Raw genomic sequence first — 47,227 nt, forward strand, 5'->3', positions numbered from 1 at the left:
CCAGGGAGGCTAACGCCGGCCGCACCGCCCCGCACCGGGATATTCGCCCGCGGTCGCACCGCCCCTTCCCGGCGTCCAGCCCTCACGACCAGTGGGGCGACGACCGGCCGGGGGCCCACCGGCCCGAATGCCCTGGTGGAAGAGCCAGGTCGGCGCGGACCGCGGTGTAGTAGCGGTCCCGGGCTGCGCGCAGGCGGGCGAGCAGAGCCGACCAGCCCTGCGGGTCATGGGCGCCGGTCGCCAAGAAACGTTCCATCTCGGCGACCACGGAGACCCATGCACGCGAACACTCGACCACGTCAGGCGCGCCGAGCATCAGGAGCGCCTCCCAGGCCGGATCGCCGGCGTCGAGCGCCGAGGCCAGCTGGGGCGCCGCGTCGTCGGGGGACAGGGGATGCGGGTTCGGGTCGTTGCCGAGGTGTGCCGCGACCCGGTAGTTCAGGGTGACGGTCTTCTTGAGCGCGCGGGCGTAGTCGGCGTACACCGCGAGACGCCGCTCCTCCCAGCGTGCCGTCTGCTCGCGCCGGAACCGTGCCCGGTCCCCGCGCACGATCGCGAGATACGAGCCGAGAGCACCGATGACGACGCCTATCAGGGCCGGGAGTTGCTGTATGAAGGCGGACACCGGCGCACACTAGCGGCACGGTTTCGCCCGGCCAACCAGGCCGGCCGGGCCAACCGCAGCGGCGGAACCGGAAACAACGGAACCTGGAGCAGTGACCCCCGGATCAGCCGGCGTTCTTGATCGCCGAGATGTCGAAGGTCAGCTTGATCTTGTCGGAGACGAGCACGCCACCGGTCTCCAGCGCCGCGTTCCAGGTCAGGCCCCAGTCGGAGCGCAGGATCTCGCCCTTGCCCTCGAAGCCGACGCGCTCGTTGCCGAACGGGTCCTTCGCGGCGCCGTTGAACTCCAGGTCGATGGAGAGCGGCTTGGTGGTGCCGAGGATCGTCAGGTCACCGGTGATGCGGTAGTCGTCGCCGCCCAGGGCCTCCGCCTTGGTGGAGCGGAAGGTCATCTCGGGGAACTCCTCGGTCTTGAAGAAGTCCGCGCTCTTCAGGTGACCGTCACGGTCGTCCGAACCGGTGCTGATGCTGTCCATCTTGACGTCGATGGTCGCCGTCGACAGCGACGGGTCGGCGCCGTCCAGGTGCAGGGTGCCGCTGAAGTCCTGGAAGCCGCCCTTCACGTTCGTCACCATGGCGTGGCGCGCCACGAAGCCGATCGTCGTGTGGGACGGGTCGATCGTGTAGTCGCCGGTCAGGGCGGCGAGGTCGGGGCTCACGGCGCCGGGCGTCGCCGTGGCGGTGTCGTTGCTGTCCTTGCGGCCGAAGAGGGCCATGTCGTAGCTCCTTGGGGGACGAGCCCGGCCTTGCGCCAAGCTGTTTAATGTTCAACTAGGGCGACCATAGACCTATTCCCTAGGTGTTTCAACGGCGGGCACGGTGTGTCGCACCGATTACGGCCAGCTGTCACAGGTCTACGCCTAAGGTGCCCCGTCGGAACCCTGGTGGCCACCTGTGGACCTCGGGCACCATCGGGCCTTGCGCCACCTGCGCCATCAGCTCCGTCTGCTCTTCCCTCACCCGCACCCCACCCGCACCCCCACTCGCACCGCCCGTCCGCCAGGAGGCTGCCAGGAGATGACTCCCACTCGCCGTACGTTCCTTCTGGCGGCGGCGCTCGCGTCGAGCGCCGCGCCCCTCATGGCCGCCTCCTCCGCGCACGCGTCGCAGGCCGGCGCACATGACGACACGCACACCGACACGTACGCCGAGACGGATACCGACGTGGGTGACGACACGGGCGACGACGCCTACGACACGCTTCGCCGTCGTTGGCTGGAGATCGCCCTCGGGACCGGCTACGACCCGGCCGCCGAGCCGTACGCCACCCGGCTCGCCGAGACCGGCGAACTGGCCCGTGGCTTCCGGGGGACCATGGCCCCGGCGCCCGGCTCGCTCTGGCCGGGCCATGCGTACGACCCGCCGACCGGCATCACCCAGAGCTACAGCCGGCTGTGGACGATGACGCAGGCGTACGTCCAGGAGGGCACCGGTTCCACCGGCGACACGGGCCTGCGCGCGGACATCCTGCGCGGCCTCGACCACCTCTCCGCCACCGTCTACAACCCCGCCACCACCCGATACGGCAACTGGTGGGAGTGGCAGATCGGCAGCCCCCGCCTGCTCATGGACATCGTGGCCGCCCTCCACGACGAGCTCACGGACGACCAGGTGGCCGCCGCCTGCGCCGCCGTCGACCACTTCGTCCCGGACAGCGTGCTGCTCGACTACTCGGGCACCTCGACCGGAGCCAACCGGGTGGACCTGTGCCGTTCCGTCGCGCTGCGCGGCGTCCTCGGGCGGGCCCCGGAGAAGATCGCGCTCGCCCGGGACGCGCTCTCGCCGGTGTTCCCGTACGTCACCGCGGGGGACGGGCTCTACGCCGACGGGTCGTTCGTGCAGCACACCTGGGTCGCGTACTCGGGGACGTACGGACAGGTCATGCTCGACGGGCTCGGCCGCCTCTTCGCGCTGCTCGCCGGTTCGCGGTGGGAGGTGACCGACCCGGGCAAGCAGATCGTCCTCGACAGTGTGGAGAAGGCGTACGCGCCGCTGATCCACGACGGGCTGATGATGGACAGCGTCAGCGGGCGTGCCATCAGCCGGGGCTACCTGAAGAGCGACGACCGGCAGATCATGCGCGGCGACCACTTCCACGGGCAGGCGCTGATCGCCGCGATGGCGCTCCTCGCCCAGGGCGCGAGCGCGGCGGAGCGCGAGCGCTGGCAGGGGCGGATCAAGGGCTGGATCGAGCGGGACACCGTCACACCGATCCTGACGGGGCGCCAGTTCGGAGTGGCCGACCTGGCGAGGCTGCGCGCGGTCGCCGACGCGCCGCTCCCGGCGGCCCCCGAGCCGGTCGGCCACCAGCTCTTTGCCGCCATGGACAGGGCGGTCCACCGCGGCAAAGGCGCCGGCCCCGGCCCCGGCCCCGGCCATGCCCCTGCCCCCGGCTTCACCGCGAACATCGCCATGGCGAGCGAGCGGATCACGTACTACGAGTGCGGCAACGGCGAGAATCCGCGCGGCTGGCACACGGGCGCCGGGATGCTCTACTGGTGGGCGGCCGAGGGGAGCGGGCCCGGTGGCGCAGACGAAGGGAGCCGCTCCGGCCGTTCCGGTTCCGGCCGTTCCGATCAGTACACGGACTGGTTCTGGCCGACCGTCGACTGGTACCGGCTCCCCGGTACGACCGTGTCCACCAAGCGGCTCGCGGACCGGGCGGGCGGCGAGTGGGGCGAGCCCAAGCCCGCGGTCCGCTGGGTCGGCGGCACGACCGACGGGGAGTTCGCGGCCGTCGGGCAGCACCTGCTGGGCCTCGGCTCGACGCTGGAGGCCCGCAAGTCGTGGTTCTGCCTCGACGACGCGGTCGTCTGCCTCGGCGCGGGGATCACCGCCACGGACGGCGTCCCGGTCGAGACGGTCGTCGACAACAGGAACCTGGGTGAGGGCGGCACGCAGACCCTCGTACGAGGTCCGGGGTGGGCGCATCTGGAGGGGCACGGGGGCTGGGTCGTCCTGGAACGGCCCGAGGATCTTCGGACCCTCCGTGAGGACCGCACCGGCGCCTGGTCCGACATCAACACCACCAGCACCACCGAACGCCGTACCCGCCGCTGGCAGACGCTCTGGCTGGACCACGGCACGGACCCGGTCGACGCCACGTACGCCTACGTCGTGCTGCCCGGCGCCTCCCGCCGTACGGTCGCCGCCCGCGCCGCCGACCGGCGCCGGTTGTCGGTCCTCGCCAACGACTCCGGTCGCCAGGCGGTGTCCGTACCGGCCCTGGGGCTCCTCGCGGCCAACTTCTGGCGGCCGGGAACGGCGGGTCCGCTCACCGTCTCCGCCCCCGCGAGCGTGCTCGTACGCGGGCGGGGCCGCACCGCGACCCTCTGCGTGAGCGAGCCGCCGCGTACCGGAGAGGCGCTGGAGGTCGTGTGGGACCGTCCCGTCCGCCGGGTCGTCCGCGCGGGACCGGGTGTCGAGGTGCTCGCCACCGGACGCCGGCTGCGGCTGCGCGTCACCCCGGGGACGGTGTGCGCGACACATGAATGTGAGGTGGCTCTCAGCTGACCTCTTTGTGTGACCCCTACAAGCCGCATGCCCTCTGAGCAGTCGGATCGCCTGCACGCGGTCGGGGTTCTGTTCAGGGCTACCAGTAAAACGGTCCGGAGACTGTGCAGAGTCGACGGCCCGCTTTCCTTGGTGGACTTCGTAAGGTCGCTACATGACCGTTTTGGACGAGACCGAATCCTCGGCCGGTGAGCCCACGGACTCCCGGGGGCGTGTGGCCGAGCTGCAGGCGATCCGTGCGGAGGCTCTCCGCGGACCCAGCGACAAGGCGACCGCGGCGCAGCACGCCAAGGGCAAGCTGACCTCCAGGGAGCGGATCGAGCTGCTGCTGGACGAAGGCTCGTTCAACGAGGTCGAGCAGTTGCGGCGGCACCGGGCGACGGGCTTCGGCCTGGAGGCGAAGAGGCCGTACACCGACGGTGTGATCACCGGGTGGGGCACGGTCGAGGGCCGCACGGTCTTCGTGTACGCGCACGACTTCCGGATCTTCGGCGGTGCGCTGGGCGAGGCCCACGCGACGAAGATCCACAAGATCATGGACATGGCGATCGCGGCGGGCGCGCCGCTGGTCTCCCTCAACGACGGCGCGGGCGCCCGTATCCAGGAGGGTGTCAGCGCGCTCGCCGGTTACGGCGGCATCTTCCAGCGCAACACCCGTGCCTCGGGGGTCATCCCGCAGATCAGCGTGATGCTCGGCCCGTGCGCGGGCGGCGCGGCGTACAGCCCGGCGCTGACGGACTTCGTCTTCATGGTCCGCGAGACCTCGCAGATGTTCATCACGGGACCGGACGTCGTGAAGGCGGTCACCGGCGAGGAGATCACCCAGAACGGCCTGGGCGGGGCCGACGTCCACGCCGAGACGAGCGGTGTCGCGCACTTCGCGTACGACGACGAGGAGACCTGCATCGCGGAGGTCCGCTACCTCCTGTCGATGCTGCCGCAGAACAACCGAGAGAACCCGCCGACCACCGAGTCCGAGGACGCCGCGGACCGCCGCTCGGACGTCCTGCTGGACCTGGTGCCCGCCGACGGCAGCCGGCCCTACGACATGACCAAGGTCATCGAGGAGCTCGTCGACGACGGCGACTACCTGGAGATCCACGAGCGCTGGGCCCGCAACATCATCTGCGCCCTGGCCCGGTTCGACGGCCAGGTCGTGGGCATCGTCGCCAACCAGCCGCAGGCCCTGGCGGGCGTCCTGGACATCGAGGCGTCGGAAAAAGCGGCGCGTTTCGTCCAGATGTGCGACGCTTTCAATATTCCGATCGTCACGCTGCTGGACGTTCCGGGCTTCCTCCCCGGTGTCGATCAAGAGCACGGCGGAATCATCCGCCACGGCGCGAAGTTGTTGTACGCGTACTGCAACGCGACCGTGCCGCGGATCTCCCTGATCCTGCGCAAGGCCTACGGGGGTGCCTACATCGTCATGGACAGCCAGTCCATCGGCGCCGACCTCACCTATGCCTGGCCGACCAACGAGATCGCCGTGATGGGCGCGGAGGGTGCCGCGAACGTCATCTTCCGCCGCCAGATCGCGGAGGCGGCGGACCCCGAGGCCATGCGGGTACGCATGGTCAAGGAGTACAAGGCCGAGCTGATGCACCCCTACTACGCGGCCGAGCGCGGCCTGGTCGACGACGTGATCGACCCGGCCGAGACCCGCGAGATCCTCATCCGCTCCCTGGCGATGCTCCGTACGAAGCACGCGGACCTGCCGTCCCGCAAGCACGGAAACCCGCCCCAGTAGATCTTGAGCCCTTCACGACCCTCCGGTGAAGTAACCCGCCGGACCCGTCGCGGCAACCCCGCGTACCTCTCTCTCACGGAGACTGACACCTATGGACAAGCCTGATATCCGCGTCGAGAAGGGCCACGCCGAGCCCGAGGAAGTAGCCGCTGTCACGGCGATCCTGCTGGCCCGCGCGGCCACCGCTCCGGCGGAGGCCCCGGCCCACCGAGGCCGCGCGAAGGCCGGCTGGCGCCGCCTGGAGCGCACCCCGGGCTTCCGGGCCCCGCACTCCTGGCAGGGCTGACCTCTCCGTTCACCGCTCACCCGATCGCCGGCCGGACTCCTCAGGGAGATCGGCCGGCGTTCGGCGTTCGGCGTGTCCGGGGCGCGGTCGCGCTACGCGGGCTGGGTGCCGGTCAGCTGGGCGCAGAGGGCGCCGAGCGTGTTCCTGGCGCGAGCGAGCCCGAGATGGTCGATGTAGTCCCGTGACTCGACGATCAGCCCGTCGCGGATCCGCAGGACGATGACGCCGGGGGCGGCCCAGCCGCCGTCGCCCCGGTAGGTGAACTCGCCGATGACCACCTCGGGGTCGGCGGTGTGATGGACGCGTACGTCCTCGACGCGGAAGCCCGCCAGGCCGTCCGTCCTGGCCGCCCCGGCCGCGGCGAAGTGCCGGCGGAGCGCTTCGCGGCTGAGCAGCGGGGTGTCGCCGAGCGGGGCCATCGGGTGCCGCACGTCGGTTTCCTCGGCGTAGCACTCGGCCAGCCTGTCGACCTGGTCGAGATCACCGTTCTGCAGCCGGCAGGCGCCGTCGAGCACGGCGCGGAAGGTGTCTTCGGGGTTTCGCATGGCGGTTGCCCTTCTCGTCATCTCAGCTCTAAACGGAGTCTGTACTCCGAAACGAAACGATACGGAGTGCAGACTCCGGATGGCAAGACATGGCGGGGGTGCCCGGAGGGGGAGGGAGAGAGGGAGAGAGCGGGGAAGGGAGGATGGTGGGATGAGGAGCGACGCGCGGGCGAATCGGGACCGGGTGCTGGCCGCGGCCGAGGAGGTCTTCGGCGAGTGCGGCAACGCCGGCTCGACCGAGGAGGTCGCGCGCCGGGCCGGCGTCGGGATCGGCACGGTCTTCCGGCACTTCCCGACCAAGGGGGCGCTGGTCAAGGCCACGATCCTGCGGCACCTCACCCTGCTCGCCGAAACGGCGCGGGCGCGGGGCGAGGGCGGTGAGGCCGGGGCGGCGTTCCGGGAGACGTTCCGGGAGATGGTCTCGGGCGCTCCGGCGAAACTGGCGCTCCTCGCGCTGCTGGAGGAGCCCGCCGACTCGACGGGCTCCGCCGCCGAGGTGAAGGCCGCGGCCGTCATGGTGCGCGACGCCGTCGAGGAGCTGCTGTCCCGCGGTCAGCGGGCCGGAGAGGTACGCGCGGACGTGACGGTGGACGAGGTCTACATGCTGATCAGAGCACTGGCCAACGCGCGCGGCGAGCGGGCCGTGGTGGACAGGGCGGTCGACATCGTGCTGGACGGCCTGTCACCGCGGCTTCCCAGGTGACCTGCCCTGCTACCGCTGGACATCCGGCTCCAGCCACACGCCGTCGCGCATGACGACCCTCCCGCGCAGCTCCGGCTCACCGCGCCACGCACGCACGGTTCTCGGGACCACGCGTACGTACAGACAGGACCCCTCCTCCACGCGTGGATCCCACCCGAACTTGTCGGCGAACGCCTGCGCCGCGGCTCCGGGCACCTCCTGGTCCGGGAAGCACTCGGCCTCGCCCTGGAGAAGCACCACGTCGAAGGTGTCCGGCAGCGCCAGGCGTACCCGCGGCTCCGTACGGACGTTCCGCGCGGTCACGGAGGCGGCACCGGTGCACAGCCACACGGCGCGCCCGTCCCACAGGAACCACAGCGGCACCTGGTGCGGCCCGTGATCGGGGTGAGCCGTCGACACCCACACGTCCCGCTCGGCGACGAGCCGCTCCAGAACATCGCGCGTACGCTCCGCCGTCCGGCGCCGAACACTGCCCGAGGTCTCCATGAGGACCGACCCTAGCCAGGCGGCGGGCGGCGCACCTGAGGCGCAGGACCTACGCCCAGCGACCGATGAGCACGCGCACTCCGGGACCGGCTTCCCCCGCCCACAGTCGCACCCCTCGACCCGTGGGAGGGGCTGTCGCTTCCCTCGCGATACGGTGCCGCCATGTCACGGTCACTTGAAACCGGATCAGTGTTGTCCCCCGTCACCGCGGACGACGTCGACCTTGCTGTGCGGCTCGCCGTGGGTGTCCTTCGGGACGCACCCGCGGCGGGGTGGGACGGCAAGGCCGGTTCGCTGGAATGGGACTGCTGGGAGACCCTGGAACACCTCGCCGACGACCTCTTCTACTACGCCGTCCAACTGGGGCCGCAGAGCCCGCCGCTGGACACCCATGTGCCCATCGCGTTGAGCCAGAGGAGACCGGGCGGGCCGTGGAACTTCCTCTACGCGGACCGTGAAGCGGGTCCGGCCGGCCTGCTCCAGGTGCTGGAAGCCTGTGGCGCGCTGCTGGTCGCCATGGTGCGTACGACGCCGCCGCAGGTCCGCGCCCACCACGACAGCGGGGTGTCGGACCCCGAGGGCTTCGCGGCCATGGGGGTGGTGGAGACGCTGGTGCACACCCACGACCTGGCGGCAGGCCTCGGGCTTGCCTGGTCCCCGCCGGCCGCCCTCTGCTCACGAGTGCTCACCCGCCTGTTCCCGGAGGCCCCGGGCGGCACGGATCCCTGGCCCACCCTGCTGTGGTCCACGGGACGCGCCGAACTGCCCGGACACCCTCGCCTCACCACATGGCGCTGGGACGGAACGCTGCGGTCGTAGACGCGGATCGACTTGAGCCGAGCCGGCCGCCCCCGCCGGCAACCCGGCGAACCTGTGCGGCCACAGCGGGGGCGGTGGCCGAACGCCTTGATTTCTGTACGAGACTTCTGCCAGATGTAGGCGTGCATAGGCATCCCCCACAGATTCCTGGCGAGACGGCGGATGAAGTCGCGGCTCCTCTGGGACGTGAGAGCGCATGCGTCCCTTGAGCAGGAGTGTGGGGCTCAGTGAGAGGCAGGGGCAGGGGTGCTCTGGGCACGAAGCTCGGCCAGTCGCCGTTGGTACAGAGGTCCGGCAGTGAACGCGCCTCTTGCCTCACTGGGGGTGGACTGCTCGATCAGGTGATGGGCCACGGCCTTGAGGTGAGCGGACCACGCCAGCACATGCTGCTGAGAGGTCCGTCCACATGCCCGGGGCTCACCAGGGAGACACAGCGGAAGTTCGGGGCCGACCTTGTTCGCCGCGTGCCGAACGTAACGGGCGATCGTGGCCCATTCGTCTTCGGTTCGCTGAGTCGCGCTGCTTTCGCTCTTTCGTCCCCATGCCCCGAAGTCGTCCCCATGATCGTTCATTTGTACGCCCCCACGATCGCAGCGAATCAGGCCGGCGAACCGATCGTAGCGACGCTGTCCGCCTCCCTGGGGTAGTACAGGGCTGTGCGCCATCTCCGTGCTCGGCCGTGATGATGGCAAGCACCTCTGCCATCCGGTCCCCGCCCCAAATCTCGGAGCGTGGGGAATTCAGTACGTTCCCCATGCTCTGGAATCGACCGAGAACGCACGGCCACACGTCCCCCGCCGGACCGATGGCGCACTTCTCATGGGCGCAGTGCCCGCACATGCGCTGATGACCGGGGCCGTACCCTTGCTCGCCCGACCGAAGGCCCGGGCCCTGTCTCCGCCGACCACGCCGACCCCGAGCAGCGTAAGGTCCTGCGCCGCCTCTCGGACGCGCTGCCCTTCCCGCACCGCCACGACCCCGCCGCGCAGCGGGATATTGAGGCTCAGCGCCTTCTGTACGTTCGCGCGGGTCCGTCTGTGGGAGCCCCGGAGCCTGGTCGCCGTGTCGTGTTCCTCCGCGGTGTCGGAGTAGTACGACGTTGCGAGTTTGACTCCGCAGTCAGTGAATGTCTCCCAGAGGCCATCGTGAACGTGGGTCATGTTGGAGAAGATCTCGACGGACACGCCAGAGCTGTGCGCGTGCCGGATCAGCTTCGGAAGGTTCGGGTACAGAGTGGGCTCGCCACCGATGAACTGAACGTCAGCAGCGCCGATTTCAGCGAGCTGATCGATGACGCGCAACCAGTCCTCCACGGTCATGGTGCCGTGCGTTCCCTTGGGCGAAGAGTCCGCATAGCAGTGATCGCAGAATTCATTGCATAAACCCGTCACCTCCAGCCATGCGAACTTGAGGGAGCTTCGGGCAGCGCTCATGGTGGTCTCCTTGCAAGTGTGGGCATCCGATTCAGGGGGTGGGTGTGATGCAGGCAGGCGAGGCAGTCCGTTGACGCCTGCCACCTTCGGGTGACAGCAAAGGCTGCGTGGCGCTTCCGTCGTGCTTCGGGAGGCCGACCGGCGTGCGGTGCTGTCTCGTCGACGCGGTCATACGGAGCAGCGTCCACCCCGGAACGGATCACCGACTAGGGTCTGTGTGATGTTGCGATCAAGCGGTGTGATTGAGCGCCCGAGTTGACCACTGAGTGCTTCATCTGGCCGTGCTCGCGACCAGTTCTGCGCCGGTCGTGGCGTAGCGGCCTTCTTGCTCTCTCGGGACGGGTATCGGAAGTCTGTAGGCGCTAACCGTGATCTGTCGGCGGTCTGTCGGTGGAGGTTGGGACCTTGGTCGGGTTGGTGCTCCCCATGAGCACGCTGCCCGAGAGCACAAGGAGCCTGTCATCGTGTCTTCCGCATCCCAGAGCCGAGCGTGGGACGTTCACCGGCTGCCGTCTGCCGAGGGCAGGATTTTCCTGGTCACCGGGGGTAACGCCGGGATCGGCTACTTTGTCGCGGAGCAGCTCGCCGCCACCGGCGCGGTTGTCGTACTCGGCAGCCGGGATGCCACGAAGGCCGACGCCGCCATGGCCTCGATCCGCTCGCGCGTCTCTGGCGCGCATGTGCGGCATCTTCAACTGGACCTCGCCGACCTGTCGTCCCTGAAGACCGCCGTGGACATGCTGGATCTCGATCATCTCGACGCGGTGGTCTACAACGCAGGGGTCGCTCTCGACGACCCGCCGCGTCGAGAGACCGGGGACGGCCACGAGCTGATGTTCGGTACCAACCACCTCGGCCACTTCGCGCTTACCCAGTGGCTGGCCCCCCTGCTGTCCGCGGCGTCGGCGGGTCGCATCGTGACGGTGGGAAGCTTTGCGGCGCGGTCCGAGAGACTGGACCTGGGCGACCTGCAGTCGGTCCAGGACTACCGGTCCAAGCGCACCTACGGCCGATCGAAGCTGGCGCAGATGTGCTTTGGTTTCGAACTCGATCGCCGCCTGCGTGCCGTGGGCAGCACGGTTCTCAGTGTGGTGGCCCACCCCGGCGGCGCACTGGACTCCCTCACCCCGTCCCGCCCGCCGGTAGGCGTGACAACCGCCGGCGAGCGGCTGCGCGCCTTGCCCGCCTGTCTCTTGGTGCAGGGCAAGGATGCCGGAGCATGGCCCGTCGTCCGTGCCGTCCTCGACTCGGAGGTGCAGGGAGGGCAGCTGTGGGGGCCGAGGGTCTTCGGTTTGCGTGGCATACCGCGGCGTGAGCCCGTCCCCTCTCATATGGCCGACCCGGCCGTCGCCGCTCGCCTGTGGGCCGTCAGCGGTGAGCTGGTCGGCACGGATCCGCACCTCGGTTTTCGGTAGGCGCGGAGCCGCGCCCAGGGCGGCTATCCGGTCGTCAACTGGCATGGTCAGTCCGGCCAACCGGGCTCAGTCACAACCAGTTGACTGCAGGAGGTCGTTGATCCAGATCATGGAGGCGCGGAGGTGGAGGCCGGCGAGGTAGCTTTCGGGTGTCTTGTCGTATCGAGTCGCGATGCCCCGCCAGGCTTTCAGCTTGTTGATCAGGCGCTCGACGGTGTTCCTCTCCTTGTAGAGATCGGCGTCGTGGCATGTGGGGCGGCCGCCCCGGCTGCCTTTCTTCTTTCGGTTAGCGGCCTGGTCCTTCTTCTCCGGGATGACTGCCTTGATGTTGCGTTTCCGCAGGTAAGAGCGGTTAGCGCGGGATGAGTAGGCCTTGTCCGCGGCCACAGCGTCAGGCCGGGTCCGGGGACGGCCGACAGGTAGACGGACCTGCACCTTCTGCAGCACGGCGACGAACTCGGGGCTGTCGGCGGCCTGTCCTGCGGTCAGAACGAACGACAACGGACGGCACTTGCGGTCTGCAGCAAGATGAACCTTGCTCGTCAGCCCACCACGGGATCTGCCGAGCAGCCCTTGTGCCAAGCGGAGCTTGCGCCGTCGCCTGACGTGCCGCCGCTCTTCGCACTCGGGGTCGTCACCTGTGTCCTGTCCGGTCAATTCTGGCGGGCCGCCCCCCCTTTGCCGGGTCCGATCCTGCTCGGCGGCGGCTTCCTCAAGGGCGTCCATGATCTCCTTGCCGATGCGCATCCCGGCAGCGTCGTGGTGAGCGCGGGCGGTCGTGGAGTCCACGCTGACCAGGGACAAGTCAGTCTGTCCCTGGCGGGCGGCCTCGGCGATCACGCCTTCCAGCAGCGCGGTGAAGACGTCGGCGTCCCTCCAGGCCCGGAAGCGGCCGTAGACCGTAGGCCACGGGCCGAACTCACCTGGCATCTCCCGCCCCTGCTAGGCCGTGTATCGGAAGTGGTCGTGCGCATAGGGTGTCGACATGTCACTGGGTCACATAGTTCTCCTGTCCCGTCGATCGATCCGGCTCACCGAGCTACGGATGTCTTCGACCTACGGGGGGATGCTGGAGGGCTACCCGTGCAAGCGCATAAACGACCGGAAGGTCAGCTGGGTCCAGCGGCAGGCCGAGCTTGCGTTTCCCTCCACGCCGGTCCATCTTGTTCCGCCCTCGCGCGAGTACCCGGACGAGACCGCCGGCGCCTTCGGTCCCGTTGAGGTGCTGCCTTCCGTGGCCTGCGTCGGTGTCTTCGACTCCACGGCGCTCGACCCGACAATGGACGGTTCCACCCTCACCGTCGCCTGGTTCCAGCCAGCAGCGGAGGTACCGGCGGGTAAGGATGCTGATCTTGCGCTTCGCAGCATTCGTTGGGAGGAACTGGCCCAGGACTACGAGCTGTAGCGACGTGTGCTGATCACAGCCACTCGTTGATGGCCGCGACGAGGACAGTGGCTTCGAAGCGGACCGCGAGCTTGTCGTAGCGGGTGGCCACGGCCCGGTGGCGCTTGAGGCGGTTGATTCCACACTCGACGGCGTGGCGCTCGCGGTAGTCGGCCGGGTAGAAGTGCGGCGGTCGGCCGCCGCGGGAGCCGAGCTTTCGGCGGTTGCGGGCCTGGTCGGCCTTGTCGGGGATGGTGCAGAGGATTCCACGGCGGCGCAGGTAGGCGCGGTTCTTGCGGGAGGCGCAGGCCTTATCAGCCCGCACGCGATCGGGGCGGACGCGTGGCCGGCCCGGTCCAATGCGGGGCACTCGGACCTTCTCCAGCACGGGTTCGAACTGCGGCGAGTCCCCGCGCTGCCCGGCCGTGATCACGATAGCCATGGGTTTCTGCCCCTGCTCGACGGCCAGGTGCAGTTTGGTGGTGAACCCGCCGCGCGAGCGCCCCAACCCGTGATCGCAGGGCTCGGTGAACACGCCGCCCGGTGGTTCCTTCTGCAGGTCGCCATGCTTGCGGGCCCCGGCCGCATGCTGGTGGGCGCGGCAGACCGGGGAGTCGACATTCAGGTCCCACGTGTCGACGGGCACGTCCCGCCACGGCACACCAGTTCGGACCCGGAACCGTATGCCGTCGATCAGCTGCCGGCGAGGCCAGACGGGCGGCCGCCCCGCCCTGGCGCCCTTCGGCAACAACGGCTCCAGCACTGCCCATTGCTCGTCTGTGAGATCCCCCCCCCGCCCCATGAACCGTGATCATTCACCGCTCAAGATCCACTTTCGATACACGGCCTAGTGCGGAACCGCCAGATCACCCCCTCGAACTGCTCCCGCAGCCGCTCGGGGTACGGGCCGCACTCGCCTATCGGCAGGAACGGCTCGATCAACTTCCACTGCTTGTCGCTGAGTTGCCTGCGCGTCACGATCGTCTTCCTACCGGATCTGCCTTCCATGCGGATCCGGATCGACAAGATTGATCACGACCTCACACAGGCCCTAGCGGCCCCGTGTAGGCCGGGCGTCGGCCAGAATCGAGGCATGGGCAGCAGGATCGGGGCCAACATCCGGCATCTGCGCGAGGAGCGCGGGTGGAGTCAGGCACGCCTTGCGCGGGAGGTCTGCCAGGCAGCGCGAGTAACCGGCGAACCGGTCGGGCGGCAGGAGATCAGCCGTTGGGAAACAGGTAAGCGCACGCCCCGTGAATGGCTGCCGTTCATCGCTGCCGCCCTGGGCGTGACCGTGGATGCCCTCAGCACTCCTCAGGGGCCTGCCGAACCCTCTTTGCCGACCCTGGCCGATTTCTTACCCGAAGAGGACCTGCTCAGCCAGTTGGAAGGTCATACGGGGCGACGCGTAGGAATGGGCGTCGTGGACGACCTGCAACGGCGCGTGCATGGGCTCAGGCTGGCTGACGACGTGCTGGCCGGGGGAGACCTGATCCGTCCCGCACTCAGGGACTTGAGACGTGCTGTGAGGCTGTACCGGGAGAGTGCGCACACCAGTGAAGTAGGGCGGCGACTTCTCCGGCAGATCGGAGAATTGGCCCAGATTGCCGGATGGATTGACAGCGACGCCGGGCAACACGAAGAGGCAGAGCGCATTTACCGGCTTGGGATGAGCGCGGCGGGTCAGGCTGAGGACTACACCCTTGCCGGGAATCTTGCCGGATCACTCGCCTACCAGATGAGCAATACAGGGCGGGTAGCCGAAGGGCTCATCCTTGCATGGGCAGCGCTCAATGACGCACGGGCCGAAGCGCCCCCGAAGGCACGCGCGCTGTATATGGACCGTGTGGCATGGGCTCACACGAAAGCCGGGGGACTGGAGAACGGCCAACAGGCCGTGCGCGCGCTGGGGGAAGCAGGGCAGGCGCTGAGCGAAGACAGCGAAGGCGCGGTCTCACCCGCGTACCTCTACTGGGTCGACGCCGGTGAACTTCGGGTCATGGAGTCACGGGTCTACACGGAGCTTCACAGGCCCTTGCGTGCCGTGCCCTTGCTCCGGGAAGTACTCAGCGAATATGACGCCACCCACACCCGGGAGATGGCCCTCTACCTGTCTTGGCTTGCCGTGGCGTTGGCTGACGCCCACGAACCAGAAGAGGCGGCAGCCGTAGCCGAGCGGGTCATCGCCCTCGGATCAGGAACACCATCAGAAAAGGTGGCGGAACGCGTGCGCGTCATTCTTGGCAGGCTGCGGGAGTGCGCGGACGTACCGGAAGTTGCTGCCCTACTTGCTGAGCACTCGGCAGCATGACGCGCCCGGTCACCAGGAAGGCGACGGTGCGAGACTTCGGTTTTCGGAACCTGCGTGTTCTTTGATCGTTGTCAGCAGTGCGGAGAGACCTTCTCGGTTCACGGCCAGTATTCGCCCGGGGGCGTCACTCTCGCGCAGATGGAGGGTGCCGTCAGGTAGGGCGGCCACATTCACGCAGTTCGCCGCTTCAGCGCTGAATGACGACTTCTGCCAGTCCAGGGTTGGCATGCTCTCTCCTTGCTCGTTCTACGTCTCACGCAGGATGTGTGACATGAGGTCCCGTGACTTGGACGGTTCCAGCGCTCGTGCTTCCAGGCGGTCGAGCAGCTTTCGGTACTTTGCGAGTCGGGCCTCGCCGTCGATGAAGACCGAACCATGATCGGTGTCCAACTGGACAGTGTCCAGCGCGGGGATCGGGCCGCAGAATTGGACGATGCCGTGACCGGCGCTCGGGTAGGCGCCTGTGCTGAACGGGACAATCAGCAGTGTGATGTGGGGCTCTTCGCTACGGTCGACGAGGCGCCGTAGCTGGGCTTGAGCGACAAGGCGCCCACCGAAACCAACGCGCAGTGCGGCTTCATGAATGATTGCCGTAAGCGGTGTCGGGGGCTCCCCGTACACGACCGACTGACGCTTGAGCCGATGTGACACTCGATGCTCCACCTCGTCCGGTGTCATCGGTGGAACAGCGTCACTGATCATGGCTCGCGCGTGCTCCCTGGTCTGCAGCAGGCCAGGAAGATGAATCGTCGAAGCCACGCGCAAGGTCTGAGCGTGATGCTCCAGTTCGGCCAAGTCCAAGGCGTCGGACGGGAGGATCTCCCGATACTCCTCCCACCAGCCACGCGTGCGCCCACCGGTCATTCCGGCCAGTGCGTCGATGAGTTGCTCGTCGGCGCAGTCGTACAGTCTCGCCAGTGCTCGCACCCGTTCCGCGCTCACCGCGTAGCCGCCCGCCTCGATGTTGCTGATACGTGACTGCGTAGCACCGAACAACGCGCCGGCTCGGGTGGCCGACAGGTCGGCGTGTTCTCGCATCCTTCGCAGCTCAGCACCCAGGCGTCGTTGGCTGACGCTTGGCGGGAGTTTGGCGCGGGTCATGCAGTTCTCCTTGCACGGGACAGTGAGGATGTCACCCACACGAGTGCTTATGGACTTCAGTCCATCAAGTGATGGGCTGAAGTCCAATACGGAGTCTAGTCTCGTAGCGCTGGATCGCTCGCCTACTTCTAACGACTGGAGACTTCTCATGGCAACCAGGAATTCTGCCCATTCCGGTCCTGAGCAGGAAAGAGACTTCCGGCGCGAAGTCCAGGACCTCGTCAACGCCGCCGCCCCCTGTCTCTTCGCCGTGGTCGAGGAGTACGCCACCGATGACGGCGACCGTGACGCCCGCGTCGCCGCCTGGGGCCTCGCGCACAAGGACGGGAGTGCTCAAGTCGCCACCGTGAGCGGCGGGCTCCAGATGTCGCTGCGGAGCCCCGAGCGGGCCGTGCAGCTCATCTCCCTGGGCTTGGGTGGCGTAGGCACCCTCGTGTGGCCCGGGGCCGATTCGGACGCGAGTGGTCTCCTTGCGTGAGGCGTCGGGCGGGAGCGGCCGTCGGGGGTCGTGCGCCGATGCGAGTGTGGCCACTGCGCGTCCGGGGTGCGGGGCAGTGCTCACCCCCTCCACAGTGGGCACCGACTCTCCTCCGAGCCCTCCGTTGCGTTCGAGTGGGGGAGAACCTCAAATGCTTCCTGCGGGAGGTCGCCGACCCTGGCCCAGGAAGTCGACCGAATGCCTGTGAGGGGAGCGCCGGACGCCATCCGCGTGGCGCTTGAGCGGCGGCCTGACCGGCTCCGGGGATACGAGCAGGACTGGCTCAGTGCCGCCGCGGACTTCGATCAGGGAGCCCTGGACGGCGTCCTCGACAAATGTGCCGTTCGCCTGCGCCTGCGCGCCCCCGGGCCATCTCGACGAGGTTCTCGTCGGGGGTTCGTCACGTACGTCGTGTCCAATCGGCAGGTTGTGATCAACATGATCGACCTGGTCGCGATCCGAGTGTGGAGTGTCGCCACAAAGAGTGACCGATGGTCAACTCGAGGTGACTCTCTGCTTGACCGGGGCATCGGGACGTTGGCACGATGGGGAACAGCACACAAAATATCGCGCATATGACTGCGCAGACCCTGTGGCCGTCCCTTCGGGGGGCGGCCACAGACGTGTTTCCGGAGGTTCGGTGCATCTCTGCTACATCGACGAAGCGGGGAACGGACAGACGCTCGACCCTGCCCGGCCCGACGCGCCACCCGTGCTCGTCGTCGGAGGATTCACTGTTCCTCGGTCCCAGGTGAAGGATCTCACCTGGGACTTCCTCGAGGTGAAGAAGCACTACCGGCCACAGCTGCGTAAGGTCGAGCAGTTGTCCGAGGTGATCCAGCATGAGATCAAAGGCTCGGACGTGAGGAAGAATCTCCGGGCTGGAAACCATCAGTGGCGGCGTGCGGCAATGGAGTTACTGGCTTCCGTGCTCGACATACTGGAACGGCGCGACGCCAGAGTGCTCGCCCGTGTGTGGGTGAAGGAGGAAGGGCTGGCCTTCGACGAGTCCGGGGTGTATCCGGCTTCCGTCGGATCGCTCACCGAGACTTTCCAAGCCCAACTCGCCCATGAGCACTCCCGCGGCATGATGGTTCTCGACAGCCGCACGAAGGTGAAGAACGCTCCCAATGTGCACTGCGTGACCACGCGCAAGTACCGCGCGGGGGGCGACAACCTGCGGGGTGTCATCGAATCGCCCGTCTTCGGACACAGCGACACCCACACACTCCTCCAGGTCGCGGATCTCGTCGTCTCGTCGTTGCTCTTCCCGATCGCCTGCCACACGTACCTGAACGACGTGACATGGAACGTGCACTGCGATGACGCCTACCAGCCGCTGCGGGAGCAGTTCGGCGCCCGTCTCAAGAAGCTCCAGTTCCGGTACCAGGACGCCGGCCGCACATGGCGCGGTGGAGTCGTGGTGTCCGACCGGCGGACGCGGCAGTCGTCCAGCCTCATGTTCGGGCCGGGCAAAGCCGCTGCTCTGCCTCTTGTCCCGGGGCAGTCCGGCGCTGTGGAGGACAGCATGCCGCTTCTGCCGTAACGGGGAGGGCGGACGGGCGCGGCCCCAAGGCATCAGGATCCAGGCATCAGGCCCCAGGCAGCAGAAAGGGGCGGCAGCCAGTCACTGGCCGCCGCCCCCTTCTGGAACTCCGGTGAACCCGGGTGATCCCTACCGCAGTCGCGCCATCAGCGCATGCTCCACGAGAGTGATCAGCGCCGACTTCGCGTCCGCGCGGTGGCGGGCGTCCGTCGTGATGATCGGGGTGTCCGGGCCGATCTGGAGTGCCTCCCGGACCTCGTCCGGGTTGTACGGCTGGCTGCCGTCGAAGCCGTTGAGGGCGATGACGAACGGCAGGCCGCTGTTCTCGAAGTAGTCGACCGCGGGGAAGCAGTCGGCGAGGCGACGCGTGTCGACCAGCACGATCGCGCCGATCGCGCCGCGCACGAGGTCGTCCCACATGAACCAGAAGCGGTCCTGACCGGGAGTACCGAAGAGGTACAGGATCAGGTCCTGGTCCAGGGTGATACGGCCGAAGTCCATGGCCACCGTGGTGGTGGTCTTGTCCCCGGTGTGGGTCAGGTCGTCGATGCCCGCCGAAGCGGACGTCATCACGGCCTCCGTGCGCAGCGGATTGATCTCCGAGACGGCCCCGACGAACGTGGTCTTGCCCACGCCGAAGCCGCCCGCCACCACGATTTTCGCGGACGTGGTGGAGCGGGAAGGCCCTCCGCTAGAGCTTGCGAAGTCCACTGAGCACCCTTTCGAGCAAAGTCACGTCTGGCTGCCCGCCGGAATTCTCGTCGCCGCCGGGCTGATGAATGGCGACCAGGCCTGCCTCCGCCAAGTCGGCGACAAGGATCCTGGCCACGCCGAGAGGGATCGTCAGGAGGGCCGAGATCTCGGCCACCGATTTGATCTCCCGGCAGAGGTTGCAGATTCGCTGATGCTCGGGCAACTGCCCCTGCATCTGGTGTGGTTGTGCGGTGGTGTGTACCAGTGCCTCGATGGCGAGCTGGTACCGCGGCCTGGTGCGGCCGCCCGTCATGGCGTAGGGGCGCACCAGCGGATTGCTGGCGCTTCCGGCCGGAGACGGTTCGGGCGAGCGCCGCTGCGGCTGCACGGGCTGGATGCGCGGCGCCGGCGGCTGGTCGTACGGTGAAGGGCCGGGGCCCTGGGGTGAAACCTGAGGGGAGTACGGCTGCTGACGGCGGGGGGTCGGCGCGGAGGGGAAGTTGTACCGGTTCGGCGAGCCGTCGCCACCCTGGCCCTGGCCTGGGCCGTAGGACCAGTTGCCAGAAGACGAACCGTCTGGGGGTGTTGCCACGTTCTCCTCCTCCGAATGTGCCGGGCCCCGTCAACACGGAGCCGCGTCCCGAAACCTTAAGGCCAAGGGCTGCCAAAACGCATTGTCTGTCTGCTAGTTGAGAAGGCTCCCCTGGAGCTCGGCACGCAGATCCGGCGTGAGGACCGTACCGGCACGGTCCACGAGAAGGGCCATCTCGTACCCAACGAGACCGATGTCCGCTTCCGGATGTGCGAGAACGGCGAGTGAGGAACCGTCGGAAATGGACATGATGAAGAGGAACCCTCGCTCCATCTCCACAACCGTCTGGTTCACGCTCCCGCCCTCGAAGATGCGGGAGGCGCCCGCGGTCAGTGAGGTCAGGCCCGACGCGACGGCCGCGAGCTGGTCGGCGCGGTCGCGCGGGAACCCTTCGGACATTGCCAGAAGGAGTCCGTCGGCGGAGACCACCACGGTGTGGGACACCCCGGGGGTGTTGTCCACGAAGTTGGTGATCAACCAGTTCAGGTTCTGTGCCGCCTGGCTCATCGGGCTCACACTAACGCTCCTGGTTGTAGGTGCTGTCAGGGCCGAGACCCTGACCATTCGTATCGCTTCCTGCATTACGTCCCCGCTGTACGCCCCGGCGCAGGTTGCTCAACCTGCCCCGGACGTCCTCGGGAGCGCGGGAGACCTGGGGGCCGCCCTGTGGGGTCGATTCCGCGGTGCCCTCGACCAGATTGGCCTTCGGTACCCGCCGTGGCAGTCCGGAGGGGGTGACTCCGCCCGCCTTGGGCTCCTTCAGCTGCTCGGCGCGGTGCCACATCTGGTCGTTGCTCGACCGCCAGTCGCCCTTGCCGGTGCCGTTGGTGCCGCTTCCGTTGCTGTCGTTGCCTGATGGTGCTGGTGGTGCGAAGGGCGCCGGTGATTCCTTGCCCACGCTCTGTCCGCCGCCCGCGGTGGCTCCACGGCGGGGGAGCCCGGCGTCGGTGGATCCGCGGCGCGGAAGCCCGGCGTCGGTCAGCTCGTGGGCGTCGGAGGGGCCCGGACCCGGAGAATCGAAGCCTACGCGGTCCGGCTCGGCCACGTCAGTGGCCTGCGCGGATTCCGCTTCGGGAGCGTACTCGGAGGGGTAGCCGTTCGGATACGCGTCCGGCTGCGGCCAGTCGTCCTGGTAGGTCTGCTCCCCGAAGGCGGGGAACCCGTCCGGCCCGGCTGCCTGGGCCGGCTGGTGCTCGTCCTGGACCGGCTCCGCATAGGGGAGTTCCGGGTACTGACCGGCCGGCGGGAAGTACGTCTCGTCGTACGCCGTCTGCTGCTGCTCCGTGTACGGCGTCTGCGGGTCATATGCCGGAGTCTCGCTGTACGCGGCCGGTGTGTCGCCGAACGCGGCCTGCCCGTTCTCGAACCCCTGGGGCTGCGTGCCGTTGTCGTAGGCCTGCTGCGGGTCGAACTCGCCCTGGAAGGACGGAGCCGTGCCCTCGGGGTCCTGCGTCTGGGCCTCCAGGGCCGCGCGGCGCTCGTCGCGCATGAGCGAGCGGCCCACCGGGTCCAGCTCGCGTATGTCGTCCGGGACCTCGGTGTAGCGGCTGTCGTCGAAGCCCAGTTCGGCGGCTGTGCGCAGCGGCGGCGGCTGGACGCTCTGGAACTGTTCGCCCTGGAAGGGCTGCTGTTCGAGCTCCGGGATGATCTGCGAGACCGTGAAGTCGTCGCGCTGTATCTGGTCGCCGCCGCCACCGTGGGTGATCGCGTCGGGGAGCATGACGAGCGACGTCGTGCCGGCCTGCTCACCCGAGGGGCGCAGCTGGACGCGGATGCCGTGCCGGTCGGACAGCCGGCCGACCACGAAGAGGCCCATACGCTGCGAGATCGCGGCGTCCACGGTCGGCGGGTTGGCCAGTTTGTGGTTGATGTCCGCGAAGTCCTCGGCGGTGAGGCCGATGCCCTTGTCGTGGATCTCGACCATGATGCGGCCGTCCGGCAGCCGGGTCGCGGTGACGCGGACCTTGGTCTGCGGGGAGGAGAACGTGGTGGCGTTCTCCAGGAGCTCGGCGAGCAGGTGCACGAGGTCGGTCACCGCGCGGCCGTGGATCTCGGCCTCCGGTACGCCGGACAGCTCGATGCGCTCGTACTGCTCCACCTCGGAGGAGGCGGCGCGCAGCACGTCGACCAGCGGGACCGGCTGGTCCCAGCGGCGGCCCGGCTCCTCGCCGGCGAGGACCAGGAGGTTCTCGCCGTTGCGGCGCATCCGGGTCGCGAGGTGGTCGAGCCGGAAGAGGCTCTCCAGCTGGTCCGGGTCGGCCTCGTTGTTCTCCAGCTCGGTGATCAGGGTCAGCTGGCCCTCGATCAGCGACTGGTTGCGGCGCGACAGGTTGGTGAAGATCGCGTTGATGTTGCCCCGCAGCATGGCCTGCTCGGCGGCGAGCCGTACGGCCTCACGGTGGACCTGGTCGAAGGCGCGCGCGACCTCGCCGATCTCGTCCGTGGTGGTGATCGGGATGGGCTGGACACGGGTGTCCACCCGGCCCGGGTCGGTGCGCGAGAGCTGGTCGACCAGCATCGGCAGGCGCTGCTCGGCGACCCCGAAGGCCGCGTTGCGCAGCTGGCGCATCGAGCGGCTCATCTGGCGGGCCACCATGCCGGCCAGGATGAAGGCGGCGAGCAGCGCGATGACGACGGCGGCACCGGTGATGAAGGCGTCACGCTTGGCGTCGGAGGCGATGGTCGAGGCCTCGGCCACGGCCTTGTCGCCGAGGTCCGCCTCGATCGTGCGGTAGGCGTTGTACTTGGCGGTGTTGACCGCCCACCAGTTCTGGGCCGTGATGCCCTTGTCGGCGAGCGCGACGCGGACACTGGCGTCGGTCGACGGGAGGGTGCCCAGACCGCTGACCATGTCGGTCGGGTCGGACGGCGGCGGTACATAGGTGTCGCCGCGCGCCGCGGCGGTCTCCGCGGCCTCCTTGGCCTGGGCGGCGCCCTCGGTCTGGATCTGCTTCTGGGCCTGCTCCAGCTTGGCGGCGTCGCTCTCGGTGCCACCGCCGATGTACTCCTCGACGGCGATGCCTTCGAGGTACGCGTACGAGGTGAGGGCGACGCGCTGCTTGGCCAGGCTGTCGTCGGAGGGGCCCGGCTTGATCAGCATGTGCATGCCGATGGAGCGCTGGAGGGAGAGGGCCGCCTTGGACAGGGAGATCGCGTAGACCGTACGGCCGTAGCTGGTGATGTTTCCGGTGCCCAGACCGAGCTCGTTGGCGAACTCCATCAGCGGGTGCTGGATCTCGACGTAGCCCTCTTCGGTCTGCACGCCGGTGAGCTTCGAGGTGTACGCGGCCGCGCGCAGGGTGTCGAGCTTGGGCTCCTGCTTGCGGAAGATGCCGAGGCGGCGCTCCAGACCGGCCTTGGGCGGCATGGTCTTGGCGGCCTCGTTGAAGGCGACGGCGGCGGCGTCCGTCTCACCGCGCGCCTTGACGACGGTCGCGTCCTTCTCGCCGTCGCCCTGCAGCAGGGGAGCGGCGGTGATGTCGCGCTCGGCGTACAGCTTGTCGCCGTAGGTCAGGGCGGCGCGGACCAGGCGCGCGGTGTTCTCCGCGTCCTCGGCCTCCTGCCAGGTGTCGATCGAGCTCTTGACCTGGAAGCCGCCCATGACGAGACCGACGACCACGGGTATGAGCAGGATCGCGTTCAGCCTGGTGGGCACACGCCAGTTGCGCGGAGAGAAACGGCCGCCGCTGGGCTTGGGCGGGGCCGTCGGCTCCGAGCCGGGCACATGTGCGGGTGCCGCTCCGCGCGGCGGCGGGGTGAAGTTGCCCCGTGCCGACGGCTCGGGACCGTTCTTGCTTCGCCTCACTCGACCAACAACCTCTCGGCTCGGCACCTTCGTCGTGCCGCGTGTGTCTTTCCGGCCCTTACTGCTGGGCTGCTACTGGGCAGTTACTACTGGGCAGTTCTGGCATTCCAGCACGTCGCTGTGTGCTCGTCCAAACACTCGGAACCGTGAATTCCGGGTGATGTAAGCCCCAGATAAAACGGTCATAAAGAACGAGCCCCGCCAAAAGACGGGGCTTTTGTGAGCACAGGGGCATCAGGTGACCGCTACGCGTGTCGACACCACTCGATATCTCTGTCGAAACGTTATGAACACCGAGGCCGACCGTGTCAAACGACACAGCCGGCTCCCATGCGTCTACGACGACTTCTGTACGGCGTTGCCGTCTCGAGTGCCGGGACATTCTCCTCCGAGCGGGCCCTACCGAAGGCGCGCCATCAAGGCGTGCTCGACCAGCGTGATCAGCGCGCTCTTGGCGTCCGAACGGTGGCGGGCGTCCGTGGTGATGATCGGGGCGTCGGGTCCGATCTGCAGGGCCTCGCGGACTTCCTCGGGAGTGTAGGGCTGGTGTCCGTCGAAGCCGTTGAGGGCGATGACGAACGGCAGGCCGCTGTTCTCGAAGTAGTCGACCGCGGGGAAGCAGTCGGCGAGGCGACGGGTGTCGACCAGGACGACGGCGCCGATCGCGCCGCGTACCAGGTCGTCCCACATGAACCAGAAGCGGTCCTGACCGGGGGTACCGAAGAGGTACAGGATCAGGTCCTGGTCCAGGGTGATACGGCCGAAGTCCATGGCCACCGTGGTGGTGGTCTTGTCCCCGGTGTGGGTGAGGTCGTCGATGCCCGCCGAGGCGGAGGTCATCACGGCCTCGGTGCGCAGCGGGTTGATCTCGGAGACGGCACCCACGAACGTGGTCTTGCCTACACCGAAGCCACCCGCCACCACGATCTTCGCGGAGGTGGTCGCCCGCCCTCCGTCAGAGCTTGCGAAGTCCACTGAGCACCCTTTCGAGCAGTGTCACGGCCGGGGCGCCACCGTTGCTCTCGTCGCCACCGGGCTGGTGGATGGCGACGAGGCCCACCCGCGGAGGGCTGGCGTACCCGCTCGGCCTGACGGCCGAGTTCGTCATTGGGAGTGGTCCGCCATGAGGAGGCGGAAGCGCCGGCGGGTGCCGGACGCTGCGGGGCCGCGGGAGCCTGTGCGGGCTGCTGCGGAGCAGGCTCGTTCTGGGCGCCGTCGCCGCCCTGAGCCTGGTTGAACCAGTTGGTCTCCAGCGTGTCGTACAGCGGTGTACGACCGTCGCCGGGGCTGGTCGCGGGCGGCAGTTCCCAGGCCTCGTTCGGTCCGCGGACCTCGTCGGGCCGCTGGCCGGTGCCCCTGCCGTTGCTGTTGCCGTCCGGCTCCGGAGGGAGCGAGGGGCGGCGGCGCGACTGCGGGCGCTGCTGCGGCGGACGGCTGCCGTTGGTGGGCCGCTCGAACTGCCCGGTGCCACCGCCCTGCCGCTCGTCGTAGCCCTGCGCCGGGAACTGCCCGGTGTCCTGCTGGGCGCCGGGTCCCTGTGCCGGGTACTGGCCGCTCGCGCCGCTGTCGTAGCCGGAGCCGCTGTCGTAACCGGTCGGGGAGTACTGGGCCGGGTCCTGGCGGTTGAACTGGCCACCCGCCTGGGGGTTCTGCCCGCCGCCGGAGGGGTTCGGCGCGCCGAACACGTCCGGGCGGACGAACTGTCCGTTGCCCTGCGGCGCGTGCGTGCCGGGGCGCGGGGCGTTCGGGTCGGAGTAGTCGGGCCGCTGGAACTCGGCGGTGGACGCGGGTCCGCCCGGCCGGTCGTCGATCCGCGGCATCTGCGACGTGACGTCCGGCTCCTCGTGGCCGCGCGGGACGTCCGGCGTGGCACGCGGCACCGGCGGCTGGGCGTTGTCGTCGCTCCAGCTGGGCACCCGTGGCTGCGGGTTGCCGCCCGGCAGCTCGGCTCGCGGCCCGCCACGCGGCGGACCCTGCGGCGACTGCTGCTGAGGACGACGTCCCTGGTCGCCGTTGCCCGCCGGCCGCTGCTGGCCCTGCGGGAAGCCGGGGCCGCGGTTGCCGCCGTTGGTGTCCTGGCGTGCGCCGCCGAACAGGTCCTGGCGGCCGGAGTCGTTGTTGCCGAAGCCGTTGAAGCTCTGCTGCGGAGCACCCGCGGGAGCGGGCCTGCCCTGCGGGGGCTGCTGGGGGGACTGCGGGTTCCGCGGTCCACCGGGCGCACCCGGTCCGCCCGGACGGCCGCCACCGGCGTCCGGCCTGGGCAGCGCGGCGCGCGGCGCGGCACCGGCCGCGACCTGGCCACGCTGCGGCGGGGGGTTCAGCCGGCCGCCGTTGCCACCGCCGCTGCCGGCCGCGGGAGCACCCGCGCCGAGAGCGGGACCGCCCCGGCGGGCCGCCGCGACACCGGCCGCGGCCTGCGCCGCCGCCGGACCGCCGACGGCGGGGGCACCCTGGCCCTGCTTGTTGCCCGGCACCTTGCGGCCGCCCTGGGCGACGTCGACGGGGAGCATGACCAGCGCGGTCGTACCACCGGAGTCGGAGGGACGCAGCTGGATGCGGATGCCGTGCCGCTGCGACAGCCGGCCGACCACGAACAGACCCATGCGGCGGGAGACGGAGACGTCCACGGTGGGCGGCGAGGCGAGCCGCTCGTTGATGGCCGCGAGGTCCTCGGGCGAGAGGCCGATACCGGTGTCGTGGATCTCGATCAGCACGCGGCCGTCGGGCAGCGCGTGACCGGTCACCTTGACCTTGGTCTGCGGGGAGGAGAACGAGGTGGCGTTCTCAAGGAGCTCGGCGAGCAGGTGCACGAGGTCGTTGACCACGCGTCCCGCGACCTCGGTGGTGGGCACCGACGACAGCTCGATGCGCTCGTACTGCTCCACCTCGGAGGCGGCGGCACGGAGCACGTCGACCAGCGGGACCGGGCGGGTCCAGCGGCGGCCGGGCTCCTCACCGGCGAGGACCAGGAGGTTCTCGCCGTTACGGCGCATACGGGTCGCGAGGTGGTCGAGCTTGAAGAGGGAGGACAGCTGGTCCGGGTCGGCCTCGCGGGACTCCAGCTCGGAGATGAGCGAGAGCTGACGCTGGATGAGGCCCTGGGAACGGCGCGAGAGGTTGGTGAACATCGCGTTGACGTTGCCTCGCAGGAGGGCCTGCTCGGCGGCCAGTCGGACGGCCTCGCGGTGCACGTCGTCGAAGGCCGCGGCCACCTGGCCGATCTCGTCCCGGGAGTGCACACCGACCGACTCGACGGACGTGTCGACGTCCTGCGGGTCGGACTCGGACAGCTGCTTGACCAGCTCGGGCAGCCGGTCCTGGGCGACCTTCGTCGCCGTGTCCTGCAGCCGGCGCAGCGAGCGGATCATCGAGCGGGCCACCACGAAGGCGCCGACCAGCGAGACTCCGAGCACCAGCAGGATCAGCGCACCCGAGAAGATGGCTTCCTGCTCGGACTCGTTGCGCAGCTCGCGGGCCTTCTGCTCCATCTGGTTGAGGAGCGTCAGCTCGATCTTCGACATCTCCTGGATCTTGGAGGAGTCGGCGTCCACCCAGTCCAGGTAGGAGCGCTTGGCCTGGAGCTGCAGACCGTTGTTGCGCTGGAGCACACGCTGCAGATAGCCGTCCGCGTCCTTGATGGTCGGGCTCGGCTCGTCCAGGGGCTTGGTGAGCGAGGCCGCGTTGCCCTCGTAGATGGACGCGAAACTGGTGAGCTCGAACCGCTGGTTCTCGAAGGCGGAGAGGCCGTACTGCCGGTCGTTCGGGGAGAGCTCACCGAACGTCTTGTCCGTGGCGGGCAGGGCCGCGGCGACGATCGCGCGCTGGATGGACGCGTACTCCTTGGCGGTGGAGAACGCCGCCAGGGCGCGCGTGCGCTGGATCATCTCCGGGTTGCTGGTCGCCTCGGCCATGTCCTGTGAGAGGCCGAGCAACTGCTCGATCAGCCGGTGGTACGCCTCGACCGACTGAGAGGAGTTGTCCTCGTCCTGGAAGGCGTTGTTGCGGATGCCGCTCAGGGTGTTCAGCTGGGTGGCGATGGCCACCACGTTGTCCCGGACACCGTCGAGGTTCTCGTTGTTGTCCGCGTCGTCGAGCTCGTGGGTGCGCTCCATGAAGTCGGCGCGCGCACGGTCGGTCTTGTCGCGGAGGCCCTTGATCGAGACGTCGCTCGCCTTGGTGCCGTTGGCGAGGGGGCCGGCCGACTTGTCGCGCTCCTCCTGGAGCGCGGCGGCGAGCTCGGTCGCCTGCTTCGTCATGTCGGTCAGCAGCTTCATGTTCTCGAGCTGCTGGATCTCGTCCATGGTGTCGCTGATGCGCAGGGCACCCAGCGAGGTCGCGGCGACCACGGGCAGGGCGAGCAGTGAGACCAGACGCGTGGAGATGCGCCAGTTGCGCAGGGCTATTCGTGAGCCGGGGCCGGTGGGGCCCTTCGGCTTCGGCGGCGCGGAGGGGGTGGTGCCGGGAGCACCGTTCGCCGCGTTCGGGCCGCCCTTGCCCTGGGCGCCACCTGGCGCGCCGGGCCGCGAAGAGCGGTCACCACTGTTGCCGGCCTGCGCCGGTCCCGGGTTCTGGGCGTGCTGGGGCGAGGAGCCGACTGCCCTGTGGCCAGTCCCGCCTTGCGGCTCCGGCTCCGCCGAAGCGCTGCCATCCCTCTTGAAACGTCCCTGCACTAGCGTCGCAACCTCTGGACCAGGCGCCCCTCCGCGTGAACGGCGGGACGGTGTCGGCGTCTTGGGAGCGCCCTGAAGCTACTCCCAGTGGTGGTCGTGAGTGACCGGCGCAGGCTCCCCTTTCCCGCCGCCACTCGGCGCTGCGTTGCGCCCCTGCGCGCCGGTTCATTCCTGCGGCGGTCCGTGGAATTCCAGCACAGTGCCGGATCTCCAACAAGGCCCATGGGTCATGCTGTGACCTCCGTGACGCCTTGTGAGTGCGGAGTTACGAGACGTAGAAAGTGACCTCACTCATAAGGGGCACATCAGGACGAGACCTTCATGAGTGGCTGGTGTCCCAGTCGAGATGATCAGGAGCGGAATGATGTCTTCAGTGGTGCAATGTCCGTTTAGTGGCGTGGAGTTGAAGGCCCGAATTAGCCGGTTTGCCTACTGCTGAGTGAGGAAACTCACACGACGATCACGGTGTCTTCACGGCTTCGACAGGGAACCGCGTGTTTAGCCTGACGCTTTACAGGGATGGCAAATCCGACAACCTGCGCCTACGCGACGGTTCCCGAACCCGCCGGCGCCTCTACCGAACAGGGCCTGTAACCCCAGATGAAGACGACGATGATGTTCCGCAACATAGCCAACCCGCGACGCACCACGCTGGCGCACCTGGAGGACCTCCAGGACGCCGAGGGGGCGCGTACGCCGGAGCAGTCGGAGCAGCCCGTCGAGCACGCGGAGCTCCCCGCGCAGACGGCCAACCCCCGGCGCACCATCCTGATGGACGTGCCGGTCGCCACGACGATCACGGAGTAACCCTCCCACGGCCCTCCCACGGGCCCCCGCCCGGATGCCTCTCGCGCCTGGTGCGCACACCTCGTGCGCGACCCGTCCGCTCGCGACGTGCGCGACAAGTGCGCGAGGCGGCCGCCCCTTGCCGCGTTAGCCTGGAGCGTCAGACTTCAGACTCCGGCCAGCTCAGTGAGGGGCGCAAGGATCCCGTGCGCATCGCCAGGTTCTCCATCGACGGCAACGTCGCGTTCGGTGCGGTCGAGGGCGAGAGCCCTCCTGGATCGACCGACGGCCTCGTGCTCGACATCATCAAGGGCATCCCGTTCGCGGACTTCGAGCTCTCCGGGACCAAGGTCCCGCTGAGCAAGGTCCGCCTCCTGCCGCCCGTGCTCCCGAACAAGGTCGTGGCCTTCGGCCGCAACTACGCGGACCACGCCAAGGAGATGGGCGGCGAGGTGCCCGACGCCCCGTTCGCCTTCTTCAAGCCGTCCACCTCGGTGATCGGCTCCGGCGACGACATCGCGTACCCCTCCTTCTCCCAGGAGCTGCACCACGAGGCGGAACTCGCCGTGGTCATCGGCCGGATGTGCCGGGAGGTCCCGCGGGAACGCGTCAAGGACGTGATCCTCGGCTACACCTGCGCGAACGACGTCACCGCACGCGACGTCCAGCGGCGCGAGAAGCAGTGGGCGCGGGCCAAGGGCTTCGACACGTCCTGCCCGCTGGGTCCCTGGGTGGAGACGGACCTCGACCCGTCCGACCTCACCATCCAGTGCACGGTCAACGGACAGCAGCGCCAGCTCGGCCGCACCAGCGAGATGACGAACTCCATCGAGGACCTGATCGTCAACATCACCGAGGCCATGACGCTGCTCCCCGGCGACGTGATCCTCACGGGCACCCCCGCGGGGGTGGGCCCGCTCAGTGTCGGCGACGAGGTCGCCGTCACCATCGAAGGCATCGGCACTCTCACCAACAAGGTGATCAAGCGTGGTTAACGGACCTGTCCGCGTACGTTTCTGTCCGTCCCCGACCGGCAACCCCCACGTGGGCCTGGTCCGCACGGCCCTGTTCAACTGGGCGTTCGCCCGCCACACCGGCGGCACGTTCGTCTTCCGCATCGAGGACACCGACGCGGCCCGTGACTCCGAGGAGTCCTACGAGCAGCTCCTGGACTCGCTGCGCTGGCTGGGCTTCGACTGGGACGAGGGCCCCGAGATCGGCGGCCCCCACGCGCCGTACCGCCAGTCGCAGCGCATGGACATCTACCAGGACGTCGCGCGCAAGCTCCTCGACGCGGGGCGCGCCTACCACTGCTACTGCTCGACGGAGGAGCTGGACGTCCGCCGTGCCGCCGCCCGCGCCGCGGGCAAGCCGTCCGGCTACGACGGCCACTGCCGCGAGCTGACCGCCGAGCAGAAGAGCGCGTACGAGGCGCAGGGCCGCACCTCCATCGTCCGCTTCCGGATGCCCGACGAGGCGATCACCTTCACGGACCTGGTCCGCGGGGACATCACCTACCTCCCGGAGAACGTGCCGGACTACGGGATCGTCCGCGCCAACGGCGCCCCGCTCTACACGCTGGTCAACCCGGTCGACGACGCCCTGATGGAGATCACCCACGTCCTGCGCGGCGAGGACCTGCTCTCCTCCACCCCGCGCCAGATCGCCCTCTACAAGGCGCTCGTCGAACTGGGCATCGCCAAGGAGACCCCGGCCTTCGGCCACCTCCCGTACGTGATGGGCGAGGGGAACAAGAAGCTCTCCAAGCGGGACCCGGAGTCCTCCCTGAACCTCTACCGGGAGCGCGGGTTCCTCCCGGAGGGCCTGCTGAACTACCTGTCCCTCCTCGGCTGGTCGCTCTCGGCGGACCGCGACATCTTCACGATCGAGGAGATGGTCGCCGCCTTCGACATCTCCGACGTGAACCCCAACCCGGCCCGCTTCGACCTCAAGAAGTGCGAGTCGATCAACGGCGACCACATCCGGCTGCTCGACGTGAAGGAGTTCGCCGAGCGCTGCGCCCCCTGGCTGGCGGCCCCCTTCGCCCCCTGGGCGCCGGAGGACTTCGACCCGGCCAAGTGGGACGCGATCGCCCCGCACGCCCAGACCCGCCTCAAGGTCCTCTCCGAGATCACCGACAACGTCGACTTCCTGTTCCTCCCGGAGCCGGCCTTCGACGAGGCGTCCTGGACCAAGGCGATGAAGGACGGCTCGGACGCGCTGCTCGGCACGGCCCGCGAGAAGCTCGCCTCCGCGGACTGGACCTCGGCGGACTCCCTCAAGGAGGCCGTACTGGCTGCGGGCGAGGCCCACGGCCTCAAGCTCGGCAAGGCGCAGGCCCCGGTCCGCGTGGCCGTCACCGGCCGCACGGTGGGCCTGCCGCTCTTCGAGTCCCTGGAGATCCTGGGCAAGGAGAAGTCGCTGAGCCGCATCGACGCCGCGCTGGCGAAGCTGACCGGCCCGGCACCCACCGCCTGACCTGCTCACGCACCGGCGGTACCGTCGGTGCATGAGCATCGGAGCCGGCGTGATCGAAGCCGTGGTGTGGGACGTCGACGACACGATCTTCGACTACACCACGGCGGACCGCGTCGGTATGCGGGGACATCTCGCGGCCGAGGGCCTGCTCGACGGGTACGTCTCCGTCGAGCAGGCCCTCGGGCGTTGGCGCGAGCTCACCGACCGGCAGTGGGCGAGGTTCGCGGCGGGCGAGGTGGACTGGGAGGGCGGCCGGCGCGACCGGGTGCGGGCGTTCCTCGACCGGCCGCTGACCGACACGGACGCGGAGAGCTGGTTCGTCCGCTACCTCGGTCATTACGAGCGGGCCTGGGCGCTGTTCCCTGATGTGCTGCCCGTCCTCGACCTGCTGGCGGGCAGCCACCGTCACGCGGTGCTCTCCAACTCCAGCCTCCGGGTCCAGGAGCACAAGCTGAGCGTCCTCGGCGTACGGGACCGCTTCGAATCGGTGCTGTGCGCGGCCGAACTGGGCGTCTCCAAGCCCGCGGCGGAGGCCTTCCACGCGGCGTGCGAGGCCCTGGAACTGCCCCCGCACAAGGTCGCGTACGTCGGGGACCACCCGGAGATCGACGGGCGGGGCGCGGCCGACGCCGGGCTGTTCTCGGTGTGGATCGACCGCACGGGCGTGAGGGCCGTCACGCCCCCCGCCCCGGACGCCGCACCGGGCCCGTCCGCGCAGGGGCCCGCCCGCCTGCGCCGGATCGCCTCGCTGGCCGAACTCCCCGCGATCCTCCGGCCCGATACCCGTTTTGGAGCGCCGTCCACCTTCAGGTAATGTTCTTCCTGCGCCGCCGGAGAGCAGACCGAAAGGTCCAGAAGCCGGAAGCGCAAGCTAAAACAAAATCCCCGTCGGGGTTGAGTTTCAGTGGCCTATGGTGTAATTGGCAGCACGACGGTTTCTGGTTCCGTTAGTCTAGGTTCGAGTCCTGGTAGGCCAGCTCGCAGAGCTTATCTGCACAGCAGAGACCAACTCTGCAAGGCCCCCGTTGTGTAGCGGCCTAGCACGCCGCCCTCTCAAGGCGGTAGCGCCGGTTCGAATCCGGTCGGGGGTACAGATCCTTCCCAGGGGGACAGTCCGGGTCGCACCCGCTGCCTCTCATGCAGGATCGCTAGGGCCCCCGTTGTGTAGCGGCCTAGCACGCTGCCCTCTCACGGCAGTAGCGCCGGTTCGAATCCGGTCGGGGGTACAGGTGGTCTAGACCATCATTGGGCTATGGTGTAATTGGCAACACGACGGTTTCTGGTTCCGTTGTTCTAGGTTCGAGTCCTGGTAGCCCAGCTGGATCACTCGTGATCCTCGCCCCCGTTGTGTAGCGGCCTAGCACGCTGCCCTCTCACGGCAGTAGCGCCGGTTCGAATCCGGTCGGGGGTACCCGAGAAACAGAAGAAGCCCTTCCCCGCCGGGGGAGGGCTTTTTTCGTGCCGCGCGCTTCGGCGCCGTGCCGCCTTCGCCGTCTTCGGCGCTGAGCTGCGAGGACATCAACTCCGGCCGTTCGCTGCGGCGTTGAAGCGATCGGCCGGGGGAGTCGAGGTACGGGGAATCTGGCGGGACGCGGGATCAGCTGGTGCGGCGCAGGGCCTCCGACAGGCGCCCGGCCGCGTCGATGACCGCCTGGGCGTGCATCCGGCCCGGGTGCCGCGTCAGCCGCTCGATCGGGCCCGACACCGAGACCGCCGCGACCACGCGGTTCGAGGGGCCGCGCACCGGCGCGGACACGGACGCGACGCCCGGCTCGCGCTCGCCGATCGACTGGGCCCAGCCCCGGCGCCGTACCCCGGACAGGGCCGTCGCCGTGAAGCGGGCGCCCTGGAGGCCGCGGTGCAGACGCTCCGGCTCCTCCCAGGCCATCAGGATCTGCGCCGAGGAGCCCGCCTTCATGGTGAGCGTCGAGCCGACCGGGACCGTGTCCCTGAGGCCCGACAGACGCTCCGCCGCGGCGACACAGATCCGCATGTCGCCCTGGCGGCGGTAGAGCTGCGCGCTCTCGCCCGTGAGATCGCGGAGGTGGGTGAGCACCGGGCCCGCCGTCGCGAGGAGACGGTCCTCGCCGGCGGCCGCGGCCAGCTCGGCGAGCCTGGGGCCGAGAATGAAACGGCCCTGCATGTCCCGCGCCACCATCCGGTGGTGTTCGAGTGCCACGGCGAGGCGATGTGCCGTGGGCCGTGCCAGTCCGGTCGCCGCGACCAGGCCCGCGAGGGTGGCCGGACCGGACTCCAGTGCGCTCAGGACAAGGGCTGCCTTGTCCAGAACGCCGACGCCGCTACTGTTGTCCATGACACGATACTCGCGTCTCACTCTGTGAAACGCAAGTTCAATTTTCCGCGGAACGCGCCACCCTGATACATACACGGCCCGCGGACCGACGGGCCTGGCGGAAGACGTCCGGTACGAGGGGTACGGACGCCCGCCGCCCCCGAAATCTCTAGTTGGGCCGGCGCCTCACAGGCCGGCCGGAGGGAAAGCGATGGGTAGGACACTCGCGGAGAAGGTCTGGGACGACCATGTCGTCCGGCGCGCGGAGGGCGAGCCCGACCTTCTCTTCATCGATCTGCACCTGCTGCACGAGGTGACCAGCCCCCAGGCCTTCGACGGACTCCGTCAGGCGGGGCGCCCCGTGCGCCGGCTCGACCTCACCATCGCCACCGAGGATCACAACACCCCGACCCTCGACATCGACAAGCCCATCGCGGACCCGGTCTCCCGCGTCCAGCTGGAGACGCTGCGCAAGAACGCCGCCGACTTCGGTGTGCGCCTGCACTCGCTGGGCGACGTCGAGCAGGGTGTCGTGCACGTCGTGGGCCCGCAGCTGGGCCTCACCCAGCCCGGCACCACGGTCGTGTGCGGTGACTCCCACACCTCCACGCACGGCGCCTTCGGCGCGCTGGCCTTCGGCATCGGCACCTCCCAGGTCGAGCACGTGCTCGCCACCCAGACCCTGCCGCTGGCCCGCCCCAGGACCATGGCCATCACGGTCGACGGCGAACTGCCCGAGGATGTCACGGCCAAGGACCTGATCCTGGCGATCATCACCAAGATCGGCACGGGCGGCGGCCAGGGCTACATCCTGGAGTACCGCGGCTCCGCCATCGAGAAACTCTCGATGGAGGCCCGGATGACCATCTGCAACATGTCGATCGAGGCCGGCGCCCGCGCGGGCATGATCGCCCCCGACGAGACCACCTTCGCGTACATCGAGGGCCGCGCCCACGCCCCCCAGGGCGAGGACTGGGACGCCGCCGTCGCGTACTGGAAGACCCTCAAGTCGGACGACGACGCGGAATTCGACGCGGAGGTCGTCATCGACGCCGCCTCCCTCGCGCCGTTCGTCACCTGGGGCACCAACCCCGGGCAGGGCGCACCGCTTTCGGCGGCCGTCCCCGACCCTGCTTCGTACGAAGACGCTTCGGAGCGCTTCGCTGCCGAAAAGGCCCTGGAGTACATGGGGTTGACCGCCGGACAGGCGCTGCGCGACATCAAGGTCGACACCGTCTTCGTAGGTTCGTGCACCAACGGTCGTATCGAGGACCTGCGGGCCGCGGCGTCCGTCGTCGAGGGCCACAAAGTCGCCGACGGCGTACGGATGCTGGTCGTCCCCGGTTCCGCCCGGGTCGGTCTGCAGGCCGTCTCCGAGGGCCTGGACCTGGTCTTCAAGGAGGCCGGCGCCGAATGGCGGCACGCGGGCTGCTCGATGTGTCTGGGCATGAACCCCGACCAGCTGGCCCCCGGTGAGCGCTCCGCGTCCACCTCCAACCGCAACTTCGAGGGCAGGCAGGGCAAGGGCGGCCGTACGCACCTGGTGTCGCCGCAGGTCGCCGCCGCCACCGCGGTACTGGGCCATCTGGCGTCCCCCGCCGACCTGTCCGAAGCCGACGCCGACGTCCCTGCGCCCGCTGGAGTCTGAGAGCCATGGAAGCATTCACCACACACACCGGCCGGGCGGTGCCGCTGCGCCGCAGCAACGTCGACACCGACCAGATCATCCCCGCCCACTGGCTCAAGAAGGTGACCAGGGACGGTTTCGAGGACGGGCTGTTCGAGGCCTGGCGCAAGGACCCGTCCTTCATCCTCAACCAGCCCGAGCGCACCGGCGCCACGGTCCTGGTCGCGGGACCCGACTTCGGCACCGGCTCCTCGCGTGAGCACGCCGTGTGGGCCCTGCAGAACTACGGCTTCAAGGCCGTCGTCTCGTCCCGCTTCGCCGACATCTTCCGGGGCAACTCTCTCAAGAACGGCCTGCTCACGGTGGTTCTGGAGCAGAAGATCGTGGACGCGCTGCAGGAGCTCACCGAGAAGGACCCGCAGGCCCAGGTCACGGTCGACCTGGAGGCTCGTGAGGTGCGTGCCGAGGGCATCACGGCCGCCTTCGACCTCGACGAGAACGCCCGCTGGCGGCTGCTGAACGGGCTGGACGACATCTCCATCACCCTGCAGAACGAGGCGGACATCTCCGCGTACGAGGCCAAGCGGCCCTCGCACAAGCCGCGGACCGTCCAGGTCTGACCGGACGTACCCGGAGCCGGTCCCGGAAGTGACCCCGGACCCCGGCCCGCAAGGCTGATTCAGGCCAGGCAACAGACCTCTGTACCCCCAATCGTGGACGGTTGGGGGTACATCTGTGTCCGCCCTCGGAAGGGGTGTTCAGGCCGTTGTGATTGGCTGCAACTACCCTTGTTTCAAGGGGCCTTGGTGGGGTAGCCGAGCACTGGCAGAGTCTTGTGGGGAGGTGCGCGGGAGGTCCTCGGGGGGCGGTAGTTACCCCCTGCGCAGGCGACAACTCGCCCCAGATGGCACAATCTGTGCATGGAACACGACGGCCAACTCGAGCTCTATGCGGCGGTCGCGTCCCAACTCAAGGAAGCGCACACAACGGTGCGCGCACTGCAAGTCCCGGAGGGCGTACGAATGGCGCTGACCCGGAAGCTGCTGGTCATTACGGCCGTGGCCAAACATGATCTCGCCGATGCGACAAGGCGTCTGGAGCGGTTCACGACGGACCTCGACGAGGGCCGAATCCCCGAAGAGGAACGCTGAGGAACTTGGCGACAGCCCCAGTTCGTTGCGGCACAAGGGTGATTAGCCCGTTTCGTGTTTGATTTGCGGTATATATCTGCCTAACGTGCGAAAAAGCTTGAACACTTTCGTTCTGGCAATGTCTCCGAAGGGGAAGACGTGAACAAGGCGCAGCTCGTAGAAACGATTGCCGACAAGGTCGGCGGGCGTCAGCAGGCCGCAGACGCGGTCGACGCCGTACTGGACGCCATCGTGCGTGCAGTTGTCGGCGGGGACCGGGTCTCGGTCACCGGCTTCGGTTCCTTCGAAAAGGTGGAGCGTCCGGCCCGCTACGCCCGCAACCCGCAGACCGGAGAGCGCGTTCGGGTCAAGAAGACCTCCGTGCCGCGGTTCCGCGCGGGCCAGGGTTTCAAGGACCTGGTGAGCGGTTCCAAGAAGCTCCCGAAGAACGATGTCGCGGTCAAGAAGGCCCCCAAGGGCAGCCTGAGCGGTGGCGCCTCCGCCACGGTCAAGAAAGCTGCGGCCAAGAAGGCCACCACCGCCAAGAGGGCGTCGGCCGCCGCGAAGAAGACCACGGCCCCGGCGCGCAAGACGACCGCCAAGAAGACCTCGGCGGCGGCGAAGAAGACCACGGCCACGGCCAAGAAGACGACCGCGAAGAAGACCTCCGCGGCCGCCAAGAAGACCACGGCCAAGAAGACCACCGCCAAGAAGGCGGCGGCGAAGAAGGCCCCCGCGAAGAAGGCCACGGCCAAGAAGGCCCCGGCCAAGAAGTCGGCGGCCCGCACGACCACCGCCAAGAAGGCCACCGCCCGCAGGTAGACAGGGGCGCAGGGCATACACGCGCCGGGCCGGGCTCCCACGGGGGAGCCCGGCCCGCGGCGTTCCCGGAAGCGGAACCCGGCTGCGGAAGGTCTGCTCAGAAGGTCTGCAGGGTCACCAGGGTGATGCGGCGCTCGCTCTGCCCGCCCTCGCCACCGCCCTCGCCCTCGGCCCCGCCTTCGACCTCGATCCGTACGCGCTGCCCCGGACGGAGCAACCGGAGGCCGCCCTTGTCGAACGCCGGGGCGTCGAAGGGCACCGGGGTGCCGTCGTCGAGCAGCACCTGGCCGGTGCGGGTGTCGGGGTCGTATGTGTACGCGGTCGCCTGCATGGGGGAAGCGTATGCGGTGCGTCGGCGGAGAGCCCGAGGAGCCCGGAGAAGCCGGAGAAGACGGGGCCCCGGAGAGGCTGGAGAGGCGGCCGGAACGGCTGGGGAAACCGGAGAGGCTCAGGCGGCTTTGAGGCGCTCGACGGCCGACTCCGTGCGGGGTCCCACTCCCAGCGTCAATGCCGCCCGCAGGTCCGCGCCGGTGTCCACGTCCTGGCGTACGGAATCCACCCCGGTCAGCAGGAGTTCCGCGGCGCCCGAGGCGCGGTGGCGGGCCCGGGAATCCGTTCCGAAAGCGGGAAGCAATTCGTGGCCCGGAGCCGCGGCCAGGAGAGTGGTGCCGATTCCGGCGGCATCCGTGAGGAAAGCGCGAGGGAATTCGGCGGCCGCGGTGAGGACCCGGCCCAATTCCAGCGGGCGCAGCGCGGGCAGATCCGCGTTCAGGGCGGCCAGTGGGGCGTGCGGGTTTCGGGCGCGTACGGTCGCCGCCGCGTGCCGCAGGGCGGCGTTCAGGCCGCCCCCGGGCTCGTCCGGGACGATGCGGGCGCCCAGGGCGGCCAGCTCGCGCCCGGCCAGCGCGTCCCCCGTGACCACTGCCACATTCGCGACGCCTGGGCAGGCCAGCGCCGCCGCCACCGTGTCCTGCGCGAAGGCGAGAGCGAGCCCCGGGCGCAGGCCGTCGGCCGCGGTGTCCGAGAGCCTGCTCTTCGCCCGCGCCAGGGCTTTCAGGGGTACGACCAAGGTCCACTGCACGAGCGTTCTGCCCCTCCCTTGTCGCGTCTATTGTCACCCGGGCACCGGAACGGGTCCGAAGCCGGGGCGTACGGTGTTCTCGACAGACCGGCGGCCCGGGGCGACACTTGTGCGGCCCCCAGGCCCAAGAGGAAGGTGTTCGCGTGTCCCGCCGCAGAATCAGCTTCTGGTACCGCTTCGCAGCGGTCCTGTGCAAACCGCCACTGGTGGTTCTGATCAAGCGGGACTGGCGTGGAATGGAGCACATTCCTGCCGATGGCGGATTTATCACCGCGGTGAACCACAATTCACACGTGGACCCGTTCGCGTACGGACACTTCCAGTACAACACCGGGCGGGTTCCGCGTTTCCTCGCCAAGAGCGGGCTTTTCAAGACGGGTTTCGTGGGGGCGGCCATGCGGGGGACCGGGCAGATCCCGGTGTACCGCGAGAGTTCCGACGCGCTCAGCGCCTACCGGGCCGCGATCGACGCCGTACGGCGCGGGGAGTGCGTCGCCTTCTATCCCGAGGCCACCCTCACCCGTGATCCCGGCCTGTGGCCGATGACCGGCAAGACGGGTGCGGCGCGGGTCGCCCTGGAGACCAGGTGCCCGGTGATCCCGGTGGCCCAGTGGGGCGCCAACCACCTGCTGGCTCCGTACGCCAAGAAGCCCGACCTCTTCCCGCGCAAGACGCACCACGTGCTCGCGGGCCCGCCCGTGGACCTCTCGCGCTTCTACGACAAGGAGATGACCCCCGACCTCCTGAACGAGGCGACGGAGGTCATCATGGCCGCGATCACCGCGCAGCTGGAGACGATCCGCGGTGAGAAGGCGCCCGCCACGCGCTACGACCCGCGCCAGGTGCGCAGGGAGCAGCGGCGCCGGACGCGGGAACAGGAAGCCCAGGACGAGCAGGCCGCGCGGGACGAGCAGGGGGACGAGCGGGAACGGACCGCGCAGACGGCGGATGCGGCGGACGCGGCGGATGCGACAGACTCGGCCGGGACAGCGGGTACGACAGAGGCGGCGCAGGCGGAGCCGGCGCAGCACCTGACCGAGGCAGAGCACGAAAAGGGGCACGGCAAGTGACGACATCCGGCAGGCCCGTCAAGGCGACCGTCTTCGGGACCGGATCGTGGGGCACGGCCTTCGGCGTGGTGCTCGCCGACGCCGGCTGCGACGTGACGCTGTGGGGACGGCGGGCCGGGCTCGCCGAGACGGTCAACTCCACCCGGACGAACCCCGACTACCTGCCGGGCATCGAACTCCCGCGGAACCTGCGGGCCACCACGGACGCCGCCGAGGCCGCCCACGACGCCGACTTCACGGTGCTCGCCGTCCCCTCGCAGACACTGCGCGGGAACCTGGCGGAGTGGGCGCCGCTGCTCGCGCCCGGCACGGTGCTCGTGTCCCTCATGAAGGGCGTCGAACTCGGCTCCGCGATGCGGATGAGCGAGGTGATCGAGGACGTCGCGAAGATCGGCGCCGACCGGATCGCCGTGGTCACCGGGCCCAACCTGGCCCGTGAGATCGCCGCCCGGATGCCGGCCGCCGCCGTGGTCGCGTGCAGCGACGAAGGGGTGGCCCAGCGCCTCCAGGCCGCCTGCCACACGCCGTACTTCCGCCCGTACACCAACACCGACGTGGTGGGCTGTGAACTCGGCGGCGCCGTCAAGAACGTCATCGGCCTCGCCGTCGGTATCGCGGACGGCATGGGACTGGGCGACAACGCCAAGGGGTCCCTCATCACACGAGGGTTGGCGGAGACGACCCGGCTCGGGCTCGCGATGGGCGCCGACCCGCTGACGTTCTCCGGGCTCGCGGGCCTGGGCGACCTCGTGGCGACCTGTTCCTCACCGCTCTCGCGCAACCACACCTTCGGCACCAACCTCGGCAAGGGCATGACCCTCCAGGAGACCATCGCGGTCACCAGGCAGACCGCCGAAGGCGTCAAGTCCTGTGAGTCCGTGATGGACTTGGCGCGCCGGCACGGGGTCGACATGCCCATCACGGAGACCGTCGTCGGCATCGTCCACGAGGGCAAGCCGACGGTCGTCGCGGTCAAGGAACTGATGGGGCGCAGCGCCAAACCCGAACGACGCTGAGGGCCGTCCCCGCGACACTCGGCAACCGTCCGGGCGACGCACAGCGACCAGCCCCCATGGACGCTGACTCAGCGCAGTACCAACGGGTACGCTCAACGCGATATGAGCACTGAGAACCTTCCCCAGAGCCCTGAGCAGAGCCCTGAGCAGCCGCCGCGCAAGCCGCGCGTGGCTGTCGTCTTCGGCGGCCGCAGTTCCGAACACGGGATCTCCATGGTCACCGCCGGTGCCGTGCTGCGGGCCATCGACCGGACCACGTACGACGTCCTGCCGATCGGCATCACCCGGGAAGGCCGTTGGGTGCTCACCGCGGACGCGCCGGACCGGATGACGATCACCGAGCGCCGTACGCCCGACGTCGAGGAACTCGCCGAGTCGAGCGAGGGCGGCGTGATCCTGCCCGTCGACCCCGCCAACCGCGAGGTGGTCTACAGCGAGCCGGGCTCGGTTCCCAAGGCGCTCGGCGAGGTCGACGTCGTCTTCCCGGTGCTGCACGGCCCGTACGGGGAGGACGGCACCCTGCAGGGCCTGCTGGAGCTGTCCGGTGTGCCGTACGTCGGTTCCGGTGTGCTCGCCTCGGCCGTCGGCCAGGACAAGGAGTACATGAAGCGGGTGTTCACCTCCTTCGGGCTGCGGGTCGGCCCGTACGTGGTGGTCCGGCCCCGCGAGTGGGAGCAGGACGAGCCGACGGCCCGCAAGAAGATCATCGACTTCGCGGGGGAGCACGGCTGGCCGCTCTTCGTGAAGCCCGCGCGTGCGGGGTCCTCCATCGGCATCACCAAGGTCGAGGACCTGTCCGGTCTCGACGAGGCGATCGAGGAGGCGCGCCGCCACGACCCGAAGTTCCTGGTGGAGGCGTTGCTGCGGGGCCGCGAGATCGAGTGCGGGGTCCTGGAGTTCGAGGACGGGCCCCGGGCCTCGGTGCCGGCCGAGATCCCGCCGGTGCAGTCGCACACGTACTACGACTTCGAGGCGAAGTACATCGACTCGACGCCCGGCCTCGTGCCCGCCCCGCTGACCCCCGAGCAGACCGCCGAGGTGCGGCGCCTCGCGGTCGAGGCCTTCGACGCGGCGTCCTGCGAGGGGCTGGTCCGGGCGGACTTCTTCCTCACCGAGGACGGCGAGTTCGTGATCAACGAGATCAACACGATGCCCGGCTTCACACCCATCTCCATGTACCCGAAGATGTGGGAGGCGACGGGAGTCCCCTACCCGCAACTGGTGGACACCCTGCTCCAGGCGGCCCTACGCAGAAAAACAGGCTTGCGCTGACCCACGCGACCGGCGGGGCGGCAGCCGGGGGCGCGGGGAACGGCGCAATCTTCTGCCTTCGGGGGACGCGGCCAACGGCGGGGTCGTGCGCTTTTGGAGGCGCGGCCAACGCTGGGGTCCTGTGCTTTTTGGGGGCGCGGGGAACTGCGCAATCTTTTGAGGGGCGCGGGGAACTGCGCGACCAGCCACAACGGACCCGCACCCGAGAACGCACCCGCACCCGCCGACCCGCCCCACACCTTCAGTCCGCGATCCCCTCAGGGACCGCCTCCTTGATGGCCCCGGCCAGATCGACAAGCACAGAAGCCGTGTCCCGCCCGGAGGGCACCGTCACCTCGACATACACCACCCGCTGCGCGGAGGTGAAGCGGGACGACCCGTCGTCCCGCTTCTCCATCAGCCACCCGACCCCGTTCACCCCGCCGCCGACCGCGTCGGGGTCCCTGCCGTCGGCCACGTCCGGGTCGACCATCTTCGCGGGCCGCGACACCCCGCAGCGCAGTATGATCGCCGGGCTTCCCCAGCCCGCGGTCAGTACCGACCGGGGCTCGGGATCCTTCCGATCGAGGCCGTCCACCTTCCGTGGCAACGACTTGTCCAGGTTCTGGCACAGCTTGGTGGCCTTCGTGCCCGGACTGGGAACCGAGGCCGGGATGTTGTCGTCTGCTGAGGAGCAGCCAGTGGCAGCGATCAGCAGGACGAGGGCGGGCAGCCCGACCGAAGAAGGAAGCCGGTGACGGAAGAAGTCCACCGGCCCAGCGTAGACGGGGGCTACAGGTGCACGACCGGGCAGGTCAGAGTACGAGTGATGCCGTCCACTTGCTGGACTTTCGCGACCACCATGCGGCCGAGCTCGTCCACGGTGTCGGCTTGGGCCCGCACGATCACGTCGTACGGCCCGGTGACGTCCTCGGCCTGTATCACCCCCGAAATCTTGCTGATGGTCTCGGCGACGGTCGACGCTTTGCCGACCTCCGTCTGGATCAGGATGTACGCCTGTACCACGGAACCTCCAGGGCGGCCACGAGGATCATGTGGGGAAAAGGAACGCCACGGTATCGCGTCGCCGCACGCCACGGGGAGACCCGCGGGGGCGGGGCTTGCGCGCCAGGGTGCACGGACCTCACAGGTTGACGGTCTCTTCGACCGTACCGAGGCCACAGGCCCTCCGCGACCGGACGGACGCACACACGGACCGGACGGACGCGCACACGACGGTGGCCGCAGGGTCGGCCACCGGATCAACCACAGCACGAAGGGAACAGGTGAGACTCGGTGAAGGGAACCGTGGGCGAGTTGGGGGAGTTCGGGCTGATCAAAGAGCTCACCTCCCGGCTCACCACCACCCCGGCGGTACGCGTCGGGCCGGGCGACGACGCGGCCGTGGTGGCCGCCCCCGACCGCAGGGTCGTGGCGAGCACCGACATCCTCCTGGAGGGGCGGCACTTCCGGCGTGACTGGTCCACGGCGTACGACGTCGGGCGCAAGGCGGCCGCACAGAACCTCGCGGACATCGCCGCCATGGGAGCCGTGCCCACCGCACTGCTGCTCGGCCTGGTCGTCCCGGCCGAACTGCCCGCCACCTGGCCCTCCGAGCTGATGGACGGCCTGCGTGACGAGTGCCAGGTCGCGGGTGCGGCCGTGGTCGGCGGAGACGTCGTACGCGGCGACACCATCACCGTGGCGATCACCGCCCTCGGCGATCTGCGCAACCACGAGCCGGTGACCCGGGCCGGCGCCCAGCCCGGCGACGTGGTCGCGGTGACGGGCTGGCTCGGCTGGTCCGCGGCCGGGCACGCCGTGCTCTCCCGCGGTTTCCGCTCGCCGCGCGCCTTCGTCGAGGCCCATCGCCGCCCGGAGCCGCCGTACCACGCGGGCCCCGCGGCCGCCGGGCTCGGCGCGACCTCCATGACGGACGTCAGCGACGGGCTCATCGCCGACCTCGGGCACATCGCCGAGGCCAGCAAGGTGCGCATAGACATCCGCTCCGGCGCGGTGGACATCCCCACGCAGATGAACGACATCGGGCAGGCCGTCGGGGTCGACCCGATCCAGTGGGTGCTCACCGGCGGAGAGGACCACGCGATCGTCGCCACCTTCCCCGCGGACGTGAAACTGCCCGCCCGCTGGAAGGTGATCGGCGAGGTCCTCCACCCCTCGGCGCTGCCCCAGGTCACCGTCGACGGGGCGCCCTGGACGAGCAAGGGCGGCTGGGACCACTTCGGGGACATCGAGTCATGAGCGTGCCGCCCCGGGTGACCAGCGCCCCGCCCCTGGTGCTGACGGTCGCGGGCTCCGACTCCGGTGGCGGGGCCGGGATCCAGGCCGACCTGAAGACCATGCTCGCGCTCGGCGTGCACGGCATGAGCGTGCTCACCGCCGTCACCGCGCAGAACTCCCTCGGCGTGCAAGGCGCCTGGGAACTGCCGGTGGAGGCGGTGCGCGCCCAGTACCGCAGCGTGGTCGACGACATCGGTGTCCAGGCGGTCAAGACCGGCATGCTCTCCTCCGCCGAACTCGTCGAGGCCGTGGCCGAGTTGATCGCGGGGACCGACGCACCCGCCGTCGTCGACCCGGTCGGTGTCTCCAAGCACGGCGATCCGCTGCTCGCCTCGTCCGCACTGGACTCCGTACGGACGCGGCTGCTGCCCGTGGCCACGGTGGCGACGCCGAACCTCGACGAGGTGGCCCAGCTGACGGGCGTACGGGTCGAGTCGGCGGACGGGATGCGGCGCGCGGCGGCGGCGGTGCTGTCGTACGGGCCGACGTGGGCGCTGATCAAGGGCGGCCATCTGAGCGGGGACGACGCCGTGGAGGCCGTGGACTTCCTCACCGACGGCTCCGACGAACTCTGGCTGCGCGCGCCCCGGTTCGACAACCGGCACACCCACGGCACGGGATGCACGCTCGCGAGCGCGATCGCCTCGGAGCTGGCGAAGGGGCGGACGGTGCCGGACGCGGTCGTGGCGGCGAAGGAGTACGTCACCGGGGCCATCGCGGCCGGGTTCGCGCTCGGCGCCGGGATCGGGCCGGTGGATCACGGATGGCGGTTCGGGGAGGGGCGCCCCGATCGAGGTCGCGGTCCGGGGGCGGAGGACGGGCGCGCGTAGCCGTGCGTGGGCGCGCGCAGCCCCGCGCGCGGGTTCCTCCCGCGTCCGGGCACAGCAAAAAGCCGGTCCACGACAAGTGGACCGGCTTTGAGCAGCGAACCAGCAGTGGCCGCGCGCTAGCAGAGCGTCAGCGCGAGACCTTGCCGGCCTTGATGCACGAGGTGCAAGCGTTCAGGCGCTTCGGCGTCCCGCCGACCACGGTACGGACGCGCTGGATGTTCGGGTTCCAGCGACGGGACGTACGGCGGTGAGAGTGCGAGATGCTGTTGCCGAAGCTCGGCCCCTTGCCACAGACGTCGCAGTTGGCAGCCACGGGTCACTCCAAAGACTTCAGATGCTCTTACGGTTGATCCCGGCATGCCGGGATCAAGATCTAGGATCTGAGTGGCGGTGCCAGGGGAAAGACCCGATGTGATCGGGCAACCGGAGCAGCATACAACGACTGCGTCCGTACAACGAAACTACCATGTCCGGCGCGAGGTCCTTCCCGGCCCTCTCCCTCCGCGCTCCCCGGCCGCCGCCGGAGGAGGACCGGCCGGGGACCGGTGAAGACCGCGCGGGGGTCACCCGGCCTGGGGCTACGCTGCGTCGGACGTTCGGCTGCTCAGACACATGAGGCTGCTCAGACATACGGCTGCTCGAGGAGGGCGCAGGTGGCGCAGGTGCCGCAGACATGGGACGCATCCGCGGTACGCGCCTGGTGCGGACTCGCACTGGAGGCCCTCGGCCGGGCGCGCGAGGAGATCGACGCGATCAATGTCTATCCCGTCGCGGACGGGGACACCGGTACCAACCTCTATCTGACCGTCGAGTCGGCCGCCGCGGCGGTCGAGGCGGTCTTCGCGGCGCACGCCGCCGTCTCCGGGCCGCAGCCGGCCGAGCGGCCCACGCTCGCCGACGCGGTACGGGCCATGGCGCACGGCGCGCTCATCGGGGCCCGGGGCAACTCCGGGACGATCCTCGCGCAGCTCCTGAGGGGCATGGCCCAGGCGCTCGCCCCCGACGGCGTCCCCGGCGGCACCCCGGGCACTCCCGCCGGCGGTGGGGAGGACCTGCGGCTGGCACTCCGGCACGCGGCCGACGCCGCCAGGCAGGCCGTCGCGCACCCGGTCGAGGGGACGGTCCTCACGGTCGCCTCGGCCGCCGCCGACGCCGCCTCGGGCACCGAGGGGGACTGCGCGGCGGTGGCGCGGGCCGCGTACGAGGGTGCGCTGGCGGCGCTCGCGGCGACCCCCGGGCAACTGGCGGTCCTGGAGCGGGCCGGAGTGGTCGACGCGGGCGGCCGGGGACTGGTGGCCGTGCTGGCGGCGCTGGTGGAGACGTTCACGGGCGAGGCACCCGCGGTGGGAGCCGTGCGGGCGGTGGTGGCCCAGGCGCGCGTGGAGGCCGGTGCGGGGGAGTGCGCGGAGGGCGCCGCCGCCCTGGCGGAGAGCGGCCCCGCGTTCGAGGTGATCTACCTCCTGGAGGCGGGCGACGCGGCGGTCGCACGGCTGCGCGACCGGCTCGACGGGCTCGGGGACTCGCTCGTCGTGGTCGGCGGGGACGGGCTGTGGAACGTTCACGTGCACGTCGACGACGCGGGCGCCGCGGTGGAGGCGGGAGTCGAGGCCGGCCGGCCGTACCGGATCCGGATCACGCACTTCGGGCCGGCCGACGCGCACACGACGGGCTCGACCGTCCGGCCGGCCCCCGAGAGGGCGCAGCGGGCCGTCGTGGCCGTCGTCCCCGGTGAGGGCCTCGCGCTGCTCTACGCGGAGGCCGGGGCCACGACCGTCCTCGCGCGGCCCGGGGAGCCGCCCGCGAGCGGTGAACTCGTCGAGGCGCTACGGCGGGCGCACGCGCTCGAAGTGGTGCTGCTGCCGAACGACGCGGAGCTGCGGCACACCGCGGCGGTGGCTGCCGAGCAGGCCAGGACCGAGGGTGTGCGGGTCGCGCTGATCCCGACGCGGTCGGCGGTGCAGGGGATCGCGGCGCTGGCCGTGCACGAGCCGGAGAGGCGCTTCGACGAGGACGTGGTGGCGATGACGTCGGCGGCGGGCGCGACGCGGTACGCGGAGGTGGAGGTCGCGGAACGCCAGTCCTGGACCATGGCGGGCATCTGCCAGGCCGGAGACATCCTGGGGCTCATCGAGGGTGATGTGGCGGTGATCGGCTCCGATGTGACGGCGACCGCGGAGGCGGTGCTGAACCGGATGCTCGCGGCGGGTGGTGAGATGGTCACGCTGGTGCTGGGCGACGAGGCGCCCGACACGATCGCGGACCATCTGGAAGCGCGGGTCCGGGAGTCCTATCTGGCGGTGGACACGGTGGTGTACCGGGGTGGCCGCCAGGGGGCTCTGCTGCTGATCGGAGTGGAGTGACCGCGGCCGGCTGACCGCGGGCGCGTCGTGG

At 69.4% G+C, this 47,227-nt stretch carries 46 protein-coding genes, 5 tRNA genes and 1 pseudogene; 29 read left to right on the forward strand and 23 right to left on the reverse strand.

The features are described from left to right. Window positions 1–82: 82 nt before the first annotated feature. Entirely contained in the window at window positions 83–625 is a 543-nt protein-coding gene (locus ACLVWQ_RS25065; RefSeq protein ID WP_414111417.1) for a hypothetical protein, read from the reverse strand. 103 nt (window positions 626–728) lie between these two features. Further along, window positions 729–1,340 carry a YceI family protein gene (locus ACLVWQ_RS25070; protein ID WP_414111418.1) on the reverse strand — a complete coding sequence of 204 codons (612 nt, stop codon included), beginning with the start codon at window positions 1,338–1,340 and terminating at the stop codon, window positions 729–731. A 301-nt stretch (window positions 1,341–1,641) separates the two neighbouring features. On the opposite strand from ACLVWQ_RS25070, the gene ACLVWQ_RS25075 reads away from it, so the two are divergent. The 3 genes from ACLVWQ_RS25075 to ACLVWQ_RS25085 all read left to right on the forward strand — a co-directional run bounded on the left by ACLVWQ_RS25075 (window position 1,642) and on the right by ACLVWQ_RS25085 (window position 6,170). After that, window positions 1,642–4,137, forward strand: coding sequence for a polysaccharide lyase 8 family protein (locus tag ACLVWQ_RS25075; RefSeq protein WP_414111419.1), 2,496 nt, complete (start codon window positions 1,642–1,644; stop codon window positions 4,135–4,137). Between the two features lie 154 nt (window positions 4,138–4,291). Next, window positions 4,292–5,884 (forward strand): acyl-CoA carboxylase subunit beta, encoded by a 1,593-nt coding sequence (locus ACLVWQ_RS25080; RefSeq protein WP_414111420.1) that lies wholly within the window; start codon window positions 4,292–4,294, stop codon window positions 5,882–5,884. 91 nt (window positions 5,885–5,975) lie between these two features. Then, complete coding sequence (locus ACLVWQ_RS25085; protein WP_414111421.1) at window positions 5,976–6,170, forward strand: acyl-CoA carboxylase subunit epsilon; 195 nt, start codon at window positions 5,976–5,978, stop codon at window positions 6,168–6,170. A gap of 92 nt (window positions 6,171–6,262) precedes the next feature. Here ACLVWQ_RS25085 and ACLVWQ_RS25090 read toward each other — a convergent pair whose 3' ends face one another. Next, a complete protein-coding gene (locus ACLVWQ_RS25090) occupies window positions 6,263–6,715 on the reverse strand; it encodes a nuclear transport factor 2 family protein (RefSeq protein WP_414111422.1) in 453 nt (150 codons plus the stop codon). A 151-nt stretch (window positions 6,716–6,866) separates the two neighbouring features. On the opposite strand from ACLVWQ_RS25090, the gene ACLVWQ_RS25095 reads away from it, so the two are divergent. Then, window positions 6,867–7,418 carry a TetR/AcrR family transcriptional regulator gene (locus ACLVWQ_RS25095; protein ID WP_414111423.1) on the forward strand — a complete coding sequence of 184 codons (552 nt, stop codon included), beginning with the start codon at window positions 6,867–6,869 and terminating at the stop codon, window positions 7,416–7,418. A 9-nt stretch (window positions 7,419–7,427) separates the two neighbouring features. Here ACLVWQ_RS25095 and ACLVWQ_RS25100 read toward each other — a convergent pair whose 3' ends face one another. After that, complete coding sequence (locus tag ACLVWQ_RS25100) at window positions 7,428–7,904, reverse strand: pyridoxamine 5'-phosphate oxidase family protein (protein WP_414111424.1); 477 nt, start codon at window positions 7,902–7,904, stop codon at window positions 7,428–7,430. 162 nt (window positions 7,905–8,066) lie between these two features. Between ACLVWQ_RS25100 and ACLVWQ_RS25105 the strand changes: the two genes are divergently transcribed. After that, a complete protein-coding gene (locus ACLVWQ_RS25105; protein WP_414111425.1) occupies window positions 8,067–8,723 on the forward strand; it encodes a hypothetical protein in 657 nt (218 codons plus the stop codon). Window positions 8,724–9,140: 417 nt separating this feature from the next. Here the strand turns inward: ACLVWQ_RS25105 and ACLVWQ_RS25110 are convergent, their stop codons facing one another. After that, window positions 9,141–9,563, reverse strand: a complete 423-nt coding sequence (locus tag ACLVWQ_RS25110) for an SPASM domain-containing protein (protein ID WP_414111426.1) — start codon at window positions 9,561–9,563, stop codon at window positions 9,141–9,143. Beyond that, the gene (locus ACLVWQ_RS25115; protein WP_414111427.1) at window positions 9,464–10,156 is read right to left on the reverse strand and encodes a radical SAM protein; all 693 of its coding nucleotides are present in this window, start codon (window positions 10,154–10,156) and stop codon (window positions 9,464–9,466) included. The genes ACLVWQ_RS25110 and ACLVWQ_RS25115 overlap by 100 nt, the downstream gene beginning before the upstream one ends. A gap of 464 nt (window positions 10,157–10,620) precedes the next feature. Here ACLVWQ_RS25115 and ACLVWQ_RS25120 point away from each other — a divergent pair, with 464 nt between their 5' ends. Next, window positions 10,621–11,571, forward strand: a complete 951-nt coding sequence (locus tag ACLVWQ_RS25120) for an SDR family NAD(P)-dependent oxidoreductase (RefSeq protein WP_414111428.1) — start codon at window positions 10,621–10,623, stop codon at window positions 11,569–11,571. A 66-nt stretch (window positions 11,572–11,637) separates the two neighbouring features. Here the strand turns inward: ACLVWQ_RS25120 and ACLVWQ_RS25125 are convergent. Further along, a pseudogene (locus ACLVWQ_RS25125) lies at window positions 11,638–12,513 on the reverse strand (IS5 family transposase); the annotation flags it as partial. 43 nt (window positions 12,514–12,556) lie between these two features. Here ACLVWQ_RS25125 and ACLVWQ_RS25130 point away from each other — a divergent pair. After that, window positions 12,557–12,976 (forward strand): hypothetical protein, encoded by a 420-nt coding sequence (locus ACLVWQ_RS25130; protein ID WP_414111429.1) that lies wholly within the window; start codon window positions 12,557–12,559, stop codon window positions 12,974–12,976. A 13-nt stretch (window positions 12,977–12,989) separates the two neighbouring features. Here the strand turns inward: ACLVWQ_RS25130 and ACLVWQ_RS25135 are convergent, their stop codons facing one another. Both ACLVWQ_RS25135 and ACLVWQ_RS25140 read right to left on the reverse strand, forming a co-directional pair. Continuing rightward, on the reverse strand, window positions 12,990–13,757 hold the full coding sequence (locus ACLVWQ_RS25135; protein WP_414111430.1) for an IS5 family transposase: 768 nt from the start codon (window positions 13,755–13,757) through the stop codon (window positions 12,990–12,992). Window positions 13,758–13,777: 20 nt separating this feature from the next. Then, a complete protein-coding gene (locus tag ACLVWQ_RS25140; RefSeq protein ID WP_414111431.1) occupies window positions 13,778–13,933 on the reverse strand; it encodes a hypothetical protein in 156 nt (51 codons plus the stop codon). 115 nt (window positions 13,934–14,048) lie between these two features. On the opposite strand from ACLVWQ_RS25140, the gene ACLVWQ_RS25145 reads away from it, so the two are divergent. Then, entirely contained in the window at window positions 14,049–15,266 is a 1,218-nt protein-coding gene (locus ACLVWQ_RS25145) for a helix-turn-helix transcriptional regulator (RefSeq protein ID WP_414111432.1), read from the forward strand. A 9-nt stretch (window positions 15,267–15,275) separates the two neighbouring features. Here the strand turns inward: ACLVWQ_RS25145 and ACLVWQ_RS25150 are convergent, their stop codons facing one another. Next, a complete protein-coding gene (locus ACLVWQ_RS25150; RefSeq protein WP_414111433.1) occupies window positions 15,276–15,494 on the reverse strand; it encodes a DUF397 domain-containing protein in 219 nt (72 codons plus the stop codon). Window positions 15,495–15,512: 18 nt separating this feature from the next. After that, the gene (locus tag ACLVWQ_RS25155; protein WP_414111434.1) at window positions 15,513–16,367 is read right to left on the reverse strand and encodes a helix-turn-helix domain-containing protein; all 855 of its coding nucleotides are present in this window, start codon (window positions 16,365–16,367) and stop codon (window positions 15,513–15,515) included. 148 nt (window positions 16,368–16,515) lie between these two features. Here ACLVWQ_RS25155 and ACLVWQ_RS25160 point away from each other — a divergent pair, with 148 nt between their 5' ends. After that, on the forward strand, window positions 16,516–16,845 hold the full coding sequence (locus ACLVWQ_RS25160; protein ID WP_414111435.1) for a hypothetical protein: 330 nt from the start codon (window positions 16,516–16,518) through the stop codon (window positions 16,843–16,845). 640 nt (window positions 16,846–17,485) lie between these two features. Continuing rightward, complete coding sequence (locus tag ACLVWQ_RS25165) at window positions 17,486–18,391, forward strand: DUF3800 domain-containing protein (RefSeq protein WP_414111436.1); 906 nt, start codon at window positions 17,486–17,488, stop codon at window positions 18,389–18,391. 129 nt (window positions 18,392–18,520) lie between these two features. Here ACLVWQ_RS25165 and ACLVWQ_RS25170 read toward each other — a convergent pair whose 3' ends face one another. From ACLVWQ_RS25170 to ACLVWQ_RS25195, 6 genes are all read right to left on the reverse strand, one after another. Further along, window positions 18,521–19,102: a GTP-binding protein gene (locus tag ACLVWQ_RS25170; protein ID WP_006375305.1), complete on the reverse strand. Its 582-nt coding sequence runs from the start codon at window positions 19,100–19,102 to the stop codon at window positions 18,521–18,523. Next, window positions 19,083–19,676 (reverse strand): DUF742 domain-containing protein, encoded by a 594-nt coding sequence (locus tag ACLVWQ_RS25175; RefSeq protein ID WP_414111437.1) that lies wholly within the window; start codon window positions 19,674–19,676, stop codon window positions 19,083–19,085. Before ACLVWQ_RS25175 ends, ACLVWQ_RS25170 begins: the two co-directional genes overlap by 20 nt. 93 nt (window positions 19,677–19,769) lie before the next feature. After that, on the reverse strand, window positions 19,770–20,183 hold the full coding sequence (locus ACLVWQ_RS25180; protein WP_033321188.1) for a roadblock/LC7 domain-containing protein: 414 nt from the start codon (window positions 20,181–20,183) through the stop codon (window positions 19,770–19,772). 10 nt (window positions 20,184–20,193) lie between these two features. Beyond that, window positions 20,194–23,481 (reverse strand): nitrate- and nitrite sensing domain-containing protein, encoded by a 3,288-nt coding sequence (locus tag ACLVWQ_RS25185; protein WP_414111439.1) that lies wholly within the window; start codon window positions 23,479–23,481, stop codon window positions 20,194–20,196. 399 nt (window positions 23,482–23,880) lie between these two features. Further along, window positions 23,881–24,456 carry a GTP-binding protein gene (locus tag ACLVWQ_RS25190; RefSeq protein WP_055520027.1) on the reverse strand — a complete coding sequence of 192 codons (576 nt, stop codon included), beginning with the start codon at window positions 24,454–24,456 and terminating at the stop codon, window positions 23,881–23,883. Next, window positions 24,381–28,151 carry a nitrate- and nitrite sensing domain-containing protein gene (locus ACLVWQ_RS25195; protein WP_414111440.1) on the reverse strand — a complete coding sequence of 1,257 codons (3,771 nt, stop codon included), beginning with the start codon at window positions 28,149–28,151 and terminating at the stop codon, window positions 24,381–24,383. The genes ACLVWQ_RS25190 and ACLVWQ_RS25195 overlap by 76 nt, the downstream gene beginning before the upstream one ends. 600 nt (window positions 28,152–28,751) lie before the next feature. On the opposite strand from ACLVWQ_RS25195, the gene ACLVWQ_RS25200 reads away from it, so the two are divergent. From ACLVWQ_RS25200 to ACLVWQ_RS25240, 9 genes are all read left to right on the forward strand, one after another. Next, window positions 28,752–28,958, forward strand: a complete 207-nt coding sequence (locus ACLVWQ_RS25200) for a hypothetical protein (protein ID WP_414111441.1) — start codon at window positions 28,752–28,754, stop codon at window positions 28,956–28,958. Between the two features lie 185 nt (window positions 28,959–29,143). Next, window positions 29,144–29,932 carry a fumarylacetoacetate hydrolase family protein gene (locus tag ACLVWQ_RS25205; RefSeq protein ID WP_414111442.1) on the forward strand — a complete coding sequence of 263 codons (789 nt, stop codon included), beginning with the start codon at window positions 29,144–29,146 and terminating at the stop codon, window positions 29,930–29,932. Beyond that, entirely contained in the window at window positions 29,925–31,415 is a 1,491-nt protein-coding gene (gene gltX / locus ACLVWQ_RS25210) for a glutamate--tRNA ligase (protein ID WP_414111443.1), read from the forward strand. Before ACLVWQ_RS25205 ends, gltX begins: the two co-directional genes overlap by 8 nt. Window positions 31,416–31,446: 31 nt before the next feature. Continuing rightward, the gene (locus tag ACLVWQ_RS25215) at window positions 31,447–32,229 is read left to right on the forward strand and encodes an HAD family hydrolase (protein WP_414111444.1); all 783 of its coding nucleotides are present in this window, start codon (window positions 31,447–31,449) and stop codon (window positions 32,227–32,229) included. Between the two features lie 91 nt (window positions 32,230–32,320). Further along, a tRNA-Gln gene (locus ACLVWQ_RS25220) sits at window positions 32,321–32,392 on the forward strand. 41 nt (window positions 32,393–32,433) lie between these two features. Beyond that, window positions 32,434–32,506: transfer RNA gene (locus ACLVWQ_RS25225), tRNA-Glu, on the forward strand. A 62-nt stretch (window positions 32,507–32,568) separates the two neighbouring features. Beyond that, a tRNA-Glu gene (locus ACLVWQ_RS25230) sits at window positions 32,569–32,641 on the forward strand. Between the two features lie 20 nt (window positions 32,642–32,661). Continuing rightward, window positions 32,662–32,733, forward strand: a tRNA-Gln gene (locus ACLVWQ_RS25235). A 20-nt stretch (window positions 32,734–32,753) separates the two neighbouring features. Further along, window positions 32,754–32,826: transfer RNA gene (locus tag ACLVWQ_RS25240), tRNA-Glu, on the forward strand. 186 nt (window positions 32,827–33,012) lie between these two features. On the opposite strand, the gene ndgR is transcribed toward ACLVWQ_RS25240, so the two are convergent. Then, window positions 33,013–33,729, reverse strand: coding sequence for an IclR family transcriptional regulator NdgR (ndgR, locus tag ACLVWQ_RS25245; RefSeq protein WP_055517819.1), 717 nt, complete (start codon window positions 33,727–33,729; stop codon window positions 33,013–33,015). Between the two features lie 190 nt (window positions 33,730–33,919). Between ndgR and leuC the strand changes: the two genes are divergently transcribed. From leuC to ACLVWQ_RS25265, 4 genes are all read left to right on the forward strand, one after another. Then, window positions 33,920–35,356, forward strand: a complete 1,437-nt coding sequence (gene leuC, locus ACLVWQ_RS25250) for a 3-isopropylmalate dehydratase large subunit (protein ID WP_414111445.1) — start codon at window positions 33,920–33,922, stop codon at window positions 35,354–35,356. Window positions 35,357–35,361: 5 nt separating this feature from the next. Beyond that, window positions 35,362–35,955, forward strand: a complete 594-nt coding sequence (gene leuD / locus ACLVWQ_RS25255) for a 3-isopropylmalate dehydratase small subunit (protein WP_414111446.1) — start codon at window positions 35,362–35,364, stop codon at window positions 35,953–35,955. 300 nt (window positions 35,956–36,255) lie between these two features. Further along, window positions 36,256–36,486 carry a hypothetical protein gene (locus tag ACLVWQ_RS25260; protein WP_361071041.1) on the forward strand — a complete coding sequence of 77 codons (231 nt, stop codon included), beginning with the start codon at window positions 36,256–36,258 and terminating at the stop codon, window positions 36,484–36,486. Between the two features lie 138 nt (window positions 36,487–36,624). Continuing rightward, window positions 36,625–37,287 (forward strand): HU family DNA-binding protein, encoded by a 663-nt coding sequence (locus ACLVWQ_RS25265; protein ID WP_414111447.1) that lies wholly within the window; start codon window positions 36,625–36,627, stop codon window positions 37,285–37,287. A gap of 97 nt (window positions 37,288–37,384) precedes the next feature. On the opposite strand, the gene ACLVWQ_RS25270 is transcribed toward ACLVWQ_RS25265, so the two are convergent. Together ACLVWQ_RS25270 and cofC are read right to left on the reverse strand one after the other, a co-directional pair. Continuing rightward, window positions 37,385–37,618: a hypothetical protein gene (locus ACLVWQ_RS25270; RefSeq protein WP_414111448.1), complete on the reverse strand. Its 234-nt coding sequence runs from the start codon at window positions 37,616–37,618 to the stop codon at window positions 37,385–37,387. 117 nt (window positions 37,619–37,735) lie between these two features. Then, the gene (cofC, locus tag ACLVWQ_RS25275) at window positions 37,736–38,368 is read right to left on the reverse strand and encodes a 2-phospho-L-lactate guanylyltransferase (protein WP_414111449.1); all 633 of its coding nucleotides are present in this window, start codon (window positions 38,366–38,368) and stop codon (window positions 37,736–37,738) included. A 143-nt stretch (window positions 38,369–38,511) separates the two neighbouring features. Here cofC and ACLVWQ_RS25280 point away from each other — a divergent pair, with 143 nt between their 5' ends. From ACLVWQ_RS25280 to ACLVWQ_RS25290, 3 genes are all read left to right on the forward strand, one after another. Further along, window positions 38,512–39,438 carry a lysophospholipid acyltransferase family protein gene (locus tag ACLVWQ_RS25280; protein WP_414111450.1) on the forward strand — a complete coding sequence of 309 codons (927 nt, stop codon included), beginning with the start codon at window positions 38,512–38,514 and terminating at the stop codon, window positions 39,436–39,438. Continuing rightward, window positions 39,435–40,454, forward strand: a complete 1,020-nt coding sequence (locus tag ACLVWQ_RS25285) for an NAD(P)H-dependent glycerol-3-phosphate dehydrogenase (RefSeq protein ID WP_414111451.1) — start codon at window positions 39,435–39,437, stop codon at window positions 40,452–40,454. The genes ACLVWQ_RS25280 and ACLVWQ_RS25285 overlap by 4 nt, the downstream gene beginning before the upstream one ends. Before the next feature lie 102 nt (window positions 40,455–40,556). Then, window positions 40,557–41,726 (forward strand): D-alanine--D-alanine ligase family protein, encoded by a 1,170-nt coding sequence (locus ACLVWQ_RS25290; RefSeq protein ID WP_414111452.1) that lies wholly within the window; start codon window positions 40,557–40,559, stop codon window positions 41,724–41,726. 241 nt (window positions 41,727–41,967) lie between these two features. Here ACLVWQ_RS25290 and ACLVWQ_RS25295 read toward each other — a convergent pair whose 3' ends face one another. Beyond that, a complete protein-coding gene (locus tag ACLVWQ_RS25295) occupies window positions 41,968–42,477 on the reverse strand; it encodes a DUF3515 domain-containing protein (RefSeq protein ID WP_414111453.1) in 510 nt (169 codons plus the stop codon). Window positions 42,478–42,497: 20 nt separating this feature from the next. Continuing rightward, the gene (locus ACLVWQ_RS25300) at window positions 42,498–42,731 is read right to left on the reverse strand and encodes an Lrp/AsnC ligand binding domain-containing protein (RefSeq protein WP_081219627.1); all 234 of its coding nucleotides are present in this window, start codon (window positions 42,729–42,731) and stop codon (window positions 42,498–42,500) included. Between the two features lie 270 nt (window positions 42,732–43,001). On the opposite strand from ACLVWQ_RS25300, the gene ACLVWQ_RS25305 reads away from it, so the two are divergent. Both ACLVWQ_RS25305 and thiD read left to right on the forward strand, forming a co-directional pair. Then, on the forward strand, window positions 43,002–43,967 hold the full coding sequence (locus ACLVWQ_RS25305; protein WP_414111454.1) for a thiamine-phosphate kinase: 966 nt from the start codon (window positions 43,002–43,004) through the stop codon (window positions 43,965–43,967). Continuing rightward, a complete protein-coding gene (gene thiD, locus ACLVWQ_RS25310) occupies window positions 43,964–44,836 on the forward strand; it encodes a bifunctional hydroxymethylpyrimidine kinase/phosphomethylpyrimidine kinase (RefSeq protein ID WP_414111455.1) in 873 nt (290 codons plus the stop codon). Before ACLVWQ_RS25305 ends, thiD begins: the two co-directional genes overlap by 4 nt. A 127-nt stretch (window positions 44,837–44,963) precedes the next feature. Here thiD and rpmB read toward each other — a convergent pair whose 3' ends face one another. Continuing rightward, window positions 44,964–45,149 carry a 50S ribosomal protein L28 gene (gene rpmB, locus ACLVWQ_RS25315; protein WP_055517842.1) on the reverse strand — a complete coding sequence of 62 codons (186 nt, stop codon included), beginning with the start codon at window positions 45,147–45,149 and terminating at the stop codon, window positions 44,964–44,966. Between the two features lie 340 nt (window positions 45,150–45,489). On the opposite strand from rpmB, the gene ACLVWQ_RS25320 reads away from it, so the two are divergent. Then, the gene (locus ACLVWQ_RS25320; protein ID WP_414111456.1) at window positions 45,490–47,196 is read left to right on the forward strand and encodes a DAK2 domain-containing protein; all 1,707 of its coding nucleotides are present in this window, start codon (window positions 45,490–45,492) and stop codon (window positions 47,194–47,196) included. Window positions 47,197–47,227: the final 31 nt, after the last annotated feature.

It is taken from the genome of Streptomyces sp. CWNU-52B (assembly GCF_047444975.1).
In the GTDB taxonomy this organism is placed as follows: Bacteria; Actinomycetota; Actinomycetes; order Streptomycetales; family Streptomycetaceae; genus Streptomyces.

Bases quoted from the DNA above. Each gene is read 5' to 3' on its own strand.
- ACLVWQ_RS25160 (WP_414111435.1), top strand. From the start codon at position 16,516: ATGGCAACCAGGAATTCTGCCCATTCCGGTCCTGAGCAGGAAAGAGAC.
- ACLVWQ_RS25090 (WP_414111422.1), bottom strand. From the start codon at position 6,715: ATGCGAAACCCCGAAGACACCTTCCGCGCCGTGCTCGACGGCGCCTGC.
- ACLVWQ_RS25115 (WP_414111427.1), bottom strand. From the start codon at position 10,156: ATGAGCGCTGCCCGAAGCTCCCTCAAGTTCGCATGGCTGGAGGTGACG.
- ACLVWQ_RS25155 (WP_414111434.1), bottom strand. From the start codon at position 16,367: ATGACCCGCGCCAAACTCCCGCCAAGCGTCAGCCAACGACGCCTGGGT.
- ACLVWQ_RS25085 (WP_414111421.1), top strand. From the start codon at position 5,976: ATGGACAAGCCTGATATCCGCGTCGAGAAGGGCCACGCCGAGCCCGAG.
- ACLVWQ_RS25270 (WP_414111448.1), bottom strand. From the start codon at position 37,618: ATGCAGGCGACCGCGTACACATACGACCCCGACACCCGCACCGGCCAG.
- ACLVWQ_RS25145 (WP_414111432.1), top strand. From the start codon at position 14,049: ATGGGCAGCAGGATCGGGGCCAACATCCGGCATCTGCGCGAGGAGCGC.
- leuC (WP_414111445.1), top strand. From the start codon at position 33,920: ATGGGTAGGACACTCGCGGAGAAGGTCTGGGACGACCATGTCGTCCGG.
- ACLVWQ_RS25135 (WP_414111430.1), bottom strand. From the start codon at position 13,757: ATGGGGCGGGGGGGGGATCTCACAGACGAGCAATGGGCAGTGCTGGAG.
- ACLVWQ_RS25290 (WP_414111452.1), top strand. From the start codon at position 40,557: ATGAGCACTGAGAACCTTCCCCAGAGCCCTGAGCAGAGCCCTGAGCAG.
- leuD (WP_414111446.1), top strand. From the start codon at position 35,362: ATGGAAGCATTCACCACACACACCGGCCGGGCGGTGCCGCTGCGCCGC.
- ACLVWQ_RS25080 (WP_414111420.1), top strand. From the start codon at position 4,292: ATGACCGTTTTGGACGAGACCGAATCCTCGGCCGGTGAGCCCACGGAC.
- ACLVWQ_RS25215 (WP_414111444.1), top strand. From the start codon at position 31,447: ATGAGCATCGGAGCCGGCGTGATCGAAGCCGTGGTGTGGGACGTCGAC.
- ACLVWQ_RS25200 (WP_414111441.1), top strand. From the start codon at position 28,752: ATGAAGACGACGATGATGTTCCGCAACATAGCCAACCCGCGACGCACC.
- ACLVWQ_RS25075 (WP_414111419.1), top strand. From the start codon at position 1,642: ATGACTCCCACTCGCCGTACGTTCCTTCTGGCGGCGGCGCTCGCGTCG.
- thiD (WP_414111455.1), top strand. From the start codon at position 43,964: ATGAGCGTGCCGCCCCGGGTGACCAGCGCCCCGCCCCTGGTGCTGACG.
- ACLVWQ_RS25100 (WP_414111424.1), bottom strand. From the start codon at position 7,904: ATGGAGACCTCGGGCAGTGTTCGGCGCCGGACGGCGGAGCGTACGCGC.
- ACLVWQ_RS25130 (WP_414111429.1), top strand. From the start codon at position 12,557: ATGTCACTGGGTCACATAGTTCTCCTGTCCCGTCGATCGATCCGGCTC.
- ACLVWQ_RS25105 (WP_414111425.1), top strand. From the start codon at position 8,067: ATGTCACGGTCACTTGAAACCGGATCAGTGTTGTCCCCCGTCACCGCG.
- ACLVWQ_RS25070 (WP_414111418.1), bottom strand. From the start codon at position 1,340: ATGGCCCTCTTCGGCCGCAAGGACAGCAACGACACCGCCACGGCGACG.
- ACLVWQ_RS25110 (WP_414111426.1), bottom strand. From the start codon at position 9,563: ATGTGCGGGCACTGCGCCCATGAGAAGTGCGCCATCGGTCCGGCGGGG.
- ACLVWQ_RS25150 (WP_414111433.1), bottom strand. From the start codon at position 15,494: ATGCCAACCCTGGACTGGCAGAAGTCGTCATTCAGCGCTGAAGCGGCG.
- ACLVWQ_RS25180 (WP_033321188.1), bottom strand. From the start codon at position 20,183: ATGAGCCAGGCGGCACAGAACCTGAACTGGTTGATCACCAACTTCGTG.
- ndgR (WP_055517819.1), bottom strand. From the start codon at position 33,729: ATGGACAACAGTAGCGGCGTCGGCGTTCTGGACAAGGCAGCCCTTGTC.
- ACLVWQ_RS25260 (WP_361071041.1), top strand. From the start codon at position 36,256: ATGGAACACGACGGCCAACTCGAGCTCTATGCGGCGGTCGCGTCCCAA.
- ACLVWQ_RS25095 (WP_414111423.1), top strand. From the start codon at position 6,867: ATGAGGAGCGACGCGCGGGCGAATCGGGACCGGGTGCTGGCCGCGGCC.